The 55,634-nt window shown below is 35.5% G+C and carries 65 protein-coding genes and 1 pseudogene (1 of these 66 running past the window's edge); 31 read left to right on the top strand and 35 right to left on the bottom strand.

All coding sequences use genetic code 11. The features are described from left to right. From Q0Y61_RS03345 to Q0Y61_RS03335, 3 genes and pseudogenes are all read left to right on the top strand, one after another. Positions 1 to 1,010: pseudogene (locus tag Q0Y61_RS03345) on the top strand (glycosyltransferase family 4 protein) (its annotated part extends 112 nt beyond the left edge of the window); the annotation flags it as partial. 66 nt (positions 1,011 to 1,076) lie between these two features. Further along, complete coding sequence (locus Q0Y61_RS03340; RefSeq protein ID WP_297811377.1) at positions 1,077 to 1,718, top strand: sugar transferase; 642 nt, start codon at positions 1,077 to 1,079, stop codon at positions 1,716 to 1,718. 196 nt (positions 1,719 to 1,914) lie between these two features. Then, on the top strand, positions 1,915 to 2,103 hold the full coding sequence (locus Q0Y61_RS03335) for a YqaE/Pmp3 family membrane protein (protein WP_297811321.1): 189 nt from the start codon (positions 1,915 to 1,917) through the stop codon (positions 2,101 to 2,103). A gap of 168 nt (positions 2,104 to 2,271) precedes the next feature. Here the strand turns inward: Q0Y61_RS03335 and rpsO are convergent, their stop codons facing one another. Continuing rightward, positions 2,272 to 2,547 (bottom strand): 30S ribosomal protein S15, encoded by a 276-nt coding sequence (gene rpsO, locus Q0Y61_RS03330; protein ID WP_297811317.1) that lies wholly within the window; start codon positions 2,545 to 2,547, stop codon positions 2,272 to 2,274. A 187-nt stretch (positions 2,548 to 2,734) separates the two neighbouring features. Here rpsO and flhA point away from each other — a divergent pair, with 187 nt between their 5' ends. From flhA to Q0Y61_RS03305, 5 genes are all read left to right on the top strand, one after another. Further along, positions 2,735 to 4,954, top strand: a complete 2,220-nt coding sequence (gene flhA, locus Q0Y61_RS03325) for a flagellar biosynthesis protein FlhA (protein WP_297811314.1) — start codon at positions 2,735 to 2,737, stop codon at positions 4,952 to 4,954. An 8-nt stretch (positions 4,955 to 4,962) separates the two neighbouring features. Continuing rightward, the gene (locus Q0Y61_RS03320) at positions 4,963 to 6,054 is read left to right on the top strand and encodes a 3',5'-cyclic-nucleotide phosphodiesterase (protein WP_297811311.1); all 1,092 of its coding nucleotides are present in this window, start codon (positions 4,963 to 4,965) and stop codon (positions 6,052 to 6,054) included. Beyond that, a complete protein-coding gene (locus Q0Y61_RS03315) occupies positions 6,047 to 6,283 on the top strand; it encodes a hypothetical protein (RefSeq protein ID WP_297811308.1) in 237 nt (78 codons plus the stop codon). The genes Q0Y61_RS03320 and Q0Y61_RS03315 overlap by 8 nt, the downstream gene beginning before the upstream one ends. A gap of 108 nt (positions 6,284 to 6,391) precedes the next feature. Beyond that, positions 6,392 to 6,961, top strand: a complete 570-nt coding sequence (gene purN, locus Q0Y61_RS03310; RefSeq protein ID WP_297811305.1) for a phosphoribosylglycinamide formyltransferase — start codon at positions 6,392 to 6,394, stop codon at positions 6,959 to 6,961. Positions 6,962 to 6,973: 12 nt separating this feature from the next. Continuing rightward, positions 6,974 to 8,068 (top strand): glycosyltransferase family 4 protein, encoded by a 1,095-nt coding sequence (locus Q0Y61_RS03305; protein WP_297811301.1) that lies wholly within the window; start codon positions 6,974 to 6,976, stop codon positions 8,066 to 8,068. 217 nt (positions 8,069 to 8,285) lie between these two features. Here the strand turns inward: Q0Y61_RS03305 and Q0Y61_RS03300 are convergent, their stop codons facing one another. The 4 genes from Q0Y61_RS03300 to Q0Y61_RS03285 are packed head-to-tail and all read right to left on the bottom strand — an operon-like array spanning position 8,286 to position 10,942. After that, positions 8,286 to 9,104, bottom strand: a complete 819-nt coding sequence (locus tag Q0Y61_RS03300) for a UDP-N-acetylmuramate dehydrogenase (protein WP_297811297.1) — start codon at positions 9,102 to 9,104, stop codon at positions 8,286 to 8,288. Beyond that, positions 9,104 to 9,370, bottom strand: coding sequence for a flagellar biosynthesis protein FliQ (gene fliQ / locus Q0Y61_RS03295; RefSeq protein ID WP_297811292.1), 267 nt, complete (start codon positions 9,368 to 9,370; stop codon positions 9,104 to 9,106). Before fliQ ends, Q0Y61_RS03300 begins: the two co-directional genes overlap by 1 nt. A gap of 25 nt (positions 9,371 to 9,395) precedes the next feature. Then, complete coding sequence (fabI, locus tag Q0Y61_RS03290) at positions 9,396 to 10,217, bottom strand: enoyl-ACP reductase FabI (protein WP_297811289.1); 822 nt, start codon at positions 10,215 to 10,217, stop codon at positions 9,396 to 9,398. Positions 10,218 to 10,219: 2 nt separating this feature from the next. After that, the gene (locus Q0Y61_RS03285; RefSeq protein WP_297811286.1) at positions 10,220 to 10,942 is read right to left on the bottom strand and encodes a triose-phosphate isomerase; all 723 of its coding nucleotides are present in this window, start codon (positions 10,940 to 10,942) and stop codon (positions 10,220 to 10,222) included. Positions 10,943 to 11,031: 89 nt separating this feature from the next. Between Q0Y61_RS03285 and Q0Y61_RS03280 the strand changes: the two genes are divergently transcribed. Beyond that, positions 11,032 to 12,114, top strand: coding sequence for an FUSC family protein (locus Q0Y61_RS03280; RefSeq protein ID WP_297811283.1), 1,083 nt, complete (start codon positions 11,032 to 11,034; stop codon positions 12,112 to 12,114). Between the two features lie 76 nt (positions 12,115 to 12,190). Here the strand turns inward: Q0Y61_RS03280 and Q0Y61_RS03275 are convergent, their stop codons facing one another. The 9 genes from Q0Y61_RS03275 to Q0Y61_RS03235 form a co-directional block, all read right to left on the bottom strand. Continuing rightward, entirely contained in the window at positions 12,191 to 13,564 is a 1,374-nt protein-coding gene (locus Q0Y61_RS03275) for a methyl-accepting chemotaxis protein (protein WP_297811280.1), read from the bottom strand. Continuing rightward, positions 13,539 to 14,042, bottom strand: a complete 504-nt coding sequence (locus Q0Y61_RS03270) for a PAS domain-containing protein (RefSeq protein ID WP_366517282.1) — start codon at positions 14,040 to 14,042, stop codon at positions 13,539 to 13,541. The genes Q0Y61_RS03275 and Q0Y61_RS03270 overlap by 26 nt, the downstream gene beginning before the upstream one ends. Before the next feature lie 251 nt (positions 14,043 to 14,293). Beyond that, positions 14,294 to 14,650 carry a 50S ribosomal protein L19 gene (gene rplS, locus Q0Y61_RS03265; RefSeq protein ID WP_297811278.1) on the bottom strand — a complete coding sequence of 119 codons (357 nt, stop codon included), beginning with the start codon at positions 14,648 to 14,650 and terminating at the stop codon, positions 14,294 to 14,296. Continuing rightward, positions 14,640 to 15,344 (bottom strand): tRNA (guanosine(37)-N1)-methyltransferase TrmD, encoded by a 705-nt coding sequence (trmD, locus tag Q0Y61_RS03260; RefSeq protein ID WP_297811276.1) that lies wholly within the window; start codon positions 15,342 to 15,344, stop codon positions 14,640 to 14,642. The genes rplS and trmD overlap by 11 nt, the downstream gene beginning before the upstream one ends. Continuing rightward, positions 15,344 to 15,937 carry a ribosome maturation factor RimM gene (gene rimM, locus Q0Y61_RS03255; RefSeq protein ID WP_297811272.1) on the bottom strand — a complete coding sequence of 198 codons (594 nt, stop codon included), beginning with the start codon at positions 15,935 to 15,937 and terminating at the stop codon, positions 15,344 to 15,346. The genes trmD and rimM overlap by 1 nt, the downstream gene beginning before the upstream one ends. A gap of 1 nt (position 15,938) precedes the next feature. After that, a complete protein-coding gene (locus Q0Y61_RS03250; protein WP_297811269.1) occupies positions 15,939 to 16,190 on the bottom strand; it encodes a KH domain-containing protein in 252 nt (83 codons plus the stop codon). 16 nt (positions 16,191 to 16,206) lie between these two features. Then, entirely contained in the window at positions 16,207 to 16,437 is a 231-nt protein-coding gene (gene rpsP / locus Q0Y61_RS03245; protein ID WP_297811265.1) for a 30S ribosomal protein S16, read from the bottom strand. Positions 16,438 to 16,554: 117 nt separating this feature from the next. Continuing rightward, entirely contained in the window at positions 16,555 to 17,895 is a 1,341-nt protein-coding gene (gene ffh, locus Q0Y61_RS03240; protein ID WP_297811262.1) for a signal recognition particle protein, read from the bottom strand. 153 nt (positions 17,896 to 18,048) lie between these two features. Further along, a complete protein-coding gene (locus Q0Y61_RS03235) occupies positions 18,049 to 20,154 on the bottom strand; it encodes a methyl-accepting chemotaxis protein (RefSeq protein WP_297811259.1) in 2,106 nt (701 codons plus the stop codon). Positions 20,155 to 20,328: 174 nt separating this feature from the next. Between Q0Y61_RS03235 and Q0Y61_RS03230 the strand changes: the two genes are divergently transcribed. From Q0Y61_RS03230 to Q0Y61_RS03205, 6 genes are all read left to right on the top strand, one after another. Then, positions 20,329 to 20,871, top strand: a complete 543-nt coding sequence (locus tag Q0Y61_RS03230; RefSeq protein ID WP_297811256.1) for a YceI family protein — start codon at positions 20,329 to 20,331, stop codon at positions 20,869 to 20,871. Between the two features lie 255 nt (positions 20,872 to 21,126). Then, the gene (locus Q0Y61_RS03225; RefSeq protein WP_297811253.1) at positions 21,127 to 22,242 is read left to right on the top strand and encodes an ABC transporter substrate-binding protein; all 1,116 of its coding nucleotides are present in this window, start codon (positions 21,127 to 21,129) and stop codon (positions 22,240 to 22,242) included. Positions 22,243 to 22,268: 26 nt separating this feature from the next. Further along, entirely contained in the window at positions 22,269 to 23,168 is a 900-nt protein-coding gene (locus Q0Y61_RS03220; RefSeq protein ID WP_297811250.1) for a branched-chain amino acid ABC transporter permease, read from the top strand. Positions 23,169 to 23,177: 9 nt separating this feature from the next. Beyond that, positions 23,178 to 24,308, top strand: a complete 1,131-nt coding sequence (locus Q0Y61_RS03215; RefSeq protein ID WP_297811247.1) for a branched-chain amino acid ABC transporter permease — start codon at positions 23,178 to 23,180, stop codon at positions 24,306 to 24,308. Positions 24,309 to 24,360: 52 nt separating this feature from the next. Continuing rightward, the gene (locus Q0Y61_RS03210; RefSeq protein ID WP_297811244.1) at positions 24,361 to 25,134 is read left to right on the top strand and encodes an ABC transporter ATP-binding protein; all 774 of its coding nucleotides are present in this window, start codon (positions 24,361 to 24,363) and stop codon (positions 25,132 to 25,134) included. Continuing rightward, positions 25,121 to 25,816 carry an ABC transporter ATP-binding protein gene (locus tag Q0Y61_RS03205; protein WP_297811240.1) on the top strand — a complete coding sequence of 232 codons (696 nt, stop codon included), beginning with the start codon at positions 25,121 to 25,123 and terminating at the stop codon, positions 25,814 to 25,816. Before Q0Y61_RS03210 ends, Q0Y61_RS03205 begins: the two co-directional genes overlap by 14 nt. A gap of 46 nt (positions 25,817 to 25,862) precedes the next feature. Here Q0Y61_RS03205 and Q0Y61_RS03200 read toward each other — a convergent pair whose 3' ends face one another. The 3 genes from Q0Y61_RS03200 to rpe all read right to left on the bottom strand — a co-directional run bounded on the left by Q0Y61_RS03200 (position 25,863) and on the right by rpe (position 27,723). Then, positions 25,863 to 26,384 (bottom strand): hypothetical protein, encoded by a 522-nt coding sequence (locus Q0Y61_RS03200; RefSeq protein WP_297811237.1) that lies wholly within the window; start codon positions 26,382 to 26,384, stop codon positions 25,863 to 25,865. 8 nt (positions 26,385 to 26,392) lie between these two features. Next, positions 26,393 to 26,797 (bottom strand): DUF4879 domain-containing protein, encoded by a 405-nt coding sequence (locus Q0Y61_RS03195; RefSeq protein WP_297811372.1) that lies wholly within the window; start codon positions 26,795 to 26,797, stop codon positions 26,393 to 26,395. A gap of 290 nt (positions 26,798 to 27,087) precedes the next feature. Then, the gene (rpe, locus tag Q0Y61_RS03190) at positions 27,088 to 27,723 is read right to left on the bottom strand and encodes a ribulose-phosphate 3-epimerase (RefSeq protein ID WP_297811234.1); all 636 of its coding nucleotides are present in this window, start codon (positions 27,721 to 27,723) and stop codon (positions 27,088 to 27,090) included. A gap of 136 nt (positions 27,724 to 27,859) precedes the next feature. On the opposite strand from rpe, the gene Q0Y61_RS03185 reads away from it, so the two are divergent. The 5 genes from Q0Y61_RS03185 to Q0Y61_RS03165 are packed head-to-tail and all read left to right on the top strand — an operon-like array spanning position 27,860 to position 32,523. Continuing rightward, complete coding sequence (locus Q0Y61_RS03185; RefSeq protein WP_297811231.1) at positions 27,860 to 28,753, top strand: class 1 fructose-bisphosphatase; 894 nt, start codon at positions 27,860 to 27,862, stop codon at positions 28,751 to 28,753. After that, positions 28,737 to 29,114 (top strand): hypothetical protein, encoded by a 378-nt coding sequence (locus Q0Y61_RS09460; RefSeq protein WP_366517281.1) that lies wholly within the window; start codon positions 28,737 to 28,739, stop codon positions 29,112 to 29,114. The genes Q0Y61_RS03185 and Q0Y61_RS09460 overlap by 17 nt, the downstream gene beginning before the upstream one ends. Continuing rightward, on the top strand, positions 29,092 to 31,020 hold the full coding sequence (gene metG / locus Q0Y61_RS03175; RefSeq protein WP_297811228.1) for a methionine--tRNA ligase: 1,929 nt from the start codon (positions 29,092 to 29,094) through the stop codon (positions 31,018 to 31,020). The genes Q0Y61_RS09460 and metG overlap by 23 nt, the downstream gene beginning before the upstream one ends. A gap of 9 nt (positions 31,021 to 31,029) precedes the next feature. Continuing rightward, complete coding sequence (locus Q0Y61_RS03170; RefSeq protein ID WP_297811225.1) at positions 31,030 to 32,124, top strand: hypothetical protein; 1,095 nt, start codon at positions 31,030 to 31,032, stop codon at positions 32,122 to 32,124. Positions 32,125 to 32,136: 12 nt separating this feature from the next. Next, complete coding sequence (locus Q0Y61_RS03165) at positions 32,137 to 32,523, top strand: hypothetical protein (protein ID WP_297811222.1); 387 nt, start codon at positions 32,137 to 32,139, stop codon at positions 32,521 to 32,523. A 104-nt stretch (positions 32,524 to 32,627) separates the two neighbouring features. Here the strand turns inward: Q0Y61_RS03165 and Q0Y61_RS03160 are convergent, their stop codons facing one another. The 9 genes from Q0Y61_RS03160 to bamA form a co-directional block, all read right to left on the bottom strand. Continuing rightward, positions 32,628 to 32,843, bottom strand: coding sequence for a hypothetical protein (locus Q0Y61_RS03160; protein WP_297811219.1), 216 nt, complete (start codon positions 32,841 to 32,843; stop codon positions 32,628 to 32,630). A 5-nt stretch (positions 32,844 to 32,848) separates the two neighbouring features. Continuing rightward, complete coding sequence (locus Q0Y61_RS03155; protein WP_297811216.1) at positions 32,849 to 33,004, bottom strand: hypothetical protein; 156 nt, start codon at positions 33,002 to 33,004, stop codon at positions 32,849 to 32,851. Between the two features lie 163 nt (positions 33,005 to 33,167). Further along, a complete protein-coding gene (locus tag Q0Y61_RS03150; RefSeq protein WP_297811213.1) occupies positions 33,168 to 33,332 on the bottom strand; it encodes a hypothetical protein in 165 nt (54 codons plus the stop codon). Positions 33,333 to 33,475: 143 nt separating this feature from the next. Continuing rightward, positions 33,476 to 33,841, bottom strand: a complete 366-nt coding sequence (locus tag Q0Y61_RS03145; RefSeq protein ID WP_297811209.1) for a hypothetical protein — start codon at positions 33,839 to 33,841, stop codon at positions 33,476 to 33,478. Beyond that, on the bottom strand, positions 33,808 to 33,966 hold the full coding sequence (locus tag Q0Y61_RS03140) for a hypothetical protein (protein WP_297811206.1): 159 nt from the start codon (positions 33,964 to 33,966) through the stop codon (positions 33,808 to 33,810). Before Q0Y61_RS03140 ends, Q0Y61_RS03145 begins: the two co-directional genes overlap by 34 nt. A 176-nt stretch (positions 33,967 to 34,142) precedes the next feature. Then, the gene (gene recG, locus Q0Y61_RS03135; protein ID WP_297811205.1) at positions 34,143 to 35,927 is read right to left on the bottom strand and encodes an ATP-dependent DNA helicase RecG; all 1,785 of its coding nucleotides are present in this window, start codon (positions 35,925 to 35,927) and stop codon (positions 34,143 to 34,145) included. A gap of 12 nt (positions 35,928 to 35,939) precedes the next feature. Then, positions 35,940 to 37,184, bottom strand: a complete 1,245-nt coding sequence (locus Q0Y61_RS03130; RefSeq protein ID WP_297811201.1) for a pitrilysin family protein — start codon at positions 37,182 to 37,184, stop codon at positions 35,940 to 35,942. Positions 37,185 to 37,239: 55 nt separating this feature from the next. Continuing rightward, positions 37,240 to 38,343: a dehypoxanthine futalosine cyclase gene (locus tag Q0Y61_RS03125; RefSeq protein WP_297811366.1), complete on the bottom strand. Its 1,104-nt coding sequence runs from the start codon at positions 38,341 to 38,343 to the stop codon at positions 37,240 to 37,242. A gap of 44 nt (positions 38,344 to 38,387) precedes the next feature. Next, entirely contained in the window at positions 38,388 to 40,646 is a 2,259-nt protein-coding gene (bamA, locus tag Q0Y61_RS03120; RefSeq protein WP_297811198.1) for an outer membrane protein assembly factor BamA, read from the bottom strand. A 129-nt stretch (positions 40,647 to 40,775) separates the two neighbouring features. Here bamA and Q0Y61_RS03115 point away from each other — a divergent pair, with 129 nt between their 5' ends. The 6 genes from Q0Y61_RS03115 (at position 40,776) to Q0Y61_RS03090 (ending at position 45,606) form a co-directional block, all read left to right on the top strand. After that, complete coding sequence (locus Q0Y61_RS03115; RefSeq protein ID WP_297811195.1) at positions 40,776 to 41,603, top strand: prephenate dehydrogenase; 828 nt, start codon at positions 40,776 to 40,778, stop codon at positions 41,601 to 41,603. Positions 41,604 to 41,779: 176 nt separating this feature from the next. Further along, entirely contained in the window at positions 41,780 to 43,471 is a 1,692-nt protein-coding gene (locus Q0Y61_RS03110; RefSeq protein WP_297811192.1) for an acetolactate synthase large subunit, read from the top strand. 3 nt (positions 43,472 to 43,474) lie between these two features. Next, entirely contained in the window at positions 43,475 to 43,948 is a 474-nt protein-coding gene (ilvN, locus tag Q0Y61_RS03105) for an acetolactate synthase small subunit (protein WP_297811189.1), read from the top strand. 8 nt (positions 43,949 to 43,956) lie between these two features. Beyond that, positions 43,957 to 44,961, top strand: a complete 1,005-nt coding sequence (lpxD, locus tag Q0Y61_RS03100; RefSeq protein ID WP_297811186.1) for a UDP-3-O-(3-hydroxymyristoyl)glucosamine N-acyltransferase — start codon at positions 43,957 to 43,959, stop codon at positions 44,959 to 44,961. Positions 44,962 to 45,037: 76 nt separating this feature from the next. Continuing rightward, positions 45,038 to 45,361, top strand: a complete 324-nt coding sequence (locus Q0Y61_RS03095) for a hypothetical protein (RefSeq protein ID WP_297811183.1) — start codon at positions 45,038 to 45,040, stop codon at positions 45,359 to 45,361. Then, a complete protein-coding gene (locus Q0Y61_RS03090; RefSeq protein ID WP_297811180.1) occupies positions 45,361 to 45,606 on the top strand; it encodes a hypothetical protein in 246 nt (81 codons plus the stop codon). The genes Q0Y61_RS03095 and Q0Y61_RS03090 overlap by 1 nt, the downstream gene beginning before the upstream one ends. A 19-nt stretch (positions 45,607 to 45,625) precedes the next feature. On the opposite strand, the gene msrA is transcribed toward Q0Y61_RS03090, so the two are convergent. Further along, entirely contained in the window at positions 45,626 to 46,126 is a 501-nt protein-coding gene (msrA, locus tag Q0Y61_RS03085) for a peptide-methionine (S)-S-oxide reductase MsrA (protein WP_297811176.1), read from the bottom strand. Between the two features lie 248 nt (positions 46,127 to 46,374). Here msrA and Q0Y61_RS03080 point away from each other — a divergent pair, with 248 nt between their 5' ends. The 4 genes from Q0Y61_RS03080 (at position 46,375) to Q0Y61_RS03065 (ending at position 49,299) form a co-directional block, all read left to right on the top strand. Continuing rightward, a complete protein-coding gene (locus Q0Y61_RS03080) occupies positions 46,375 to 46,923 on the top strand; it encodes a DinB family protein (RefSeq protein ID WP_297811173.1) in 549 nt (182 codons plus the stop codon). A 270-nt stretch (positions 46,924 to 47,193) separates the two neighbouring features. Further along, positions 47,194 to 47,625, top strand: coding sequence for a multidrug efflux SMR transporter (locus Q0Y61_RS03075; protein WP_034328470.1), 432 nt, complete (start codon positions 47,194 to 47,196; stop codon positions 47,623 to 47,625). Further along, a complete protein-coding gene (locus Q0Y61_RS03070; RefSeq protein WP_011116292.1) occupies positions 47,622 to 47,936 on the top strand; it encodes a multidrug efflux SMR transporter in 315 nt (104 codons plus the stop codon). Before Q0Y61_RS03075 ends, Q0Y61_RS03070 begins: the two co-directional genes overlap by 4 nt. A gap of 196 nt (positions 47,937 to 48,132) precedes the next feature. Beyond that, complete coding sequence (locus Q0Y61_RS03065) at positions 48,133 to 49,299, top strand: MFS transporter (protein ID WP_297811164.1); 1,167 nt, start codon at positions 48,133 to 48,135, stop codon at positions 49,297 to 49,299. 67 nt (positions 49,300 to 49,366) lie between these two features. Here Q0Y61_RS03065 and Q0Y61_RS03060 read toward each other — a convergent pair whose 3' ends face one another. From Q0Y61_RS03060 to Q0Y61_RS03040, 5 genes are read right to left on the bottom strand one after another with little or no spacing between them, the layout of a single operon-like run. Then, a complete protein-coding gene (locus Q0Y61_RS03060) occupies positions 49,367 to 49,993 on the bottom strand; it encodes a hypothetical protein (protein ID WP_297811161.1) in 627 nt (208 codons plus the stop codon). Continuing rightward, on the bottom strand, positions 49,977 to 50,288 hold the full coding sequence (locus Q0Y61_RS03055; protein ID WP_297811158.1) for a hypothetical protein: 312 nt from the start codon (positions 50,286 to 50,288) through the stop codon (positions 49,977 to 49,979). The genes Q0Y61_RS03060 and Q0Y61_RS03055 overlap by 17 nt, the downstream gene beginning before the upstream one ends. A gap of 2 nt (positions 50,289 to 50,290) precedes the next feature. Next, positions 50,291 to 50,971 (bottom strand): hypothetical protein, encoded by a 681-nt coding sequence (locus Q0Y61_RS03050; RefSeq protein WP_297811155.1) that lies wholly within the window; start codon positions 50,969 to 50,971, stop codon positions 50,291 to 50,293. Then, positions 50,968 to 51,687, bottom strand: coding sequence for a hypothetical protein (locus Q0Y61_RS03045; RefSeq protein WP_297811152.1), 720 nt, complete (start codon positions 51,685 to 51,687; stop codon positions 50,968 to 50,970). The genes Q0Y61_RS03050 and Q0Y61_RS03045 overlap by 4 nt, the downstream gene beginning before the upstream one ends. Then, complete coding sequence (locus Q0Y61_RS03040; RefSeq protein WP_297811149.1) at positions 51,687 to 52,376, bottom strand: hypothetical protein; 690 nt, start codon at positions 52,374 to 52,376, stop codon at positions 51,687 to 51,689. Before Q0Y61_RS03040 ends, Q0Y61_RS03045 begins: the two co-directional genes overlap by 1 nt. Positions 52,377 to 52,523: 147 nt before the next feature. On the opposite strand from Q0Y61_RS03040, the gene Q0Y61_RS03035 reads away from it, so the two are divergent. Beyond that, complete coding sequence (locus Q0Y61_RS03035; RefSeq protein ID WP_297811146.1) at positions 52,524 to 53,039, top strand: cupin domain-containing protein; 516 nt, start codon at positions 52,524 to 52,526, stop codon at positions 53,037 to 53,039. Between the two features lie 48 nt (positions 53,040 to 53,087). On the opposite strand, the gene Q0Y61_RS03030 is transcribed toward Q0Y61_RS03035, so the two are convergent. The 3 genes from Q0Y61_RS03030 to Q0Y61_RS03020 are packed head-to-tail and all read right to left on the bottom strand — an operon-like array spanning position 53,088 to position 55,473. Beyond that, positions 53,088 to 54,101 carry a DNA adenine methylase gene (locus tag Q0Y61_RS03030; protein ID WP_297811143.1) on the bottom strand — a complete coding sequence of 338 codons (1,014 nt, stop codon included), beginning with the start codon at positions 54,099 to 54,101 and terminating at the stop codon, positions 53,088 to 53,090. Continuing rightward, the gene (locus tag Q0Y61_RS03025) at positions 54,101 to 55,231 is read right to left on the bottom strand and encodes a DUF91 domain-containing protein (RefSeq protein WP_297811140.1); all 1,131 of its coding nucleotides are present in this window, start codon (positions 55,229 to 55,231) and stop codon (positions 54,101 to 54,103) included. Before Q0Y61_RS03025 ends, Q0Y61_RS03030 begins: the two co-directional genes overlap by 1 nt. Before the next feature lie 8 nt (positions 55,232 to 55,239). Then, positions 55,240 to 55,473 carry a hypothetical protein gene (locus Q0Y61_RS03020; RefSeq protein WP_297811137.1) on the bottom strand — a complete coding sequence of 78 codons (234 nt, stop codon included), beginning with the start codon at positions 55,471 to 55,473 and terminating at the stop codon, positions 55,240 to 55,242. Positions 55,474 to 55,634 lie beyond the last annotated feature (161 nt).

Raw genomic sequence — 55,634 nt, 5'->3', positions numbered from 1 at the left:
GAGCAGACTTTGATAAATTTGCCCCTCTTGGCATTCAAGCAATCCATTATTCTATTAGCAGAGGAAGCCTCAATCCTCTAAGTGCCTTAAAAACGATTCAAGAAATCACAAAAATCTTGCAAAATATCAAGCCCGATATTTTGCATACCTTTATGCTAAAGCCCAATATTTATGGCTCTTTTGCCGCAAAAATTGCGGGGTTGGATTGCGTGATTAATAGCCTTACGGGTTTGGGAAGTTTTTATATTGATGAGAGTCCAAAATCTCGTGCTTTAAGATTCATCATAGAATCTCTCAATCGCATTGCGTTTAAAATCGCCCAAAAAGTGCTATTCCAAAACAATGATGATTTAGAATTGTATGTGCAAAAAGGAATCCTAAAACGAGAAAAAGTCATATTAATCAAAGGCTCTGGCATTGACACAGAAGTCTTTTCACCGATAAATCAAGAATCCTGCCACGCAATGCGACAAAAGCTAAGCCAAGAGTTGAATCTGCTAATCTCTAAGGATTCTATCTTGGTGCTAATGGTAGCGCGTGCCATTGCACACAAGGGAGTAAGAGAATATTACAAAGCCGCAGAGATTCTTAAAGCCAAAAATCCGCATTGCATTTTTTTGTATGTTGGTGGAGTGGATTTAGGCAATATTTCCTCAATGCGTGAGGAGTTTTTGAAAAGCTCTGCTGCGGTTATTTATCTCGGGCAACGCAATGATATTCGCTCTCTTATAGGATCTTGTGATTTATTTGTTTTACCAAGTTATCGTGAGGGGATTCCACGCACACTTTTAGAAGCTGGAAGTATGGCAAAGCCGATGATAACAACCAATGCGGTAGGTTGTCGCGAAGTCGTTGAAAATGGCAAAAATGGATTCTTAGTCCCAATAGGTGATTCCGAACAATTAGCGGAAAAAATTTTACAATTGAGCAAGAATAAAGATTTAAGAGAAAAATTTGGAAAGGTAAGTAGAGAAAAAACTTGTGCAGAATTTAGCACGGATTCCATTGTGCAAAGTTATTTGTCTTTGTATGATTTAGTTTTGTCCTCCAAACAAAAAAAATCTATTTCTAACAAAATCTATGCGAACTTCATCAAGCCTGTTTTGGACTTCTCCTTGAGCTTTATTTTGTTGGTGCTATTTTCTCCGCTCTTGCTTCTTGTTGCCCTGCTGATTTACTTCAAACTTGGCTCGCCTGTGTTTTTTACGCAAGAGCGTCCGGGCAAAGAGGGCAAAATCTTTAAGATTTACAAGTTTCGCACAATGAACGATGTGCGTGATGAAAAAGGCGAATTGTTGCCCGATGAAGCAAGGCTTACGCAATTAGGTAAATGGATTCGCAAAAGCAGCTTGGACGAATTACCGCAACTCTTTAATGTTCTAAAGGGTGAAATGAGCTTTGTAGGTCCTCGCCCACTTCTCGTAGAATATTTGCCTTTGTATTCCAAAGAACAAGTGCGTCGCCACGAAGTTAAGCCGGGTATTACAGGCTGGGCGCAAATCAATGGACGTAATGCAATTTCTTGGGAAGAAAAATTTGCCCTAGATGTTTGGTATGTAGAGCATATTAACTTTTGGCTAGATTGTAAGATTCTATGGAAGACTTTTTATAAAGTTGTTAAACGCAAAGATACTCACTCTCACACAAGCGCAACAATGGAAAAATTCAAGGGAAATTCTCCCAATCATTCCACAGACTATGACAATTTCGCATTATAAAATTATCATAAAAGCGCAAATGCAAAATCTGCTATTCTTAAACTTGCACACAATCACGCTAGAACTTGAGTTTGAGCAAATTCAACATAAAAATAATAAATTTTTTATAAAAAATTATTGTTTGGTTAATCAATGGTAACTCTTAATGTGTTATAATGACTTCGTTTCACAAAATATATTATAACAAGGAGACGATATGAGACTTTTACTCGCAATTTTTTTACCTTTTGCTGTATTTTTTACCATAGGGCGTCCAATTGCAGGTATTATTTGCTTAATTCTTCAAGTAACTTTGATAGGCTGGTTACCAGCAGCAATTTGGGCAGTTTATGCACTAGGTCAATATAAAACAGATGAGAAAATCAAAGAAGCTTTAAAAAGATAAGGAAATAGCAAGGATATAAACTCTATTTGTATTTAAATCAAATAGAGTTTATAGCTTAGTTGATGGACAAGATACTTCACAAAATCTTTTATTGTGCGCAATAAAACTAGAAAAAATTGAGAAAGCCTAGTCCCAATAATTAAACAGATTGTGAGATCCCACAACCTCTTAACCTCTATCTTTTAATCCTAATTTTTCAATGACATTTGCGTAGCTTTTAAAGTCTGTGCGGCGCAAATAAGTTAGCAAACCTTTTCTTTTAGAAACAAGCTTTCTAAGCCCCAAGCGACTAGAATGGTCTTTTTGATTTACTTTTAAATGCTGGGTAAGCGTTTTAATCCTATCACTAAGCAAAGCAATTTGCACTTCTGTGGAACCTGTGTCTTTGGGATTTCTAGCAAAAGCAGAAGTAATTTCTCTTTTTTTCGCCGAATCTTGAGCCATTTTGACCTCCTGATTGGTATTATTAAATAAAATTTGCGATTCTATCATAAAAATGTAAAAATACGCTAAAATTCTAGTCAATTTCTTGATTTTATAACCTAAAAACGATTAGAATTACAAATTAATTTATTATTTTGGAGTAGATTTGGCGACCGCAGATAAAAAAGCATCTTTATTAAGCAAGATTATGCCCTTTTTATCCTTTTTATCAGGCTCAAAAGATTTAACGGTCGTCTTTTTTATCATTGCTATTTTGGCAATCATCATTGTGCCTTTACCAAGTTCCTTGCTAGACTTTTTCTTGGCTATTTCTATTGCACTTTCCGCATTAATCATCTTAATTGCACTTTATGTGAAAAAGCCCACAGATTTTTCAGCTTTTCCTACACTTTTGCTTATCATTACACTCTTTCGCTTAGCCTTAAATATCGCAACAACAAGAATGATTTTAAGCAATGGGCATTTAGGACCTGAAGCAGTTAGTGATATTATCAATGCTTTTGGGCAGTTTGTTGTTGGCGGAAATTATGTCATTGGAATCATTTTATTTATTATTTTAGTCATTATCAACTTTATGGTTGTAACAAATGGTTCTACAAGAGTTTCTGAAGTCAAGGCGCGCTTTACTCTTGATGCAATGCCGGGAAAACAAATGGCAATTGATGCAGATTTAAACTCTGGAATTATTGGGCAAGAGGAAGCAAAAGCTAGACGAGACGCACTAGCGACAGAAGCTGACTTCTATGGTTCTATGGATGGTGCAAACAAATTTGTCAAAGGTGATGCAATTGCTGGGATTATTATCACACTGATTAATATCATTGGTGGATTTCTAATTGGCGTATTTCAGAGAGATATGACGGTAGCAGATTCTGCTTCAACTTTTACTATTTTAACCATAGGTGATGGTTTAGTTTCCCAGCTCCCTGCCCTGATTGTTGCCACCGCTACTGGTATTATTGTAACGCGCTTCAGCAAAGAGGGTGAAAATTTTGCCTCTGGAATTATTGACCAACTCATTAATGAATCTAAAACACTTTTAATTGTTGGCTGTATTCTATTGCTTTTTGCACTTGTGCCAGGCTTACCTACTCTCTCATTAGGCTTCGTGGGTTTGCTCTTTTTAACCCTTGCTCTGCTTCTAAGCAAACAAAAAGAAGGGGATATATGGAAATATGTAGAAACACTCCTTAAAAAGATAAAGAGAGAGAATAAAACAAAAGGAGATGGGTTACAAGATGTAGATAATCTACCTCAACGTCAGCAAGCAAGGCAACAATCTGCTGCTACGCAAGGTGCAAAACAACAACCAAAAGAAAGCGAAGAAGAGCGTAAAAAACGTGATGAAGCCGAAATTGAAAATGCGCTTAAAGTTAAAATCTTGCGCGTGGGGCTTGGGTATCAATTGATTAAATTTGCAGACCCAGCACAAGGTGGAGAGTTAGTTAATAAGATTCGTCAAATTCGTAAAGCAATGGCAACAGAATATGGAATCCTCGTTCCAATGGTGCATTTACGTGATGATTTGAATTTGCCACCTGATGAATACCAAATCTTATTAAAAGAAATTGAAATTGGTCGTGGGAAAGTGATGGCAGACAAATATCTTGCAGTTGCTGCAAGTAGTTTTGCAGGGGAGTTGCCTGATGGAATCCCAACCAAAGAGCCTGTATTTGGACTAGATGCTTATTGGATTGATGAAAATAAAAAAGAAGATGCAATTATCGAAGGTTACACGCCTATTGATGGTGCAACTGTAATTAGCACACATATCCAAGAATTGATTAAACAACACGCTGAAGAATTACTCACGCGCCAAGAAGTGCATAATCTACTAGAAAAACTTGGCAAAGATTATCCAATTTTAGCAGAAGAGATTAAAGGCGTAGGGGTTGGCACGATTCAACATATTTTAAAAGAACTTTTGCACGAACAAATTCCTATAAAAGATATGTTGAGCATTGCCGAAGCTATTGCTGATGGCTATCCCGCATATAAGGGTGATTTACCAACACTTACGGAATATGTGCGTGCGTGTTTAAAGCGTCTCATTACGCATAATTTCCAAAGTGATGATGGAATCTTGCGTTATTTCATACTCTCCCCAGCATTAGAGCAATTTCTATTAGAACGTTTGCCAGACCAACAAAAAATAGGACAAAGATTACGTCTAAGCCCAACGGAATCACAAAACTTACTAGATGCACTGAATGTTTCTCGCCAAAAAGCTGCTTCTATGGGTGCTGTGCCTACGATTATCGGTGGCACTCCAATGATACTAAGGAAACCTTTAGCGATTTTTATTGAACAATATGGATTTGGACGCAATATGATTACTTTAAGCACTGCAGAAATTGATTATCAAAGCAAATATGAAATTCTAGGCACGGTTGAGTTTGCACTATAAGGAGGATTATGCAAATCTATCATTTATCCCATATTGATTTGGACGGCTATGGTTGTCAAATGGTAAGCCGTGAAATCTATACCAATGCTTTTGCCCACGATCCTTCTTTATCCCTGCATTTTTATAATGCAAATTATGGCAAAGAAGTCAATGCCCGTTTAGAGCAAATTTACAGAGAAATAAAGCGCACAAAAACAAAAAATCCTAAAAACAATGCAACGCATATTCTAATTACTGATTTAAATCTAACTCTTGAAGAATGTGATAGTTTAGTGCAAGCTGTGCTTGAATTGAATCTCAATGGATTCCAAGTAACCTTTGAATTATTAGATCATCATAAAAGTGGTCAAGAATGCGCACAAAAATACACTTGGTATTATTTAGATACCAAGCGATGCGCGACACAAATTATCTATGACACCTTGCTTGCGCGTTATGGACTTTGTGATTCTGTGCAAAAATGGCTCACGCCGATGGTGCGAATGATTAATAGCATAGATTTATGGCTAGAGGGAGGCTATGCATTTGAATTTGGTAAAGTTGCAATGCGCTTAATTGTAGAATGCAAAGAACTCAATCGTTTTATGTTTGATGGAGAAGACCGCCACTACAAACTTGCTTTATTAAAAGAATCTGCAAAATTTCTCCCACAAGAAAAAGGTGCAATTTTGTTAGATAATGCGGTTTTAGAAATGAAAAAATGCTTTTTAAAAGGCAACTTACTAAGTGATACGCTAGATAATCTCGTCTCTAACTTTCAATGCAATCTATTAACCCAAAAGGCAGAACAATGCAGTATATATTATGGTAAATATCGTGGATTTTTAAGTTATAGCATTGGTAATATTTCCGTGCTTGCCAATTTATTTTTAAAAAACAATCCACAATTTGATTTCTTTATAGATGTAAGTGCGCGAGGCAATGTAAGTTTGCGAGCAAATAATCAATGCGACGTAAGCCTTTTAGCGCAAAACTGCTTCAATGGTGGGGGACATGCAAACGCAAGTGGAGGTAAAATTGAAGGGTTTAAAGAGAGTTTTATCTATGAAGATATCAAAGAATGTGTGCAAAATATTTTAAGAGGAGAAGAATATGAGTAAAGAGAGAATCAAAGAGCTAGAAGAAGAAATAGAAGAATTGTCCATTCAACTTAGTGATATGCTCTGTGTAGCCTTGCATTTAAGTGGCATTAAGGAATCGTCTATGCAAGAGGCATTGGACGCTTATATTGAAGGTTTAGATGAGCAAAGCTTAGAATATGGTGTCCAAGAGATTTTGCAAAATATTGAAAATTTAAAGCAAACACACCCACAATTTTTTGTTAAGTGAAATTTTGTGCAGACAAAAAGAATCGCAATTTTATTTAGTGGCAATGGGAGCAATTTAGAAGCTATTATTAAAACACTACATCAAAAGTCCTTTAAAGCAAAGGGGTTAATGAAACAAATAGAGGGAATGCTTATCAGTGGGATTGAGGATAATTTCATAGAATCCAATGAGGAAGATTCCTTTAAAATAGAAGTTGTATTAGCCCTTAGCAATGTCTGTAATGCCTATGGGCTACAAAGAGCAAATAATTTAGGCATACCCATACAAGTTTTACCAAGCAGTCAATATACAGATAGAAAAATATTTGATAGAGATTTGGTAGAGATTTTAAAGCCTCTCAAGCTAGATTTATGTGTATTAGCCGGATTTATGCGAATTTTGACACCTATTTTTACACAAAATATTCGTTCTATCAATATCCACCCCTCCCTTTTACCACTTTACAAAGGAGCGCACGGAATCGTAGAATCCTACGCTTCTCCTATGTGCTTTGGTGGTGTAAGTGTGCATTATGTGAATGAGGAGTTAGATAGCGGAGAAATCATCGCCCAAGGTGTAATTGCAAAGATTCCAAAAGAAAGTTTAACTTCTTATGAAACGCGGATTCATAAACTAGAACATCTTTTGTATCCTTTAGCAATCTTAAAAATATTAACAACAAACGACGACAACTATTAAAGGGCTTGGGAAATGATACGCATTTTGCACACAGAATGGTCAGAAGGCTTTGGAGGGCAAGAGATTCGGATTCTTAATGAGATGGAAGAAATGCATAAACTTGGGTGTTATCTAGCACTTGCTACAAGGAAAAATGCAAAAATTCTACAAAAGGCTCAAGAAAGAGGATTTGTCACTTATACTTTACCTTTTAATGGAAAAAGTGATTTAAAAACTATTTGGCAAATCCATAATATTCTAAAAAATAATCAATTTGATATTATCAATACACATAGTGGCATTGACACTTGGTGTGGTGGATTAGCAAGTATTAGAAGTGGAGCAAAATTCATTCGCACACGTCATCTGTCCAACAAAATTCACCCATCACGTTTAAATTTTATTAACTCTTTAGCAGACTTTATCATTACTACAGGCGAGAAAGTTCGCCAAACAATGATACGAGAAAATCGCATCAAACCAAATAAGATTCTATCTATACCTACAGGAATTGATGAAACAATCTTTAATAGCACGAAATACAATAAAATGCAAATGCGTATGCAATATGGAATTCCACAAGATGTTTTAGTGGTTGGAAATCTTGGTATAATGCGTGGATTTAAACGACAAGATATTTTTATCGAGGTAGCGCAAGAAATTTGCCAAAAATACCCAAATATCCTTTTTATTATTGCAGGAAGTGGGGATAATCAAATATACTTAGAGAATCTTGCAAAAGAGACAAACTTAAAAGCAAAGCGAGAGATTATACGCTGCATTGGATATACAAAAAAACCAGCAGAATTTTTGGCAACTTTAGATTTCTTTTTACTCACAAGCGATAAAAATGAAGGCGTGCCACAAAGCCTTATGCAAGCATTATTGATGAATATTCCAAGTATTGCGAGTGATATTGGCTCTATTGCAGACTTATATTTAATTCAAGAAGGAAAACCAAATTTTATTTTAACACCAAAACCTAATAAAGAAGAGTTTATTCGTGCCTTAGAGTCTCTTTTGAGAAACCCTAATATAATCCAAACAAATCGTGAATTTATAGTAAAAAATTTCTCTCTTTCCTCTATGGGAGAGAGAATAATGCAAATCTATCAAAAAATCGTGTGATGTAAAAAGTATGGGATAGCAGATAAATTTTAGAATCCTCATAGCAAAAACTAAGTGGCACAGCATAAGGGATGCTATCAGGCATTAAGAGTGTGCCAAACTCTATTTGGTTTAAAAAATCACCAATGATTCGTGTATCTTTAAAATCAAAATCGCTTCATCTCATCTTTTTTCCTCAATCTAAACTCAATCACTAATCACTCAAAATTCGTGGATTCTACTGCACAATTTGCACTTCATTTTCTAATATGATTCCACAATCTTTCTGCACTTTCTCTTTTGCAAACTCTATCAACTCCAAGACTTCCTCAAAAGTAGAATCCCCAAGATTGATAAGAAAATTTGCGTGTTTTGGGCTGAAGCATAAACTCTTATTTTTGCCAAATCGCACACCTTTTAATCCTATTTGCTCAATCAATCGCCCCGCAAAATCGCCTTTGGGATTCTTAAAACAACTCCCAAAGCTAGGCTCTGTGGGTTGATTTGCACGCATTTTCGTAAATTCCCCTACCAAATTCTGCTGAAATCCTACTTGCTTTTTAAAGATTCCAGCAAAAATAAATCCCGAAATACTACTACTACGATACCCCAAACCCAAGCTTTTAACGCCTTTAAATTCTAATTTAGCTTTGGAATCTAACTGCAAGATTCCAAGCGTTACTTGTTGGATTTCATAGGCTTTAAGTCCCGCATTCATCTTAAGGATTCCACCTATACTTCCTGGCAATCCACAAAGAATCTCAAAACCCCATAAATTATGTCGCTTCGCATAAGAAAATAACTTGCCACTAGGCGTTGCAGCTCCCACTTCTAAACTATCTCCTAAATCTTTAATATAATCAAATTTTTTACTTAGAGTGCAGAGATTCTTGGCATTGGGTGAAATCAAGAGATTATTTGCTTTGCCGATGATTTGCGTGGGAGTTTGTTCTAGGAGAGCAACATAATCTTGTGGGGATTCTATATAGTTTAATGGAAGTGGTGTGCCAACTCTCACGCTCGTATAGTGCGAAAAATCTATGAGTTTTGAAAACATTAAAACAAAAAACTTGGCATCATATTAAAGATTCTTGTCGTAAAGTCCATTAACATATTCAACATCCAAGGCATTGTAAAGATAATTACCACAATGACCGCTAGAATCTTTGGCACAAAGGTAAGTGTCATTTCGTTAATTTGCGTGGTGGCTTGAAAAATACTAATCATCAAGCCCACTACCAAACCGACAAGCAACATCGGGAGAGAAAGGGTAAGTGTAATTTTATAAGTTTCAATCGCTAATGCCATTAATTGCGATTCCACAACTCTCTCCTTGCTTCACTAACACTTATTTATAAGAATCCCAAACCATTGTTGCTTTGCCGTCTTTTTCCTCTACGGCGCACATTCCCATAATATTATAACCACAATCTACATAATGCACCTCTCCGCTCACTGCACTTGCAAGAGGCGAGAGAAGATACATCGCGGAATTACCCACTTCCTCAATGCCAACATTTTTACGCAAAGGCGAATTGGCTTCATTCCATTTTAAGATGAAGCGAAAATCCCCGATTCCACTTGCGGCAAGTGTGCGAATTGGACCTGCAGAAATTGCATTCACGCGGATTCCCTCACTCCCTAAATCGTAAGCCAAATAGCGCACACTAGATTCCAAAGCGGCTTTAGCTACACCCATTACATTATAATGTGCTACGTGCTTTACACCGCCTAGATAACTTAAAGTCAAAATAGAAGCATTCTTGCTTAATACAGGCTTTAACTCACGACAAAGCTCAATTAGAGAATACACCGAAACTTCCATTGTAGTATTAAAGGCTTCTTTTGTCGTATCCAAAAAGCTCCCATCTAATGCCTCTTTGGGGGCAAAAGCAACACTATGCACCAAGAAATCCAATGTTCCAAAATCTCGCTTGATACTTTCACGCAAAAGCGCAAAATGCTCCTTTTTGCTTACATCTAGCTCATAAACAAACTTAGAATTTCCGATTTCCTCTGCAATGGGAAGCACGCGTTTTTGGATTTGTTCATTCATATAAGTTAAACCTATCGTGGCACCTTGTTCCTTACAAGATTTTGTGATTCCATACGCAATAGACTTGTTGTTTGCCACACCGACAACTAAGCCTTTTTTGCCCTGCATAATCATTTTTACTCCTTACAATCCAATGAATTATCTAATATCTGAAAAAAGCTTGAAATCTCCCAACTTGCACTTCCTATCAATACACCATCTACTCCATTTAAGGAGAGAATCTCACGCACATTTTGAGGTTTCACGCTTCCGCCATACAAAAGCGGAATTTTACCTAATTTTTGCTTTAAGCGTGTGTGAATTTGTATAATTTCTGCTAAACTTGCACTCACTCCGCTACCAATCGCCCAAATTGGCTCATAAGCCACCACCAAATGAGGATAACTTAAATCAATCCCTACAAACTCTGATTCCAAAAACTCTAAAACTGCTTCGATTCCTTGCTCTTTAACCTCTTGAGATTCTCCAATACAATAATAAATCTTAAATCCGAGCTTGCTAAAAAAATCAAATTTACTTGTACAAAAACTTTGCGATTCTCCCAATATCCCACGCCTTTCACTATGTCCAATCAAAATAGTTTGAATCCCAAACTCTTCTAATTGCTCTAGTCCAATCTCACCTGTATAGGAGCCGTTTTGCGCAGGATAAGCATTTTGAGCGCCAATTTGAAAATGCTTAAAGCAATTCTCCAAAAGTGCAGTTTGTGGAGGAAAAAGGACGATTTTGTGTGTAAAAGATTGCCTGTTTAGTTCAACAAACCTTTCTAGCTCTGCACAAAACTGCAAAGTGCTTTTTCTTGTATGATTGGTTTTGAAATTACTTGCAATGATTTTCATAGAATCCCTTTAGTTTTTAGCATTATAGCAAATATTAGAATCACGCTTTAATTAATGCTATAATTTTACCCACATATCAAGGAGTTTAAATGAATTTTTTTCAGAAAATTCAAGAAAATATTAAACTTATCTTTACTTGGAATCCTAGTGATAGGTTATGGCAAATGCCATTTTTTGCTGGGCTTAGTGTTGCAGTGGTGCTTTTTGTCGCAGCGTTCTTTAATCGTCCTGATTTAGGGCTTGTCGCAATTATTGGGACAAATATTTTTCTTTATGTCCCAGATACACCTATTTATCACAAAATGATTTTAAGTATGGCGTGTGCATTTGGAATCATAACTTCTTTTACACTTGGGCTTGTGGGACAAACCTATCCTACACTTATTCCACTTATTGTTTTTTTAGTCACGATGATTAGTGCGCAAGTTGTGCGTTATTTTAGCATAGGTGCTCCGGGATTCTTTTTCTTCACTTTTGCAATGATTTTAGGGACTTATATTCCTTTTGAAATTAAAGATTATCCTTTCGCTATCGGGCTTGTCGCACTTGGCACTATGATTGCAAATGTAATGGTTCTCCTCTATTCTTTAAACGTCATTTATATTTTCAAACACCCGCCCAAACCCATTTCAAAAATAGGAGAATTTGGATTTGGTGTCATTATCATTGACCCCATTATTATTGCATTTTTCGTTAGCGCATCTATGATTTTTCAGAGTTTTTTAGAACTAGAACGTGGCTATTGGGTTGGGGTAAGCTGTGCAAGCGTTTTAACAGCCATCACTTTTAAGCAAATTTGGATTAAACAAACGCAAAGAATCTTAGGCACAATCGTGGGAGTGAGTTTTGCTTACTTTTTATTGCATTTTAGTTTCAGCCCGATTCAATTTGCGTTTTTAATGATGGTTCTAATGTTCTTTGCAGAATTAACAACGGTTAGGAATTATGCTTTGGCTATGGTATTTTTAACACCCTATTCCACTTATTTAGCAGAAGTTGCTAGCTTTATGAACTATGACCCAAACCTTATTATCAAGGCAAGAATCCTAGATATTACCATTGGTAGTTTGTTTGGGCTTTTAGGTGGTGCAGTGATGCATTGGAAGTTTTTGAGGGGGATACTAGAGAGAATCTTGCGCAAGATTGTTTTTCGATGGGTTGGAGAGGATTAAAACACACTTACATCTTAGCTTTATTTATATAAAACTTAAACTATCACGCAAAATTACCATAATAATACAATCTAGCTTATGAAATGGCGTGAAGTTCTTGAGAAACCTCTGCGCTTTTAGCTTCAAATTTCTGACAATAATCTTGTAATTGTTCTTGGTTTTGCGTGTAATTGCCAAGCTTGATAAACTCCAAAAATTCCCGAATACTTGCATCAAAATCAAAGATTTTTTGACAAACGCTCTTATCAATCAGAGAGTTTTCTCCAAGATTACATTGCGAAGTGATTTGTGGAATCTCATTTGTAATCACTGCAGAATAAGAAGCAAATTTTTTCAAAATACAATCTAATTCTAATAATGCAATATAAGAAGTCTTATTGGTATGCAATATAGAATCTAACAGATAAGAAGCTTGCTTATCCATTGAACCAAAAGTTTCATTAAATGAAATCATTAAATCATTAGACTCATTTGCAATTGTATCAATCTCTTTGACATAACCTGAAATTTCATTCATTTCTTGGTTAATTACCTGTGTAGTAGAGGAAATTTCTGAAGCAGTTTTAGTCGCACGTTCCGCAAGCTTGCGCACTTCATCAGCAACCACTGCGAATCCTCTTCCGTGTTCTCCAGCTCTTGCTGCTTCAATGGCGGCATTAAGGGCTAGGAGATTGGTTTGGTCTGTTATTTCTTTAATCAACAAAACAAAGGAGTCAATTTCTTTGATTCGTTTTGTAAAACATTCAAAAGATTGTGAAGTTTGTGCCATCATAGCAGAAAGGTTAGAAAAGTTATTCATAATAATATGCACACTCTGCATTCCATTATTAGAAGATTCAGAAATCGTCTTTGTCTCTTTAGAAACTTCATTCATTACTGAAATCACATTATTTAAATTTGTAGAAATGGAATTTAAATCTTTCTTAAGACTTAAAGCGCTCTTTTTGGAAACTTGATTGATAATCAACCCTCTTGCGCCCAATTTATCTGCTTCTTCAATCGCATTAGAAGCCACATTGACAAGCCCGCCCACATAGGCAAAGGTTCCTTTCAAAGAGTGTGAATTAACTTTTCTTTTATATCTCTTGTTGCTTGCTGCAGTAATAGCGGAAGAAGAAGCCCTAACAAAGGATTCCACTTGATCAGCCAAATCATTGATATGCCAAGAGAGATTACCCAAAGCGCCATTATCTTGGATATTAGTAATTCTTGCTTCCAAATCTCCATTGGAGAGTCGCTCCACACAATTGGTAATTTCTTTAATATACATATCTCTTCTATTTCCCGCTATAAGCGTCAAAACACAAGCAACTAGCCCTAAACAAAAAACAAAAAATTCTAAGAGATAGTGAATATCCAACCATTCAATAATAAATAAGAAAATAAAAATAAATATAAAACAATAATTAAAATATCTGGAATATTTATAAAGATAATACGAATTCTTCATAACTCTCTCCTCTTTGTGCTAAAATCCTTTCTAGTCTTTCTTGACTTTTTTGGATTCCTTCTCTTTGCTCAATTTCTAATAGTTCTTTATAAAGTGGGATTATGGCTTGTTTGGCTTGTTCTGTTGGTTTAAGCCGAATAGAATGATAGCCGACAATCTCTCCTTTTCCATTAAACGAGGGTGTAACAAATGCCTTAACCCAATAATATGAGCCATCTTTAGAAAGATTCTTCACATAAGCTATAATTTCTTTTCCCCCTTGAATGAAGTTCCACAAAAATTTAAAAATAACCTTTGGCATATCTGGATGGCGAACGATATTGTGTGGCTTACCTAAAAGCTCTTTTTCAGTATAGCCCGAAAGCTCAATAAAAATCCTATTGCCATACAGAATTTTTCCTTTTAAATCTGTTTTAGAAACAATAATTTCATTGTCTTCAAATTGTTTTTCTTGCAAATTAGGTTTCATTTTCTTCATACAACACCTTCTCCTTAATTAAGCAAAAATCGCGAACGATTTAATCCTAACTATTCATAGCTTAATTTTACTATTTAATTCATAAATGAATGGTAAATAAAATGTCAAGTAGAAGATAATGTTTATTTTAAGTTAAATTTGCAAATTAATTTTATTATTTTTGTAAGAAAAGCTTATAATACTACTAAACTAATAAATGTATTTTAAGAAAACTAAGTGAGTGATTAAAGATTCTTGGCAGAAGAAGTCAATTATTTTCTGACTTCTTTGATTCTTGCAGATTTTCCACTTCTTGAACGTAGATAATAGAGTTTCGCTCTTCTAACGCGACCAATTTTAAGCACTTTGATGCTCTCAATACTTTGAGAATAAATAGGGAAAATTCTTTCGACCCCTACACCATTTGCACCAATTTTTCTAATAGTAAAAGTTTTGCCTGTTCCACTTCCACGCAATGAAATACAGACACCTTCAAAATTTTGAATCCTTGTTTTATCTCCTTCGGAGATTTTAATCCCGATTCTTAGGGTATCACCTGCTTTAAATTGTGGGATTTCTTTTCCTGCAATTTGTGCATCTTCAAAATGTTGAATATATTTATTTCTCATCTTTGAACCTTTGTTTGTAGCGATTATAGAGGTCTAGTCTATAGAATTTAGTTTTTGCCTCTGATGCTTTTAATTTTAAGTTGCGGATTTTAGCGTGATTTCCCTTTGAATACTCTGAAGGAATCTTTAAATTTTTAAAATTATAGGGTTTTACAAAATTAGGTGCTTCTAATAAAAACTCCTCATAACTTTCTCCTTGTAAAGAATCGTGATTGCCAAGCACTCCTTCTACTTGCCTTGAAATGCTATCACACAAGCAGAGTGCCGCAATTTCTCCCCCTGTTAAAATAAAATCCCCTACACTAAAAACTTCATCAGCAAAACTTTCTATTAAACGTTCATCAAACCCCTCATATCGCCCACACACCAAAGCAATATGTGATTTTTGACTTAGGCGTCTAGCGTCTTTTTGAGTGAAAGACTTTGCACAAGGTGTCAAAAAAATGATATGAGTATTTGGACTGTGTTTTTTAACGGACTCTAGCGCATTGCTTAAAGTCAATGGTTCTAGCACAAGCCCTGCACCCCCACCCACTTGATAATCATCTGTTTTTGCAAACCGATGAGGACTGAAATTGCGTGGATTGACAAAGTCTATATGAATTAACCCTTGTTTTATTGCCCGATGAAGAATAGAATCACTAAAGTAGGATTCTATCAAATGTGGAAATAAAGTAATAATGGAAAATTGCATTAACTATTTTCTAAGATTTCTCTACAAAATTGTGTGTAGATAATTTTTTGCTCATCGCAGGTATTTTTGGGTCCTGCTTTGGAATGGATTGTAAAATCTTTTTTGGATTCCACCTCTAAAATATAACGCGCATTATAAGGAATCAAAAAACTCTTAGGGAGATTCTGTGCCACAAGTGCAAAAGCGGTTTTCACAGACAAATAATCCTGCTCACAAAAGCGCTCAATTTCATTTACCCAGCCCAAAATCTCACCATTTTCTACGATTGCACTTCCGACAATATCAAACCAAAAAAATTCATTTTCTTTAAGTTTGCATTGCTTTTTGCTTTGTTCTTGAGTGGTATAAAGTATAAGATTTGTGATTTGCCTTGTAGCTTCTTTAGAATCAATTTGGATAAATTTTGCCACCGAACGTTTGGGTTGGTAATATTCTAGTGTTAGATTTCCAACTTGTGATAAATAGATATTTCCTGATTGTAGAGATTCAGGAAAATCACTTAATAAATGTAAAAGGACTTCCCCTTTAAAGCCTACTGCGCGACCAATTTTTGCAACACTCACCCAATCTTTTTGGACGACTTTATCAAGCATTTTATTCTTTGGATTCTTGTGGTTTTACAATAATGCGATAGGAATTCCCGTCCTTTGCCTTGATACCAGAAACAAATGTTTTAATTGCGCCAATCATTTTTCCATCTTTACCGATTAAACGTCCTGCATCTTGCAAAGAAGATAGAATTTCAATCTCATAAAAATTCGCGTCAATCTCTGTTTTAACTACACGAATCCTATCAGGTTCCACAACAATTTTTTTTACATAAGCTTCTATAAAATTCTCTACCATTATTAATTACCTATACTTATGCTTTGGTAATTGCCTTTACTCTTTCACTCATTTTTGCACCAATGCCTGTCCAATATTTCAATCTCTCTGCATCATATTTTACGACGGAAGGTTCAGCTAGAGGATTGTAATAACCGATAGATTCAATCCAACCTCCATCACGTCTTTTTCTGCTATCAGTTACAACGATTCTATAAAAAGGCTTTTTTTTTCGTCCCATTTTTGTTAAACGAATTACAGTTGCCAAAATATACTCCTTGAAATAAATCTTAAATCACAGATAAATCTGTCTAAAAGAGAAATTCTACTCACTTTTAGACAAACTTATGCTTAAAATCCTTATTTTTTAGGGAGTTTTTAAGACTTAATGTCTTAGTTGTCCCATTCTTGCATCTTTCATTAAACTCATCAAATCCCCCATTCCACCTTTGTTGGAAAATTTTTTTGCCATTTTTGCTGCATTTTCAAATTGTTTTAAAAAGCGATTCACATCACTTACACCAATCCCAGCCCCCATTGCAATACGTTTTTTACGGCTACCGTTTAGTAAATCTGGATTCTCACGCTCTTTTGGCGTCATAGAAGAAACCATTGCGCGCATCTGCTTAATTTCTTTGGAATTATCCAAATCCACATCTTTTAATGCGCTTGCCATATTACCTAAACCAGGTAACATTGATAGGATAGACTGCATAGAACCAATCTTTTTAATATTGTCTAATTGAGAGATGAAATCATTAAAAGTGAATTTACCTTTTTTAATTTTTTTAGAAATATCTTTTGCCTCTTTTTCGCTAATAACTGCAGCGGTTTTTTCAGCAAGAGAATGAATATCCCCTGCACCCATTAATCTTCCTACTATGCGTTCTGGAATGAACACTTCTAAATCTGCGATTTTCTCTCCTACACCGATAAAACGTAATGGAATTCCAAGCTGATGAGCAATAGAAAGAGCAATTCCTCCTTTGCTATCCCCATCAAATTTACTCAAAATCACCCCACTTAAATCCATTTTCTGATGAAAGACTCCCGCACTTTTTACTCCATCTTGCCCACTCAAGCTATCTACAACATAAAAAATTTCACTTGGATTAATTGCTTCTTTGATTCCTTGTAACTCTTGCATTAATGCTTCATCAATTGCCAATCTTCCCGCAGTATCTACCAATAGCACATCATAAAGCCCAACGATTGCTTTTTGTTTAGCTTTTGTCGCAATTTCTATAGGAGATTCTCCCTCAAGATGAAAAAAATCCACTTCTACTTGTAAAGCTAACTGACGCAACTGCTCCACAGCAGCCAATCTCTGCAAATCACAAGCTGCTAATAAAACCTTTTTCTGCTTACTCTTAAGATAATTTGCCAATTTTGCAGTTGTCGTCGTTTTACCGCTTCCTTGCAAACCTGCCATTAATACGATTGTCGGTGGCTTGGGCGCAAAAATAAATCCATAATTCCCAGGCGCAGTTAAAATCGTATGAAGTGATTCTTTTAGTGCGCTTAAAAAATTCTCCTTGCCTATTCCTGCGAGCTTTGTTTTGCCCTCAATTTCTCCTAAAAGTTCTTTTAAAACTTTATAATGCACATCAGATTTTAAAAGAGATTTTTTTAATTCCTCTAAAGCGCGTTTTAATGCTTTCTCATCATCTTGAAATCGGATTTTACTGACAGCATTTTGGAGACTTTCTGTAATAACACCAAACAACTTAATAACCTTATAATTTTAAAATAAAAAGTTTGCGATTCTACATTAAATTTGCTTAAAGATTTATATGCCTGTTTTGCTAGTTTTGGGGTAATTTACAAAACTCAAAGAATCACGAATCAGATTCTAGTTTTGCTTAAAGGATTCTACGCTTTAGAATTTCTTTCTTTCAATATCTTGTGTAATTTCACTAGCAAGTTCATTAATGTGTTGTGCAACCAATTCAGTCTGATTTGCAATTTCTTGATTATTATTTGCAATATCATTTAAATGTGCAATCGTATCATTTATCTGCTCTATGCCTTGTGTTTGCTCCTTTACAGATTCTCCCATATCATTGATACCTTGCACTAGCACATTAACATTTGCGCCAATCTCTCCCAAGCTCTTTTGTGTGCGTTCTGCAAGTTTGCGCACTTCATCAGCAACCACTGCGAATCCTCTTCCGTGTTCTCCAGCCCTTGCAGCTTCAATAGCAGCATTAAGGGCTAAAAGATTCGTTTGTTCGGCTATGTCATTAATAATACTTACGACATTTTTAATATCCTCTGCTTGTCTCGTAATTTCTAGGGTTTTGTCATTAATGGATTGCATAGAGTCTGTGATATTCTCTGTATTTTCTGAAGATTGCCTTAAGCTACTAACTTGCTTTTCATTTGCTTTCATTAAATGATTCACGCAATCATTTAGAGACTGACTCTGTTTTTTTAAAGATAAAGAAAGTCCAGAAGATGTGCCAAGCATTTTTTTAATCTCTTCGCCAATGAGATTCAAAGAGACTTCCATATTTCCCTTTGGATTCTCCACATTTGCAGTAAAATCCAAATTTTTATAATCCTCAAAAACCGCTTGCAATCGGTTGAAGTTTGAGCCAACTTTGACTTGCAAAACTTCAAGCATTGTATTTAAAGTATCCCGCAATTCTAGTAGTTTAGGATTGTTTGGGGTAGAATCTAGCTTCTGCTCTAAATCTCCCGCTTCTATGTCTTTGACGACAGAAATCACTTGCGTAACCATGTTTTCATCTTGCCGTAAGGCTTCTTTGGTAGTTTTAATGTTTGTATTAATAAGCGTTCCCATCTCTCCGATTTCATCTTGAGCTAGAATCCGCACAATATCTGGTGCTTTAGGAGTTTTATAATTAATAAAGTCAAAAAAGTTAGATAGAAAATTACCAAGAGTCATCATTCGGGTTGTAATATATCTCTTTGTATAGACCCAAATTGCAAGTGAAATAATCAAAACCGAAATAATCCCAGAAATTAAGATTATAAATTCTATATGATTTAGAGGCTCATAAATTACATCTTTAGGTGCGACCGTTACAAGTGTCCAAGTCGTATCTATGTCCCCCCAAAGTTGGAAATGAGAAACTCCTGCGTAATTTTCTACGCCGTTGCTTATGTATTCTATTGCAGTAGTTCTACCTGAACTTAGAAGATTTAGCAGGGTATCCACACTGCTGTGATTATTCTTTTCTATCAGCTTTTTACCAACAAGAGTGGAATCTGGATGAATCAAAATCGTGCCATTGTTAGAGAGTAAAAACTTCCTATCTCCTCTAAAAGCAGAACGTTTAGGGTCAAGCACGACTTTTGAAATTTGTCGCAAGTCCATTATGATTCCAATCACTCCAATCACTCGGTTATTTTTATCAAAAATTGGTGCAGAAATATTAGAACCAAATACAACTAAATTATCAATATCAAATCTTTTGGGATTATCAAAAGAGATTTTTTTGTTTTCTAATGCAGCTTTAACTGATGGTAAGCGAATAATATCCTCGTCCGCTTGGAGAGTTTTTACTTCATTGTTACGCTCTCTATCAATATCCATTAAAATCATAAACTCTTCATTAGGTAGCAAAAACTTGTTTGTGGAATCTTTAATAGATTTTTGGCTATATATAGACTTACCCGGTATATATAAATAAGCAAATGAAGCCCATTCATTATCCAAAATCATATGAGTAATGACATCTTGCAACAAATCTCTACTTACGATTCCATCACTATCGTGTGCAATGATAGAGGAAGTGATTCCCTCTGCAGCCTCTACTGCCATAAAAGACTGCTGCATCACACCCTCTAAGCGATTGATGGCCCTTGAATTTGCACTTACTAGCAGTTTGTGTGCTTCTTCTTGCAAAACTCGTGCAGTTTGGCAAGAAATAACAAAAGTCAAAATACCCATAACTAGCAAGACAATAGAGCTAGTAATTAGAGTGATTTTCGTCCCTAAACGTAAATTTCCAAACATAAATAAACCCCTTTAATGAAATGGTAAAATTTTATAGGCATATTGTGAGTTTTTTTACAAGTTAATGTGAAGTTTCTGTCAAGACAAATTTAACTTTTTTGGCACATTATTTACCATTTATTATTTTTTATTTATTATAATTTCAGAGTAAATTTTAATTTTAAAGGATTTCAAATGAAAAAGTTTCTCTTTACTTCAAGTCTATTAGCAGCCCTTAGCTTCCCTGCATTTGCTGCCCCTTACACATTAGATTCGGCAAATTCAAAAATAGATTTCCAAGTCTCTCATCTCAAGCTTACACAAGTAGATGGCAAGTTCAACAAATTCAATGCAACCATTGATTATGATAAGGCTTCTAATACTCTAAAAACTCTAGAAGGTGTTGTAGATATTACTTCAGTGGATACTGCAAACGCCAAAAGAGATGCGCATTTACAAGCAGAAGATATGTTTGATGCCAAAAAATATCCTAAAATGACTTTTAAGATGACGAAGTTTGAAGCAGGTAAAATCTATGGTGATTTAACCATTCGCTCTACAACAAAGCCTATTGTGCTTGACGCAACTCTCCAACCAAATGGTAAAAACTTGGATATTAATGCCACTACTACTATTTTAAGAAGCGATTTTGATATTACTTGGCACAATATCTTTAAAGACAATGCAGTAGGAGATGAAGTCAAAATTCTTTTGAATCTTAAAGCAAATGCACAATAATTTTACTTGTTTGCAATTAAGAAAATTCACCGAGAAACTCTTGTAAGTTTTCTCGGCTCCTATTATTTAATCAAGATTCTACAATATTTTATTATAGCAACATAAATAAAAGTGTCAATTCTAACTTTATAATCAAATCTTCACCACATTGGTCTATTATTACTTAATCAAAATACCCTTAATATAACGCAATACATTATTTAAGCAAAAAAATGTAAAAATTAGCCTTTCTATTTTAATCATTAAGGAACTTTGATGAAAAGGCACTTTTTAGCTCTATCATTCGTATGTGGCTTATCAGTTAGCAGTCTTTTAGCAGGAGAGGCAAAAATCGGTGTAGTTTTACCAGCAAGTGGTGCAGTAGGAGGATTTGGCGAACTTGGAAAACGTGGGATTGATTTGGCTTATAAGGCACAAAGCAAAACTAAAAATGGCGATTCAATTAAAATTATTTTCATTGATAATAAAAGCGATAAAATAGAATCCGCAAATGCTATGCAAAGATTAGTTTCTAGCGATAAAGTCAGCGTTGTCATCGGTCCTATGATTTCCACTAACGCTTTGGCGATGACAAAAATCGCAGATGATAATAAAACGCCGCTGATTGCGCCTGTTGCAACAAATGACCGCGTGACCAAAGGTAAAAAGTTTGTTTCTCGCGTCTCCTTTGCCGATAGCTTTCAAGGATTGATTGCGGCAAATTTAGCCTTTAAAGATTTGGGAGCAAAGAAAGCTGCTATTTTGTTTGATAATAGTAGCGACTATTCGATTGGACTTACCCGTGCTTTTAGAAATCAATTTAAAGCACTAGGGGGAGAAATCATTATTGAAGCCAACGCACAAGCAGGGACAAAAGACTTCAAAGCACAAATTTCAAGCATTAAAGCAAAGAATCCTGATGTATTGTATTTACCAATTTATTACAATGAGGGAGCATTGATTGCTGTTCAAGCCAAACAATTAGGACTCAATGTGTCAACCATCGGTGGTGATGGCTTAGTTTCTAACAAAATATTTTTTGATGTCGCAAAAGAAGCGGGTGAAGGCTATATGGTAACAGATTACTATTCTACAAACTCCAAGCAAACTGCCAAAGGAGAACAATTCATTAAAGATTATAAAAAAGCCTATAATGAGCCTGTAAGCTCCTTTAGCATTATGCTTGCAGACGCATATGGATTAGCAGTTACTGCCATTGAAGAATGCGGTGCAGAAAATCGTGAGTGCATTAATGACAAAATTCGCAATGCTAAAGATTATGAGGGTGTAAGTGGCAAATTCTCCTTGCAAAATGGAGAATCCATAAGAAGTGCAGTCATCAATCAAGTGCAAGGCGGTAATTTAGTTTATAAAACTACGATTGAACCCTAGATAAATTTAAATTTAAGGTTTAGAGTTTGGATTTTTTGACCTTTTTTCAGCAGTGCATCAATGGCTTAAGTTTAGGTAGTATGTATGCGCTGATTGCCATTGGTTATACAATGGTATATGGTTGTTTGCGCTTGATTAATTTTGCCCACGCAGATATTATGATGGTAGGTGCATTTTTGGTATTTTTTGCGATTAACTCCTTTGATTTTCCTTTTTATGCTGCAGCAATTCTTGCCATTACTTTATGTGGAATCTTAGGAGTTACGATTGATAAAATTGCTTATACGCCTTTACGAAATGCTCCTAGAATCTCTATGCTCATCACAGCAATTGGCGTAAGTTTCTTTTTAGAAAACCTATTTAATGTTCTTTTTAGTTCAACACCTAGATTTTTCAATGCACCAGAATTTTTCTCACAGACTTTAAATCTCTTTGGTATAAGCCTTACGATTATCACACTTATCATTCCTATCGTTACTCTTTTACTTTTAAGTGGGCTTTTGCAATTCCTTTATCGCACGAAGCAAGGAATGGCGATTCGGGCAAGTGCTTTTGATATTAACACTGTGCGCTTAATGGGAATCAATGTCAATCATATTATTGCACTTGTTTTTGCTATCGGTAGTATTCTAGCAGGAATTGGGGGGATTTTTTATGCTATCTCTTATCCTACGATTGACCCGTTAATGGGTGTGCTTATTGGGTTAAAAGCCTTTGCTGCTGCGGTATTAGGTGGAATCGGAAGCGTAGGAGGAGCTGTTCTTGGGGGCTTCATCTTAGGCTTTACAGAAGTTATGGCAGTAGCACTTTTTCCAGAGCTTGGAGGGTATAAAGATGCGTTTGCCTTTTTATTTTTAATCTTAGTTTTGCTATTTCGTCCTGTTGGTATTATGGGCGATTGGCGTTTAGAAAAAAGCCGCTTTTAAGGATTTGTAATGCTAAAATTTTATACAAACAATCCAACAACAATGACTTTGGGATTCCACCTTAGTATTTATCTTGTTATGATTTGCGTGATTTTTGCTACGCAATGCTTACTAGGGGACTATGCTTTAAGAATCTTTAATAACATTCTAATCTTTATCATTCTAGCTGTGAGCTATAACCTCATTAATGGCGTTACAGGGCAACTTTCTTTAGAACCCAACGGGTTTGTTGCGATTGGCGCATATATCACGGCTCTAATGCTGCTTGATTCTGATTTAAAATGGAGTATGTTCCAACTAGCAGACCCTCACCCTTTTATCTTAAATATGTCTAGTGAATTATTACCCGCACTTCTTTGTAGTGGAATCGTAGCGGCTATCATTGCTATAATGCTTTCTTTTCCTGTATTTCGTGTGAGAGGAGATTACTTAGCAATTGTAACGCTTGGTTTTGGCTTTATTATCAAAATCTTAGCCATTAACAATCCAGAATGGACGAATGGTGCAATTGGCTTAAATGAGATTCCAAATAATCACGATTCTGTTGTTGGTGCGATAGAAAAGCTACTTTTAAACCTTAGCACAAGTGATTCTATGCCTTTTAGAGATTTTTTTGACTTTCTTTATACGCACGCATTTAGCAATGGTGCAAATATTACGGTGTTTTTTTGGAGTGGGATTTTCGCTACGGCTTCAGTGATTTTAATTTTGCAGATTGTCTATTCCAAATACGGACGCGCAATGAAAGCAGTTCGAGACGATGAAGACGCTGCAACTGCTATGGGAATTGATACTTTTAAAATCAAAACTTTTGCTTTTTCAACTAGCGCATTTTTGGAAGGTATTGGGGGGGGGCTTATGGCGGTTTGGCTTACCACGATTGATCCAAAAATTTTTGGTTTTGAGCTTACATTTCAACTATTAATCATTATTGTGCTTGGAGGATTAGGAAGCACAAGTGGTGCAATCTTAGGAGCGATTTTAGTTATTGGCGGGGGAGAATGGCTTAGATTTTTAGACCAACCTTTAGTATTTTTTGGAAATGATTTTGGTTCTTATCCAGGTCTTAGAATGGTGTTTTTCTCTCTTATCTTGTTGGCTATTATGCTATTTGCGAGGGAAGGGATTATGGGCAAATGAGAAATTTGGGATTTAAATCCTACTAAATTAAAAGGGTTTAGAAGATAAAATAATGGCGATTTTAGAATTAGAAAATGTCAGTATTGCCTTTGGCGGTTTAAAAGCGATTGATAATGTAAGTTTTAGCGTGCAAGAAAAACAAATTTTTGGGCTGATTGGTCCAAATGGTGCTGGAAAAACAACCCTCTTTAATATCATTACAGCCAATTATAAACCCAATAGTGGAAAAGTTCATTTTTTAAATAAAAACATCTCTAAATACAAGCCAAACACAATTGTCAAACTAGGAATCGCACGGACTTTTCAAAATATTCGTCTCTTTAATTCTATGAGTGTATTGGATAATATTCTCATTGGATTACATAATAATGCAAAATATAGCTTTTTTGAAGCAGCCTTTCGCATAGGAAGATACTTTAAAGAAGAAAAACGAATTAAAGAATATGCTCAATGGATTCTAGATTATATGGGATTAGCAAATAAACGCAACCTTAATGTAAGCGCACTAAGCTATGGTGATAGTCGCAAAGTAGAAATTGCAAGAGCGTTAGCGACTAGCCCGAAGTTACTTCTATTAGATGAACCCGCAGCGGGTATGAATCCTAAAGAAACACAAGACTTAAGTGAGCTTATTTTAAAAATGCAAAAAGATTTTGGTTTGAGTGTGTTACTCATTGAACACGATATGCCTTTTGTTAATCAACTTTGCGAACAAGTTTTAGTGCTAGATTATGGTAAAAACCTTTTTAGTGGCACTCCTAAGGAGGCCATTAATAACAAAGAAGTCATTGCTGCCTATCTAGGAGATTTCTATGCTACAAATTGAGAATTTACAAGTTCATTATGGCTTAATTATTGGGTTAAAGGGTATTAATTTTCATATTGAAGAACACGAAATCATTACACTCATTGGAAGCAATGGTGCAGGTAAAACTTCTACCTTAAATGGTATCGTGCATAGTGTGAAAACAAAGGGAAAAGTCCGATTCTTTGGTGCAAATATTTCAAAAGTCAAAACACATAAAATCATTCAACGTGGAATTGCGCTTGTGCCAGAGGGAAGAAGGGTTTTTACAAACCTTAGCGTTGATGAAAATCTCCGAATGGGCGCATACAACAATGATGAAAACTTTGAAGTAATGCGTGAGAAAATGTATAAGCTTTTCCCACGTTTAAAAGAGCGTCAAAAGCAAATGGCAGGCACAATGAGTGGGGGAGAGCAACAAATGTTAGCCATTGCTAGGGCTTTAATGAGTGAGCCAAAGTTGCTTATGCTTGATGAACCAAGTCTTGGACTTGCACCAAAGGTCGTGGGGGAGCTTTTTGAAATTCTTTTAAATTTGCGTGAAAATGGTATTACGATTCTACTTGTAGAACAAAATGCCTTTGCAGCCCTCAAAATTGCCAATCGCGCGTATGTGCTAGAAAATGGCAAAATTGTAATGGAGGATTTTGCAAAGAATCTTTTAGAAAACCAAGAGATTAAAAAACGTTATTTAGGAGGATAATAAGCAGAATCGTGCCTAAAAATCTGCGATTCTACTAGAACTAGATTTAGTCTTTGAGATTTCGCAAGATCGCACTTAAAGATTCTGCCGCTTGTGTTTTGCGTTTTGTAAAATGCTCTAGGCTTTCTGTCTCTCCCATATATAAGCCTCTTTGAATCGCAGTTTTAGATTCCAAAACCTCTAGCACATTTTCTAGCATTTTGCCTTGCTCATCTTTAGTAGCATTAGCAAAATAATGATGCCAACTCGCATTCGCACTCTGCCAATTCACTTTAAGAATGTCCATATTATTTTCTTTTGCATATTGTTGAATCACAGAGACAAGTTGTGCTGTGCGTATCGTTCGCCCCTCCTCACTATCCCAACTCACGCCAAATTCGCTTAAAAAATCATCAAAATTCGTAAGGCTAGATTTTTGAGATTCTTGATTTTTCTCTGCGCTGTTAATGTTATTAGTTTGATTGCTTTGCGTGAATAAAAGTTTATCAAAGGAAGTTGTGTTTTCTTGTTGCTTTGTTTGATATGTAAGAGGATTTTCTCGTATATAAGAGATTGTGTTAATTTGCATAGGAATCCTTATTTGATATAAATAGATGTGCTTTTAGAAACTGCCGCATTATTAATGGAGGTAGCCGTAAATTCAAATGTGCCACTCGCATTACTAGGTTTAGAAATATCCCAATAATCAATAAAACCATCCACAATGTTATCTCCGCTTAAATCCACACCTTCCGAATATAGTTGTACAGCTTCATTTCCAGCAAACTTAGCTCTATCATAGCTTCCACTTCCATAACCTACAACACCCGTATTAACTTGAAATGGCACTCCACCGTGGTCATATGCAGTTTCGGTTTGATTGTCATTGATGTATTCGCAACCACCATATTTTTCGGAACAAACATCAAGAATCAAAACCTGTGTAACCAAAGGGACAGCTTTTGATTGTATTTTAGAATTTTCTTTATAACCCTTTTTCATTCTCTCTAGTGCTTTATCAAAATCACCACGAATAATTTTTTCTTTATTGGGTGAATTTGGCTCTAAAAAAATATTAACACCATTTCGCGTAATTTTCTCTTTACCCTCTGGGTATAGAGTTACTATCTGCTGTAAATGCGATTCCACAGCTTAAAACACTTGCGAGTGCAAGACTTAAAAATTTTTTTGTCATTTAACCCTTAAAATTTAAGATATACAAAACTTAAGCAAAAAGCATTCCTAATTTATATTGTGAAAATATAATTGAAGTTTGTGGGGTTTATCTAACTTTACCGCAAACTTTCTATCCGTTCTTTATAATTACCACCAAAGATATAGCTACCTGCTACAACAATATCTGCCCCAGCTCTTTTTAAGGATTCTATATTTGCTTCACTCACTCCACCATCTACTTCAATCAAGCAGTTTGGATTGCACAATTCTATTTTGTCTTTTAAGGCTTTAATCTTATCTAACACATTGGAGATAAATCTCTGCCCACTAAAGCCAGGATTTACACTCATTAATAACACCATATCCACAAACTCTAGTAAATAATCTATAGAATCCAAATTAGTATGCGGATTTAACACGATTGCGGGCTTGATTCCAAATTCACGGATTCTTTGCGCCAAACGATTAGCGTGTTTTTCTTCTTCAATATGAAAGGAAATAAATTCGGGCTTAAAAGGAGCAAAAAGATCAACAAAAAAGTTATTATTCTGCACCATTAAATGAATATCTAGTGGTTTGCTTGCGACCTTTGCAACCGATTGAACTACCACGGGACCTAGTGTAAGATTTGGCACAAAATGCCCGTCCATTACATCAATATGCACAAAATCACAACCTGCTTCGCAAATCGCTTTTATTTCAAATTCTAACTTTCCAAAATCCGCAGAAAGAATACTTGGTGCAACGAGCATTGAATCTCCTTGAAACAAAATAAGCCAAAATTGTAGCAAAAAACTATAAATATTGCCCTAAATAGCCACTAAATCCATAAAATAAGCTATAATACACAAATTTTTGTTATCTTTAAAGTTGCAAGGGAGTAAATCAATGGGTGCAAACGCAGATTTAGCACGCGATTTAGAATTAATTTTGGCACAAATCCAATCTGCAAGTTTGCCAATTTATGAAACTCTTAAACAGAGTTTGGGGGAATATACACAAAACACAAACGCGACAGGAGATATGCAATTAAAAGCCGATGTCCAAGCAGATGAGATTTTACAAGCTAGTTTCAAAAACTTAAAAATTATCCAACAAATTTGTAGTGAGGAGCAGGAAAAAGCAATTCAACTGCACGAAAAAGGCACTTATAGCATTGCTTATGACCCTTTAGATGGTTCTTCTTTGATGGGTGCGAATCTTAGCGTGGGGAGTATTTTTGGAATCTATCAAGGTGAATTTCTACCACAAAATCTTGTTGCGAGTGCGTATATTCTCTATGGTATGGTAGTTGGAATCGGATTTGCTTCTTTATTAAAAGAAGGAGTAGATTATTTCGTGCATAATGGAAAAGAATTTGAACTGCAAAAAACTTTCAAGCTCTCCTCTAAAGGAAAACTAAATGCCACAGGTGGCACACAAAAAAATTGGAGCAAATCTCATAAAGAAAAAATGGAATCTCTATTTAATGCAGGCTATCGCTTAAGATATAGCGGGGGAATGGTGCCAGATTTGCACCATATCTTAGTTAAAGGCGGTGGAATCTTCTCTTACCCTAGCACGAGTGATGCCCCACAAGGCAAACTTAGAATGTTATTTGAGGTATTCCCTTTTGCTTTTATCTTTGAAAGGGCTGGTGGGGAAGCGATATGTGTAAATGAAAACACACCATCACAAAATAAAAGGAGGCGACTTTTGGAACTCACACCAAAACACTTGCACGATACAACACCTTGTTTTTTCGGTAGCACGGAGGAAATAGAATTTGTCAGCAAATCTTGAAAATTGGGAAAATAGAGTAGAAAATAGCTTACAACAAGAGATTGTGTCTCCTCAAATCACAAATCCTAGCAAAATTGAAATTGCACTCAAAGAGCTTAAAGATTGCCAAATCCAAAATAAAACTGAAAGTTGTATTTTCTGTAAAAATATGCTAGGTTGCACACAAAAAAGTGAATTTGAGCAAAAGGCACAAGAAAACTTGACGCAAAAGCAAAATGAACTCCAATCTTGCCAAAACAACAAAGGGATTTCAAGTTGCTTAAATTGTGTAGAATTATTAGAATGCGAAGTGCGCAATGCTTATGTAAGAGCAGTTTATTTGAGTATGAATAAAGGAAATGGAGGTAGTTTTGAATTCTAAATTTTATATTACATCTCCTATTTATTATGTAAATGATATTCCACATATTGGACACGCTTATACAACCATTATTGTGGATACTCTTGCACGATTTGCTAGACTTCAAGGCAAAGAAGTTTATTGCTTAACAGGCACAGATGAACACGGACAGAAGATTGAACAATCTGCGAAGAAAAATGGAAAGAATCCTAAAGAATATGTAGATGAAATCGCACAAAAATTCAAACATCTTTGGGACGAGTTTGGAATCAATTATAATCACTTTATTCGCACAACCGATGATTACCATATTGCAACCACACAAGCGGCATTCCTTAAAATGTTTGAAAAAGGTGATATTTATAAAGGTAAATACGAAGGAAATTATTGTGTTTCTTGTGAATCCTTTTTTACCAAGTTTCAATTAATCAATGAAAAATATTGTCCTGATTGTGGCAAAGAAATTGTTCCACTAGAAGAAGAAAGTTATTTCTTCAAGCTTAGTGCCTATGAGCAGAAACTCTTACAATTCTATGAAGAACACCCAAACTTTATCTTACCAAAATTTCGTCGCAACGAAGTCATTAACTTTGTAAAAGCCGGTTTAGAAGATTTATCTATCACGCGCACAACTTTTGATTGGGGAATTCAACTTCCAAAAGCCCTTATAGACAAAGATTCAAAAAACACCCAACACGTGATGTATGTTTGGTTAGATGCATTAATTAACTATCTTAGTGCGCTAGGATTTTGCAATTGCTTAGAAAATAAAATGGATTTTTGGGCAGCAGACTATCATATTGTAGGAAAAGATATTTTACGATTCCACGCCATTTATTGGCCTGCATTTTTAATGAGTTTGGACTTGCCCTTGCCACACCATATTGCAGCACACGGCTGGTGGACTAAAGAAGGCAAAAAGATGAGCAAAAGCATCGGCAATGTTGTCAGCCCAAAAGAAATTGTAGATTCTTATGGACTAGATTCTTTCCGATATTTTGTGCTACGTGAAGTACCTTTTGGTCAAGATGGAGACTTTTCACAAAAAGCCCTTATTGAGAGAATCAACTCTGATTTAAGCAATGATTTAGGCAATCTGCTTAATCGCCTTTTAGGTATGAGTGCCAAATATTTCAACAACTGCTTAAAGGTTGATTTTACCAATTTTGCAGAGCATTATAGCCTAGAGATTGCGCAAATGGATAAAACTTTAAAAAGTCTAGAAAACTATATGGACGAAGTGCAAATCCATCGCTACTTAGAAGAGATTTGGACACTCTTTAGTTTGGGAAATGGAATCATAGCTAAAAAAGAGCCTTGGAGATTAGTCAAAGAGGGCAGAAATGAAGAGGTTGCGGAGCTACTCGTGTTTATCGCTAATTTGCTGATTAAATCTGCACTTTGCCTCTCCCCTTGTATGCCAAAGAGTGCAGAATCTATTCTTAGTGTGTTTGAATTGGAAGTAGAATCGCACAATTATCAAAGGTTTGTTGGTAAAGGCGAATTGCTCACACAAATACAATGCAAAGCAATTCCTGCATTATTTCCAAAAGTAGAACAAAGTGCAAAGGAACAGGTAAAAGCAAATATAGAGATTTTAAATCCTATAGCCAAAGAAGATTTTCAAAACATAGAAATTAAAATTGGCACAATTCTTAGTGCAGAAGAATTACCCAAAAGCGAAAAACTCTTGAAGCTTCAAGTGGATTTAGGAGAAGCAAGAGTGCGCCAAATCTTAGCAGGAATCAAAGCTTATTACACACCGCAAAGTTTGATAGGCAAACAAGTTTGCGTACTTGCCAACCTCAAACCCGCTAAACTTATGGGCGAATTAAGTGAAGGAATGATTCTAGTAGCAAAAGACAGCAGAGGATTGACACTTATCGCCCCGCAAAATATTAAAGAAAATGGGAGTCCAGTCAGCTAAGGAGAAATTATGAAAAGGAAAGAAATACAAATTAGTGTCAATGAGATAGTAGAAATTGCATTTGGGACTTTATTAAACCAACCAAGTATTTCTTTTTTCAATCAAATCTGCGATGAAGTAAGCGAAGTCAAAAAGGGAGATTTATTTGTGGCGTGTGCCTCCAAAGATTCCCAAAAGGAAATTGAAGAAGCAGTGCAAAAAGGTGCATTTGGGATTCTTTTTAGTGGCAATATTGCAATGAGTGATTCTGAAGTAGCTTGGATTAGCGTAGAGGATTTAGAGCAATCCTTAGTCCGAATTGCGCGACATTATTTGATTGTTGGAAATAAAATTTTATTTTTACTCCATTTTGATGAATATCAAATTGCTTCACAAATCATTATTCCAAAGAAAAATCTAGGTTACTATTGTGGCTCACTTGTAAAACTCATTCGCTACATTTTAACTTGCGATGTAGCCTATATCTTGTATTGCAACTCACAAATTAATCTCAATGTTTTGCCCAAAAATCAACAAGAAATCAAACTCTTGCCACAAGAAAAAATTGAGGACGAAAACCTACCTTTTGCTATTAATTCTTATTCTCTCTTTGGGATAAAGATATTTTACAAAACTCTTGATTATGAGATTCCACTACCAAAGCTTTTTATCCAGCCTCTTGCGCGTGTATTGAGGTTTTCTGAAGAATATTCTTCAGAAGTGCAAATGAAGAATTTAGAGGGAATCTCTAGCTTTAAACCACTCTATTTAGATGAGCGCGGGTTTATTTCTAAGCCGGGAGCAACCAATAAAGTCTTGCTTGCTTGTATGGATATAAAACTTTATGAGCAGTATTTGGCTTATTTTACAATGTATGCAAAATGGGCTCGTCTAATGCTTTTTGTCCCGCAAATTTATCAAGAGATTTACGCACCTTATGCAGAGGTGCGTTGCTTTGAAAATCATCAAGAGTTGTTTGAGCTATTAATTTGCGAGAAATATAATTTTGCATTAATCTTTGGGGTTAAGACAGAAATATTTGAAGAAAAATTTACCAACAATACACACGAACAAAGTCTGTTTGAATATGCATATTTAGAAACAGAATCACAAAATACAAATTGATAAAGGAATCAAATGAAAATAGCCGTGCCCGTCTATGATGAGAGCTTAAGAATCTTTGGAAATACAGGACATACACCCTTTTTTGCAGTATTTGAGCAAAAGGGGGAGGGAATGTTTAAAAAGATTGATTTAGTGGAATTGCGCAAAAATCCGCGTGGCAATATCAACGCAAGTGAGGGTTGTTCACACAAAGACGAACAAATAAGTAACGAAGAGCAAATAGCACATAAGGAAGAACATAATGTATTAGGTGAAATCATTAAAGATTGTGCAGTAGTGCTTGTGAAAAAAGCTTGTCCCAATACCGCACGTGTCTTTAATGAAAAAGGCATTAAAATTTGCAAAATTGATACTGCCTGCCAAATTGCGCAGGATTCCTTTAAATCTATCAAGCTTTAAATTTAAAGGACTCTAATTCTCTCTTCTGATGGATAATTTGCAAGTATGAATAGAGGGAGTAAGAAAAAGTTTCCTATCAAATACATAAAAAAAGGGGGGGGGATTTACACAACCACACTAAAACTCACGCAAAAGGTGCTTTGTTGGGATTCTGCCTTTACAGAATCTTGAGAGACTTCCACTTTCTCGTTATTTTCGTTTTCTTCTGTGTTTTCTTCTTCACTCTCTGCAAGTTTTTGTTGCATTTCAAGTAAAGGTTTAGTTTGGTATTCTAGCGTAATGTCTATGGTTTTACCACAAGCCTCTGAATATATCATCATTTTATTTATCTCCCATTACAAAGACCAAAAAACTTACAAGCAGCGGCTTGGTAAATAGATTGATTATTTGTTTGACAACTATTTGTCCAAGAACAATTTGCAAATAAACTTGCAGTCCCCAAGCTTGTAACAAATAAAATTCCTAAAACAACTTTTTTCATATTCTGCTCCTTATTTTGCAATTTTAAGATTCTTTGATTGTAAAAAAAGTCAAATTAAATTTAACTTAAATAACCAAATAATCTTAAATAAATATTATCTTAAGCTAATTTTTAGTTTATTCGTAACACTTCCCTTGTCTGAATTGCCGCAAGGATTCTCTCGCTAGGCTTGGAATAATCTTGACAATAATCGCAAGATTGATAGAAATCTTTGTCCGTAAAATTCCAAAAATCTATCCGTCTTGTCCATTAAATCAACATAATCCCCCTGAACTTCCTCTAAGCCCTTCAAGACAGAGAGGGAGCTTGCCGCTGCACAGACAAACATTGCCCCCTTTAGGAGCTATTTTGCCCCCCCCCCGCCGATGAGAGACACACAAGAAGCCCTACAAGCCAAAAAGTTTGCGGTGATTTGCTCCTTGCTCATACCTCTTTTGTGGATTCTTTCTAATTTATGCCAAGCACCTCCTTTTAATAGAGAAAAAGGAAGACGATATTTTTAAGATTTTTAAAAATACTCTCTTGTTTGAGGCGAATGTTTGGAACATGTGAATAATCCGAAATAGAAACCTTGCGAATCTTTTTAGATTTTTGCATTCTTTGCAAGATAGGCTCTTTTATATCAATGCTTCCATTACTTAGAATATCATAAGTCAAAATTTTCTTTTGGGATTCCATATAATCTAGTAATTGCGGCAAATCCTTAAACAAAAAAGGCTCTCCCCCAATCAATCTTAAGCGATTAATGCTAGAAACTTTGGAACACAACTGCTCTAAACTTTCAATGATATTTTCCAAAGTGCCTACATATTGCTCTTTTGGAGTAAAATACTGCATAAATTACAACAATGCTCACAACGCAAAGTGCATTTGGTCGTCAAGACAATCTCCACATAGGGAATATCCACGATTCCGCTCAATACGCGCTTTTGAAAATAACTTCTTAAGAAAAACTTACGCATTGAACTCGCATAAGGGTAGCTAAATAGTCTTTTGATTCCTCTTTTTCCATTTAGATAAGAATGTCTCTAATTAACATTTGGTTCAATATAGCGCGAAACAAACAAAGGGTTTTCTAATAATTGCTGATAGTTTAATTTCTCCATAACTTCTCCTAAATCATAATTATACAATATTTTTAAGGGAGTGCATTTTTTGCCTCTTTGATGATTCTCTCATCTTTGCCTAAATCCACCCAAGCAAACTGCCTACCGCTTTGCATTTCTCCACTTAGCAAATCTCCACTATTGCGATATTCCAAATCCATTTGTGCGATTTCAAAGCCATTTTGCGTTTGGGAGAATCTTGCTAGTCGCTCGGTTTGTTGTTTGGTAAATAAAAAACAATATCCCTTTAGCCCATTGCGGCTCACTCTCCCGCGTAATTGGTGCAAAGTCGCCAATCCCAACCGCTCCGCTCCCACAATGATAATTGTGCTTAAACTAGGCAATGAGATTCCTACCTCAATCACTGTGGTTGCAAGCAAAATATTGCCTTTATCTGAAAACTCTTCTAAAACTTTTTGTTTATTTTTATCTTTGCCGTGTGTGCTATATACACCTTCAAAATTTTTCTGCCAAAACTCTTCACTTTCTTTTAATGCAGTATAATTAAAATTCTCGCTCTCCTCTACCAGAGGATAAACAATAATAATTTGATGCTTGTGTTGAATTTCTACTTTAATATGCTCTAATAAATCCTTAAAATCATTCTTACCAATCACTTTTGTTGTAATGTCTTTTTTAAAAGGTAAATCCTTAATAAAACTAAAATCTAAAAAATTAGATTCTATCATCGCTTGTGTGCGTGGAATAGGGGTTGCAGAAAACTGCAAAATATGTGCGCGTTTAGAATCACATTCAAACATTTTCTCCAACGCATATCTTTGTGCTGTCCCAAAGCGATGCTGTTCATCTATCATCACAAGCGCACAATCGCTCAAGTTTTGATAAAGCAATGCGTGTGTGCCAATTAAAAAATCACTTTTTGCTAAATCTCCACTTCTATCGTTTTGCGTTAAAAGAGCAATCTTTAAATTTTTAGGTAAAAATTCCTGTGCTTGGAGAAAAAGTTGTTTTGCCAAAATAGAAGTTGGCGCCATCAATACACTGCGATAAGGATAAGCTATCATCGCACTTGCTAGAATCACCATTGTTTTACCACAGCCAACATCGCCCACAATCACGCGCCTTGTCGCTTGGGTGCTTTTGAGGGATTCTTGAATCTCTGCGATTGCCTTGCTCTGCCCTTGCGTTAATTGAAAAGGCAAAGTTTTAATCCACGATTCTATGGGATTATTCAAAAGAGCAAGACTTGGAAAAATAAGCTTTTTTAGGCACAAAAGGCGCATATATTCATAGATTTCTATAAACTTAATTGCAGCCAAAGAATCGCCAAAAAATCCGTGATTCCTTGTAAATTCTTGCACGAATGGAATCTTTGGGTGATAAATTTCTACAAGAGACTTTAAAACCCACAAAGGCACTTTGGGATAAAACTCTTGCAAGAATCCCAAAGACACACTTGCTCCAAAATCCTTTAAACTCTTTTCTTTCGCACCCTTGAAACCAAAGTTTAATACAATCTCGCCCGTGCCTTTCAAGACTTTAGGCTGAATCAAAGTATAAATCCCCATTGCGTTTTGCTGCAATTTTCCGCTAACAATCAGACAAGAATCCACCTTAAAAATGCTCTTATGATAACTTTTTGCGTTAAAAATAAGCATTTCAATCTCGCAATTAAATTTCGGGACAAAACCTAAAATATGTGCGGCTTTCAGAGACTTATAGCTTCTTACCTCTACTTCTAACACTACATTTTTTCCAACTTCCAAAGATTCGCTTAAAAAAGTGTTAAGATAACTCTTTGGCAGATGATTTAAAATAGCTTCAAAGGGAGTTCTGCCAAATTTATCAAAAATCAATCTTAACTCTAGTTAATTTTCTGCAGTTATAATGGCGAAGCTAAGCTGATTAATCTCTTGATGTGCTTTAATATAGTGATTAACTTCCTCCAAAGTCAATTTTGAAATCTCTTCTAACACTTGTTGATTAAAATCTAATGGTAAGCCATTATAATAGTTATTAAATGCCGTGCTTAATCTTTGAGCAAGTGTTTCATTGCGTAAAGGCTCACTTCCTAGCAAATACTTCTTCGCTTCTTGTAATTCTTTTTTGGTAATACCATTTTTAACAAATGCATTGACTACTTCTTGCACAAGTTTTTGCGCTTCTTTTTCATTTTTAAGACTTGTTTGCAAATATCCTTGTGCTACAGATTGTGTGCGTGTTGCACTAAGTCTCATTACTGCAGAATAAGCAAGTCCTCGTTTCACACGCACTTCCTCCATCATACGACTACCAAATCCACTTCCACCAAGCACAAAAGAAGCGACTTTTATCAGAGCGGATTCTTTTTGTAAATTCTCAACATTAAGAGGAGCGCCAAAGTAAATATAAGCTTGTTGCGTTTCCTTTATTAGATGTTTTATTTGTTTGGCATTATTAGCAATGATTGGTTTTAATGTGATAATCTTACCTTGAGGTAAGAATTTGAGTGCATTTTCTAACTCATTGGCAATTTTTTCAAACTCCATATCCCCACCTACAATTAGAGTCAAAGAGTTTAAATTGATAAATTGGTGATAGAATTTTTCTACTTCTTTTAGAGTAATTTTTGCAATGGATTCTTGTGTCCCACTTAGTGGAAACTCTAATGCGCTGCCTTTAAAAAGCATAGATTTTAATGCGCGACTTGCTTGATAGTCATAGTCACTCTCTTTCTCCAAAATTGCAACTAATGAATTTTCTTTGACTTTATCTAATGCTTTTTGTGTAAAATTTGGGCTGCTCAACAATTCTTTTAAAAATCCGATTCCGTCTTTTTGCACTACACTCATTCCACTTAATGTAAAACTTAGAGTTTCTAATCCACTTCCCGCACTTAATGAAAGAGCTTTTTCTTCTAGTTTTTTAGAAAATCTTGTAACGCCCAATTCTCGTGTCCCCTCATTCAACAAAGAACTTGTAATATCAGATAATCCTAGATTTTTGCCATTACTTACCCCACCTGCACCTTTAAAAACAAGTTGCACATAAAATAAAGGTAATTGCGAACTTTGCTCATATATTACAGGAACCTTTATGCCATTTACTTGCAAACTCTTCATTTCAATCGCCATCAAACCTCCTTCCATAATCCAAAAAGCCAAAAAAATATAAAAAAACTTTTTCAATTTAAAATTGCTCCAAAATGCTATATGCCGTATTACGTTTCGCTGGAATCTCTCCTATATCACGAATCAGTGAAATCATTTCTGCTTGATTCATAGAGTTACTAGCCCCTGCGGCTGCAACAACATTTTCCTCCATCATTGTGCTTCCTAAATCGTTTGCCCCAAAAAGCAAAGCAAGCTGTCCGATATAAGAACCTTGTGTAACCCAACTGCTTTGAATATTTTGAAAATTATCTAAAAAGATTCTGCTACACGCAAGCAACTTTAAATAGCGGTTTGAGGAGGCTTTATGTAAGTTTGGAAATTCTTTTTGCAAAGGAGTAAAAGCAGGCTGAAAACTCCATAAAATAAATGCTCTAAAGCCATTGGTTAAATCCTGCAAATCTCTGATTCTCTCCCAATGCTCCACGATGTCTTCATTGCTTTCTACACTTCCAAACATCATTGTAGCTGTGCTTTTGATTCCTAATTTATGCGCTTCTTTATGCACTTCTATCCATTCATCACTATCTAGTTTTTTAGGAGCAATAATATCTCGCACTTTATCACTTAAAATTTCTGCCCCAGCACCAGGAATAGAAGCTAATCCACATTTTTGTAAGCGAGCTAACACTTCAGAAATAGAAATTTTAGAAATCTTAGCAATATAATTAATCTCAATAGCAGAAAATCCGTGTAGAGTAATTTGAGGATATTTCCGAGCAATATGTCGAACTAAATCCTCATACCATTCTATCTTTAAATTTGGATGCACTCCCCCTTGAAAAAGAATTTGCGTCCCACCGATTTCTAATAATTCATCAATTTTTTTATCAATTTCCTCAAAAGTCAAAATATAAGTTTCATTCTCATTAATCTTTCGCTTAAAGGCGCAGAATTTACAATCCACCCAGCAAATATTTGTATAATTAATATTTCTATCTACAACAAAAGTGGTAAGATTATCAGGGTGTAATTGCTTTTTAATTTTAAAGGCGCGTTCGCCTAAATCTTTGAGTGAAGCATTTTGCATTAAATCCAAAATTTCTCCTCGGCTTACGCGTGGCAATTTAATTTTTACTAAAGTGTTTTGCTCTTGTGCATTTTTGGCAAATACTGCTTGCATTGTACTTTTCACTGACGAAATAGCGTGCGATTCTATGCTAACCATTAAAATCTCTGTCCCATTGTAAATTCAAAAGAAGAAGTATCATCACCAGGCTTGTCATCTAGTGCGCGAGGGAACAAGAAATTAATAGCACCAATAGGAGAAATCCATTCAATCCCGATACCAACTGAACTACGCTGAATATCATTAATGTTTTTTTGCCCAATCATTCCATAATCATAAAACACGAGTAAGCGCATTTGCACAGTCTCAAACATACCATAACTAAGCTCTGCAGTGTTATAGAACATTTGCTTTCCTCCAATTCTAAGTCCATTTTTATCACGCGGAGTGATGGAACGATTTTGGAATCCACGCACACTATTTACACCACCTAGATAAAATTTCTCATTAATTGGCAGATAGCCTTCGTCTTGCACATATCCAGCTCTTGCGCGGTAACGAAAAATCAAATCCACATCTGTCCAATCTTCAATGGATTGATAGAGGTTGAAACTCCCATAATATTTGATAAAGTCCGCATCTCCCCCTACTCCTGCAAATTCTGTGCTACCGCTTGCTTTTATCCCACTTTTGGGGAAAAAGTAAGCATCTGTGCTATCGTAGCTAAGTCCCGGAATAATAGCAGATTTTATATATTTATCGTCCTTATAATAATATGTGCGATAAAGTTGTTCTAGGTGGCTAGAATCAAAGTTAGAGAGCTTTGTCTCTTGATAAGTATAACCTAAAGTCAAGTCTAATTGGTCCCAGATTCTGCGCCCTCCTACAATATTAAATCCTGTCATCATTTCAGTATAATCGTAATCATCATATTCTATCTGATATACTTCAGTAGCCAAGGAATAATCACTATCCAATACTGCAGGATTATAGAGATTCACGCGGTAAGAATTAGATACTTCACTTTTATCTAAATAAACTCCAGCAGTTAAGCCTGTCCCAAAAATATTGCGGTCCTTAACAGATATGCTACCCATTAATCCATCATAGCTTCCATATCCAATACCAAAGGTGAATTCCCCCGTCTTACCCTCTTTAACATTGACTAGCAAATTTACGCGCTCTTCATCTATCCGCTCCTCTTCAATCTCCACGCTATCAAAGCCACCTGTCCGCATAATAGCGTTTTTAGAAAGAGTAATTTTACTCATCTCATACTCATCTCCGGGAGCCAATAAAACATTTCGGCGAATCACGCGGTCAAGCGTTCTATTATTCCCTGAAATCAAGACATCATTCACATAGACTTTTTTACCCGGCTGCACATAATATACGATTCTAACTTCACCATTTTCTTTATCTTTATCCAAATCCGGCGTTACTCTTGTAAAGGCATAGCCCAAATCTCCTACTGCATAACGAATCGCCTCTGAATCCTTGCGCATTGTCTCAATATTGAATTTTTTACCTTTCTTGGCTTTAATTGTATTGTATAGCTCCTCAAGACTGATAACTTCTTCTTCTAGCACAATTTCTACATCTGAAATCCTATAAAATTCTCCTTCGTTGATATAGAAGTCAAGCTCTGCCTTATAAGTTGTAAAATCTGTCTTTAAAAAAGGTGTGCTTACTTCAGCATCTAAAAAGCCTTTTTGCATATACAAATCACGGATTCTGTGTCCATCGGTTTCAATCTCATTTACACGTAATTTTCCGCTATTAAATCCCCACATCCAACCAAGAAATTCTCTTTCTTTATTCGCTGTTGCCGCCTCAATGCGTGAGACTCTTAGATTTTCTCTACCATAATAATTTGCTTTTTGAATAATGATTTCTTCTCCCTTGTTAATCTCTAATGTAACTTTTAGGGCATTTGTAGAAATCTCCTCTGTTTTCACTTCTACAATCGTGTCATAATATCCTTGCGTTTCTAATAAATCAATAATTTTTTTACGCACATTAGCAATTTTAGCTTCATCATAAACATCACCCTTTTTTAACCCAATTTCTTTATTAAGAACCTCTTGCTCTTTTCCTGCTCCATAACCACTAACAATTAAACTTGCAATCACTGGTTTTTCTACAAAATGATAGGTTAAGATTCCATTTTCTTCCATTACCCAAATATCCTTAAAATAGCCTTGTGAATAAAAATTATGGATAGAAATATCTACAAGATTAATATCTAACGGCTCATTCAAACGGACTTTAGCGATTTCATTAGCAATCAAAGGGGAAATATAGTTTAACCCATCATAACGCACTTCCTTAATGGTTGGCAAGCCTGCTGCAAGAACATTTGTCGCTAAAGCTAGCGAAATTACAGGAAGTAAAAAAGATTTAGAAACACAATACATTATCTAACTAGCCTTAAAATTTAATTTTATTCATTAAAATTTTGAGATTATACCTTTTAGTAGATTAAATAACACAACTAAAGCTAAAAAAATATATAATTTTATAAAATTACAAAAATGGACAAACTTATGCAAGCAGGAATTATTGGACTTGGACTCATTGGTGGCTCATTAGGGCTTGCGTTAAAAGAAATTGGTATGTTTAAACGCATCGTTGGCTTAGATAACAATGCGTTACATCTTCAACAAGCACTTTCTTTGGGACTCGTGGATGAGGGAGTGGAATTAGAAGAAATTAAACTTTGTGATGTCATTTTTCTTGCAACACCTGTAGAAGCGATTGTGCAGATACTGCCAAGTCTTGTTGGTGTTGCGTCTCATTGCACTATTATTGATTTAGGAAGCACGAAGCATTTAATTTCTAAAAATGTACCTTCAGAGATTCGCAAAAACTTTGTATGCGCACACCCAATGAGTGGAACAGAAGATTTTGGACCCAAAGCAGCTTTTAAAGAACTCTTGCCCCATCATATTTTGGTTCTAACCGATTTAGAACAAAGTGGGGAACTACAAGTGGCAATGGCAAAAGAAATTTTTGTTGCTTTAAAAATGAATATTATCAAAATGGATTCAAAAACTCACGATAATCACGCGGCTTTCATTAGTCATTTGCCTCACATCATTAGCTACGCTATTGCTAACACCGTGCTTTCTCAACAAACTCCAAATGATATTTTGGCTCTTGCAGGTGGGGGATTTAAAAGTATGGTCAGAATTGCTAAAAGTTCTCCAAGAATGTGGTGTGATATTTCCAAACAGAACCGCAAAGAAATTTTAAACTCCCTTGATATTTTTCAACAAGAAATGAATCACGCTCAAACATTGATTCAAAAAGAACAATGGGAAGAACTTGAACAATGGATGGCAAAAGCTAATTCTCTACACAAAATCTTTTAATAAATCAAGTATTTGGATTCTTAAATAAATCCAAATTATTCTTTAAAAACCTAATAAAGCGGGCAATAACCATATACCGCTCATCACCATTAACCTCATCTAATACTCTTTCACACTCTTTTTAAAATGTTTTTATTTTTTTTTAGATAAACTAACAAAAATAACTAGGGATTTTTATGCAATTAAATGGTTCTGAAATGGTAATTCACGCTCTTAAAAACGAAGGGGTGAAAGTTGTTTTTGGTTATCCAGGTGGAGCAGCTTTAAATATTTATGATGAAATTTATAAGCAAAAATTTTTTAAGCATATTTTAACACGTCATGAACAAGCCGCTGTGCATGCGGCTGATGGTTACGCAAGAGCAAGCGGTGAAGTGGGTGTTGCCATTGTAACAAGTGGTCCGGGCTTTACAAACACCGTAACGGGCATTGCCACAGCGTATGCGGATTCTGTGCCTTTGGTTATTATTAGTGCACAGGTGCCAACAAGTCTTATTGGGACAGATGCATTTCAAGAAATTGATGCGGTAGGCATTTCGCGTCCTTGCACAAAACATAATTATCTTGTTAAAAACATTGAAGAACTTCCACGAATCTTAAAAGAAGCATTTTATATCGCAAGTAGTGGGCGTCCCGGTCCTGTGCATATTGATATTCCAAAAGATGTTACTGCAACGATTGGTGAATTTAACTATCCAAATAATATCAAACTACAAACCTACAAACCGACTTACAAAGGCAATCCACGACAGATTAAAAAAGTCGCTTCTGCTATTAAAGAATCCAAAAAGCCCCTCTTATACTTAGGCGGTGGGTGCATTACATCAAAATCTGCAGAATTAGTCCGCGAACTCTGTGAGATTACTCACATTCCTGCTGTTAATACCTTTATGGCTTGTGGAATCTTAAGCACAAACAACCCAGACTCCTTAGGTATGGTTGGAATGCACGGAAGTTATGTTGCTAATATGGCAATGAGTGAAGCAGACCTCATCATTGCTCTTGGAGCACGCTTTGACGACAGAGTAACAGGCAAATTAAGTGAGTTTGGTAAATATGCACAAATCATTCATATAGATATTGATCCAAGTAGCATTAGTAAAATCGTAGAAGCAAATTTCCCAATCGTAGGTGATATAAGTAGTGTATTAAAAGAACTTTTGCCCCTTTTGCGTGAAGACTACACAACACAAAACATTCTAGCTTGGCGTGAGCATCTGACACAATACAACAAATTACATCCTCTAAGTTATCAAGATTCTACTTCGCAGCTTAAACCTCAATGGGTTATTGAAAAACTTGGCAACATCGTAGGTAAAAATGCTTTAATCAGCACGGATGTTGGACAACATCAAATGTGGGCAGCACAATTTTATCCCTTTAGTTTTCCACGTCAATTTGTAAGCAGTGGAGGTTTAGGCACAATGGGGTTTGGTTTGCCTGCTGCTATGGGAGCAAAATGTGCATTACCCGAAAAGATTTCCATTAATATCAGTGGTGATGGCTCTATCTTAATGAATATCCAAGAACTAATGACTTGTGCAGTTTATGGAATCCCAGTCATTAATATTATCTTAAATAACAATTACTTGGGTATGGTTCGTCAGTGGCAAACATTTTTCTACGATAAACACTACTCAGAAACAGATTTAGAAAAACAACCAGACTTTGTAAAATTAGTAGAATCTTTTGGCGGCTTAGGCTATGTTTGTCGGACAAAAGAAGAATTTATTAGTGCCTTGAATGCTGCAATCAATTCTCAAAAACCTGCACTTTTAGACGTCCGTATTGATAGAATGGAAAATGTTTTGCCAATGGTTCCAACTGGTGGTGCACTATTTAATATGATGTTGGATTATAAGGAGTAAGTGATGGAAATTAGACGCACAATTGCAGTTACCGTTTTGAATGAACACGGCGTATTATCTCGCATTAGTGGATTATTTTCGGGCAGAGGATATAATATAGAATCCCTAACGGTTGCTCCAATCTTAGATACTAACCTCTCACGGATTACAATTGCAACAAAGGGTGACAATAAAGTGCTAGAACAAATTATCAAGCAATTACATAAGCTTATTCCCGTTCTTAAAGTATTGGAGAATGAACAAATGATTGAACAAGAATCCTTGTTGGTAAAATTTGGATTAGAAAGCAATCTAAGCGAAATCAATACAATTTTTAATGCTTTTAATGGAAAACCTTTGGAAGTCAATGATAAATGTGCAATATTCGTTGCTTGCGATACACACGCACGCATTAATACGCTTTTAAATGCCCTTAAGATTCATAAGCCAAAAGATATTACTCGTAGCGGAATTTTTGCTATTGAAGCAAATAATTAAGGTATAGTATGGAGCTTAAAAACATTATTGAAATCCTCAATAAAAATGAGGTATTAGAATGTGTAATGCAGCACAATGGAAAAGAATGGACGAAACATTCTAGCCTCTTTGATTCCATTATTATTCATAATTTAGAATCTCCACAAGACGCCACAAGTGATTCCATTACCTTTTTAGAAAAAGAACAATATTTTGAACAAATTTCACAAACTAAGGCTAAAGCTATTTTGGTACGTAAAGCACATTTGCATACAATTCCAACTTCAACCTTTGCCCTTATTTGTGAAAACCCCTATCTTGCAATGGCATATCTGACAGAATATTTTGCTAAACCTCTTTTTGATTCCAAAGAATTACCAACGATTGAAAAGTCTGCAAAAATTGCTCCCAATGCAACGATTGGAAATGGTAGTAATATTGGTGCAAATTGCACCATTATGTCTAGCGTAACGATTGGTGAGAATGTTAAAATTGGCGCAAACTGTGTCTTATTTCCTGGCGTGTGTGTTTATAACGATTGTGAAGTGGGCGATAATGTCAGAATCCACGCAAATAGTGTTATTGGTAGCGATGGATTCGGCTATGCACACACAAAAGAGGGCAAACACATCAAAATTTATCACAATGGAAAAGTCGTACTTGAAAATGACGTGGAAGTGGGCGCGAATACAACGATTGACCGCGCAGTCTTTGGACAAACACGCATTCAACAAGGAACAAAAATAGACAATCTAGTGCAAATTGGGCATAATTGTAACATCGGCGAGCATTCTATCATCGTCTCACAAGCTGGAATCTCTGGTTCTACGACAACAGGGAGAAATGTCGTACTAGGGGGACAGAGTGGTAGTGCAGGACATCTGCATATTGGTGATTTTACGCAAGTAGGTGCAAGAGGTGCAATTAGCAAGAGCTTACCTGCATTTGGGAAATTTTCAGGACATCCACTTTTACCAATTCAAGATTGGTTAAAACTCCAAGCTTTACTTAAAAAAATGCTGAAAAAGAATTAATTATAGCAATTTAAGCGTATTTTTAATTATTATAAACTATCCTTAGAACATTCTAAGTCAATTTTTGGAGGATAAGATGAAAGAAATGGCTGTCTATAAAACAATGCCTTTAAAAGAAAGCGAAGGCGGAAAAATTAATTTTGCTATTATTGAACAACCTTATGGAGAGGGTAGCAAAGCAGTTGTTAGCATTTGTGTGACATTAGGAGAAAGCAAAGAAAGCTGGAAAGTTCATATTCCATTAACCCAAATTAAAGAAGTTCGCCAAGCTTTAAAAGAAGCAAAGAAAGCGTGTAAAAAATGCAAAAAAGAGAAAGCAAAAAACAAAGAAGTTAAAAAAACAAAATCAACCAAACAAAATCAACCAAAAGAAGTAAAGACTACCAAAAAGCAACCATAATGAAACAAAAAATTAAAAGAATCTCTTACACGATTCCCCTACGGGGAGATTTAGTAAAAAATGGTAACATTATTGTCGCATCTTTTGATATTCCCAACAAAAAAGATAAAAAATATCAAGCAGTTTCTATCGTGGTAGAGTTAAAAGATGAGGGAGCAGAAAACTCCCCGACACAATGGAAAGTTGTTATTCCTAGGAAACAAGTCAAAGAACTCCGTAAAGCCCTTAAAAAAGTATGTAAATAATTTCTACACAATATTCCATTTAACCCATAAGTGGGCGCAAGGCAGCATTCAAATCAATATGACAATAGCCATGTGGGTTTTTTACAAGATATTTTTGATGATAGGATTCTGCTAGATAAAAATTTTCTAATATTCCAATTTCTGTAACAATTTTCCTAGATAACCTTGCCTGATAAGATTCTACAAACTTATGAATTACATCTAACATTTTAGAATCTTGAGTATAAATTCCACTTCGGTATTGTGTGCCAATGTCATTACCTTGATAATTAAGTGCAAAGGGGTCAATAATACTAAAAAAACGTGTCAACACCTCCTCTAAGTTTAATATTGTCTCTTCAAATGTAAGCTTCAATGTCTCTACTGCATTGGTTATCCCGCTACAAACCTGTTCATAAGTTGGGGATTCTATTTTGGAGTTTGCATAGCCAACCTGCGATTCCATTACACCCTTAAGTCTATCAAAATAACCTTGCACTCCCCAGAAACAACCACCCGCCAAATAAATCGTTTGCTGCATTAACTTCCTCATTAATGAATTTTTATTCTTATAATACTGACTTAATGATGATTAATATAAGCTGAAAGAAGAAAATTAACTTTTATTAACTTCTTTTGCTGCTAAATGTAAAGTTTCACAGCAATACGCATTTAAACATTTCTATCCGCACTCCTAGTGGAGAAATTAAAATGCGCCAAAGAATAAGCCTCATTGAATTATAGATTCTAATGATATAATGGCACAGATTTTATGCAAAAGGAAATAGAATGAAAGAGACTTTATTGCTTCAGGCGCAATACAATCAACTTGCCAATGAAAATATGTTTGCGACTTTTAAGAAATGCTCAAAGGAAGAGTTGTATAAGGATTGTGGGTTGTATTTTGGGAGTGTGATGCAAACAGCAGAGCATATTCTTTGCGAAGATATAGAGCTTGTTTTGGGGAGGTTTAGTGCCTTTGCTTCCAAACCCTTAGAGGGTGTGGAGGAGATTTTGCAAACTCTTAACCTAGAAGAGGGTAAGTTACAAAGTGCGATTTATGAGGGTATGCACAGGCTAAAAAGCGCATTCTATGAGGATATGGGTGCATTTGAAGCGTTGCGTGCCAAAGTGGATAGCAAAATCATAGAATTAATAGAATCTATAGAGGATTTCAAAAGTCTTGAAACATTTGCCTTTCCGGGTGTGGAATTTAAAAAATCTCGTGGATTTTTTATCCTCGCACTTTTAAACCACGCCACACATCATCGCGGACAAATTGCCGCCGCGCTAGATATACTCAAAATTGAAAATGACTTTAATGGAATGTTTGGGTAGATAAAGATAAGTTTCTTAAACTTTTTTTGCAAACCATTAAATATACAAGTGTTGTGCGGGGCAGTGCAAGAGAGATATAGCTTTTATGCTATAATGCCACAAATTTAAGATTCTTAAAATGGAGGGATAAGCAATGATATGGGATTGCGGTTATGGGTTTTTCTCGTGGTTTCTTTTAGTCTATATTTTTGCTACTTCCTCGCTTTAACCCCTTTATGGGCTTTGGCTTTTTGAACCCATAAAATGTATAAAATAAAACAAAGGAAACAAATGAAAAATATCAAACTTACCCACAATCTCGCGTGGGGATTGGTGCTTTTTGGTGGCATTGTAGAATGCTTTTGGGCGAGTGGGTTAAAATATTCCGATAATCTCTTTTTTTACACACTCACAGGAATTGGGATTCTCATATCCTCTGTAAGTATGATTCTAGCGATAAAAGTCTTAGAGATTGGTATTGCTTATAGCGTGTTTGTGGGCATTGGCACAGCGGGCATTACACTTGCTGAAATCTTTATCTTTGGTGAGCCTTTCTCACCTCTTAAAATCCTCTTTATCGCGACCTTACTTCTTGGCGTGGTGGGGCTAAAGCTTTCAGCAGATAAGACAGAGGAATCTCAAGGAGAAAAACTCGCAGAAACGCTCTCACACGATTTGGGAATTGATGAAATCGTGCAAGATTCTATCAAGGAGGCAAAATGAGTTGGGTGTATCTCATAATGGCTGGTTGTATGGAAATCATAGGCGTAATTACGATGAAAAAATACTCCCTAAGTGGGCGAAAAATCTTTTTACTCGGGCTTTTGGTGCAGTTTATGCTAAGCTTTGCTCTGCTATCAATGGCTATGCAGGGCATTGCGATGGCGACAGCCTATGCGATATGGACAGGCATTGGCGCAGCTGGAGGCGTGCTTGTGGGCGTGGTGTTTTTTAAAGAAAGTAAAAGTGCAAAAAAACTCTTTTTCATCGCACTTATTATTATCTCTGTCGTGGGATTAAAGGCACTATCATAAATTTTAGTTAGCTTGGAATCTTTAGCTTCGCTTGGGGCTAAAGAGCTACGAGGTTTATATTTACTTGGCTTTTAGCTAGATTAGTAGCGCAAGATTTGCTTCATAATTTTAATATATTTTTTCTCCAACCCCTTGACAAATACCAAGTATCAGGCTTTATAATGTCAATTTTATTATTTCAAACAAAGGAATCTAAATGATAAAAACAAATCCTCTTTTACTTCCTACGCTAATGCTTGGTGTATTTGCGCTTTTGAGTATGGAGCTTGGAATGATGGGTGTGCTGCCTATCGTGGCGGAAGTCTATAATGTGAGTGTCGCAGACGCGGGGTGGGTTGTGAGTATTTTTGCACTCATTGTTGCGCTTGTCGCACCGATTTTACCCCCGCTTTTGACGAAGTATGACGCGAAAAAAGTTTTGCTATTTTGCCTGCTTGTCTTTAGCGTTAGCTCGTTTTTGGCAGCCTTTTGCACAAATTTTATTGTGTTGCTTATCTTGCGTGCAATTCCAGCGTTTTTTCACCCTATCTTTTGCGCCTTTGCCTTTAGTATGGCAGCGGATTCTGTCCCACACAACGAATCCCCAAAGGCAATCGCAAAGATTTTTATCGCTGTCTCTGCGGGTATGACGCTTGGGGTGCCGCTTACTAGCTTTATCGCAAGCAATACAAGCCTTGAAATGTCTTTTATCTTTTTTGGTGCGCTTAACGCTCTAAGCCTCCTTACCACACTTTTATTTATCCCAAATCAAAAGCAGGAGCAAAAAGCTCCACAAAACGAGCAATTCAAGGTATTATCAAAGCCCATAGTGTGGGTTTCTGTCATTGTTGTAATGCTCCTAAATGGCGCAATGTTCGGCTTTTATAGCTATATGAGTGAGTTTTTGCTCAATTTCACGCAGGTTTCTTTTAATCTCATCAGCACACTTTTGCTTATCTATGGGCTAAGCAATGTCATCGGTAATTTCATTGCGGGTAAAAGCCTTGTGAGTGCGCCCAATGCGACTTTAAGAATCGTGCCTTTAAGCCTCATTGTGTTATATAACGCACTCTTTTTTGGTGGTGGCAATGTTTGGGGCGCGAGTGTGATTCTCATCATTCTTGGCATCTTTGCGGGGATTGGTAATAATATGGCACAATTTGTCGTAACCTCGCCTATCCCAGAGGCAAAGGAACTCGCAAATGGACTTTTCATCAGTGCTGCAAATATCGGTATCACGCTTGGCACTTCGCTTTGTGGGCTGTTTATCTCACTCAATGGCTCACGCTTTGCAGTTTTAGCGGCAGTGTGCTTGGTGGTTTTAAGCATTATATTTTTAATGCTTAGAGGGCAGATTCTCATAAAAAGCAAGGAGACAAAGTGAAAGACAAGGATAAAAAGAAATAAAAAGTTTTTGAGGAGAGGAGATTCTAAGCAAGATGAAATCTTTGCTACACAGAAGTTATTTTTGGCTTGCTTGCATTGTAGGTAAGTCGTGCTTCTTTTTGAGATTCAACTCCTCTTTCAAAAGCAGTATCACGCATTGCTTTATAGCTTGCTTTGAATGTGCCATTTTCTCTATCAAATATATCTTGCAGACTTAAGCAAGTATGATAATAGACAAAGGTTTGCCACTCATTATTATCTCTCTTATAGCCACTATATGCGAGTAAATCGCGCAAACTCTGCTCACTGAAATCCTTGCAAGTCAAATCCTCACAGAGATTTTTCATAAAATCTTTATTTCTAAAGGGCTTGTAGTAGTCTTGCTCGTTTGCCTCAAAAAATGCCTTTGCCTTTTCTAGGTTGGTTTGAATGGTTTCTGCAAGCTCCTGTATTTTCTCTGAAATCAATTCTAATGCGCTTTTACCCCATTTTGAGGTTGCAAAAAGAGCAGCAATAAAGGCAATGAGTGCTGCAATGATGAGGGCAAGCCACCAAGTTGAGATAAAAAATCCTACAAGTATTGTAATTATTAAAGTAAAAAGGCTGAAAGTTGTTGCAGCAATACCTCTATACCAATCTTTAGTTCCCTGATTATAGGTAAAAACAATAGATACATCAAAAACAAAATACATATTGCAAAGGACCTACTTTTGGGGCTATATATCCTAGTTTCGTAAGCCTATTAATGCCTTCACCAATAGAGGATAGAATTGCGCTAATAGTCGCCATACCAATATCCGAGCCATTGCCCTCAAAAGATAAGTTTTGTAAAGTGATTTTTATTATGTTTTTAATTTTAGATATAAGAATATATTTATCGGAATAGATTAATTCATCTTGTTCGCGTTCATATTTATCAAGTTCATTGATATAGTGTGGTATATTATTTGGATTTAAAGGTGGAAAATATTCCCAATTACCATTCATTTTTACCCCTTTTGGATATTTTTAATTCTATCATTCACATTATATATTTCTGCCTTGCCTTGTTTCTTTAGGGCTTCTTGCGTTTTTTCGCGCAAGATTCTAATGATTTCTTGTTCATACTGCATTCCCACATATTCTAAAAAGGGTATTGTATGTGAGTGCTTAAAATCAAAGAATTTATAATTTTTGCTTATATCATCACAAACTCTTACTGCCCAAAAAATCTTTCCACCAAAATAACTATGAAATGAAAAATTCCCATAAGCATAAAATTTGTATTGATAATATGGAAAAAAGAGGGGAGCATATTTGATATATACACCTTTGTGTGTTAAGGTGATAGAATGATAAGGACATAAGAAAAGGATATTAATACAAGCACAAATAAAAAGAAAGAGTAAAAGACAAGGAATGATATAAATAATAAAACACAAACAAGCAAGAATAATATAGTCTAATATCTCAATATTTTGTAGCATTATTAAATTAGAGGTTATAAAGTTGAGTGTAGATTCTATTTGGTATTGCAACATCAAAAGAGCAAACAAACAACCGACCCAAAAAACTAATTTTATCATTAATCTCTCTACACGATAAAACCACCCCTTTGGAAAACTATACTTAAACTCATAAATGATTTCATCTTTATGTGGTTGTGGTGATTTATTCCAATTGCCATTCATTTTTGCTCCTCCTCTTGCAAGCCTCTTCTTTTTTTTATAGGTTTAATTTTCTCACGCAAATCATATTGATTTGCTTTGCCTTGTCTTTGTAAGGCTTCTTGTGTTTTTTCTCTTAGGATTTCAAGGAGCTTTTTCATATCTTGCTCATCATTATCAACTATCACATAAACTTTAGATTCTTTGTTTGAAAGATTATGAAAGTAGTGGCGATATTGTGTATTTATATCATTTATTCTTATTACCCACGAACCCGTATAGATAGCACTTGATACCCAATTTACATAAAACCCAAATTCCCCATATTTATAGAATCTATGCTGATACCATAGCTTTAAAAAACCACTAGAGCGTATATACATTCCCTCATTAGTAAGCCAAATAGCATTTCTTTGACGAAAAAAGAGCCCATTAAAGCTCCATAAAACCAATAAAAAAGGTGCAGGAAAGCAAATACTATATAACCCCAAAACAAGCCAATTTTCTAAGCTCAAATATGTAGGATAACTAAAGATTAGAATCATCGTATCATAGATTGCACTATAATTATAAAGCCTTGTTAAAATCAAAAGTGAGACATAAAACACAATGATTGTCGCTACTCTATCTACTATCCGCTCAAAACGATTAAATTTTCCCTTTGGAAAACTATACTTAAACTCATAAATGATTTCATCTTTGTGTGGTTGTTGAGGCATTTGCTTAGAATCTGTTTGCATTACCACTCCTTTATATCTATATCTTTAATTTTTTCTTTAAGGTTATATTTTTCTGCTTTGCCTTGTCTTTGTAAGGCTTCTTGCGTTTTTTCTCTTAGGATTTGCAAGAATTCTTCAATATCATTTTCGCCATTGATTGCAAAAACAAAAAACTTTGAGTGTTTAAAATCAAATAATTTATACTCTTTATCTATATCATCACAAATTTTTATCGCCAAAGAGGATTGAGAGAAACCAAGCCCCCAAATATTCTGCGTCATTAACGAAAATGTCCCATACGGATAGAATTGTTTTGTTTTCCATAATAAAATCCCACGTGTAGCATTGATGTAAATACCATCAGAAGTAAGGATAAAAGTATTGTGGGGTTGTAAAATAAAAGTGTGCAGACTAAAGACTATCATAGTGATTAGAGGGAGTTGCAAGACAAAAAATACAAGCAATAATACAAATAGTCCAAGCAATGTTTGCATATTGAAATGTGATGCAAAAATAGGCTTTATCGTTGGATAAAAAATGCCATCATAAAAAGCACACAAAAACAATAAAGATGCCAATAAAACAATAAGCCAATTAATCCTGTCTATGATTCGCTCTACCCTATCTCCCCACCCCTTAGGAAAACTATACTTAAACTCATAAATGATTTCATCTTTGTGTGGTTGTGGTGATTTATTCCAAGCCGACATTGCACCCCTTGTTTCCTCTGCGATTATCAATCCTTATGCTGTGATTATAACAAAATCTTTTATGATAAATTTTAATATTCCCCTTGACAAACACTAGGTGTCAGGCTTTATAATTTCAAATGTATTTTAAAATCATAAGGAGAAAAAATGCAAAAACTCATTGCTATTGCTTTGGTTACAGCTTTAGGTTGCGTGAATATCGCTTATACAAAGGAGGCAAAAATGCAAAAAACACAAGAAGTGGTTAAAAGTGGCAGTCTTGGAGGATTTAAAGGAGATTCTAAAATCTTTAGCGGTGAAGTGAGTGTCAAAACACTTTTTAAAAGCGGAGATTATCGCCCTTATGGAGGTGGGGAGGTTACCTTTAGCCCAAAGGCTAGGACAGCGTGGCACACTCACCCCGCAGGACAGACGCTTATAGTTACACAAGGCACGATTTATACGGGCACAAAAGCAGGTATTACACAAATCGCAAAGGTTGGTGATGTGGTGCTTTGTCCGCCTGATGTAGAGCATTGGCACGGAGCAGGCTTGAAAGAAAAGGGCGTGCATATCGCCCTTACGCACGAGAAAAATGGCAAGAATGTTACTTGGCTAGAGCTTTTAAGCGATACAGAATATGAGGGCTATATCAAGGAGGCAGAGGGCAAGGCGAAGAAGTAGGTTCTATAAGGCTTTTGTGCTGCTTTAAAGGCGAATCTAAAGCACTCTTTACTTCCTCAAAATATGCAAATATTCTAAAGTGCAATCTTGCTTTTGGATTCGTTTAGAATCCGCTTTGAAGCGCTGGTGTTTTTGTGTAGCAAAAGAGTATTTGCCATATTTTTCAAAAATAGCTTGAATTTGCTCTAAACTAAGCAATCCCTCATCATTATAGCTTAGAAAAATCCACTCAAAACGAGCATTTTTGATGAGGTTTTCTAGCTCGTCTGCAACTTTTGCTTTTCTGCACCAAGGCGATTTTGCATATTCTCTTAATCCTGTCTTGCCCTTTGGGATAAAGTCATCATATAAGGCAATCGTGTTTAAAAGATGATAATTCGCGCCATACTCTCGTGCATTATAAGGTGGGTCAAGATAAAGAATATCACCCTTTATCTTAGTAATAAGTGTATTTGCGTCCTCATTAAATACCAAATGTTCATTTTCATTGCATTCAAACTCTGCAGGATTTAGAATAAAACCTTTGAGCGCACTTTTCTTAAGGTGCTTTAAAAACGCTCCATACACTGAAGCAGTGTTTGCAACCTTATCGGCGGATTCTAAAAGGGAGGCAAGGAGAAAATAATATTCTTTGTCTTCAATTAACTTTTCTTTTTTCCATTGCGCAATCTTAGAACGCACAGCATCAATTTTTTGTGCATTTTCATCACTAAAATACTGCCTCCCACTCCCAGAGCCAAGCGCATAATGAGTGTAGATTTTACCCTTTTGTGGTGGCGTTTGAGCTGTGTCATTAAGAATACCAAGTAGCTCATTAACACGCACTAATTTTTGATGATTGCCGATATAATTTTGCGCCAAAACAAAGCTATAATATTCCCTATCATTGCTAATAATTTGCTTGACTTGTGTTTTAAAAAGCCTCCCCACCGCCGCAGTTCCAGCAAACATATCACAAAAGATAGAATCTTTAAGGGGCTTTTTGTGGGCTTTTTGCAGTGTAGATTCTATGCTCGTTTGCAAAAAGTCGAAAAGTTTAAATTTAGAGCCAATGTAGTTCATCAAAATATCCGATTAAATGTTATGGAACAATTTTGAATTTTAAATTCTATATATATTAGGGGTAAAATATTATTTTTCTCATTGAACATTTGTGCTTGTTGATAAAAGTCTTGATAACAAGCAGAATCTTTATTGGCAGTTTCTCTACAAATTATCATCGGTTGAATATCTGATGGACGATTTGGAATATAATATTGTTCCAACCAATCAATATATCGTTGAATTTGTCTTAAAATTTCAGCATAAACACATGTAGATTTTAATTCTATGGGAATAATTTTTCTTGGATTTTCAGCAAGAGATAGCATAATATCAATGCGTTGCATTCCAACGCCACAGCTAACTTCATTACCCAACCATTCAATCGGCTGATTTTCCAAAATTCCAAATAATTTAGTTTCATAAATAGATTGTAAAATGTAGGCTTGTAAATGTGCCTCGAATTGATTATTTCTTGAATATTTATAAATTAATCTCGGTAAAATATTTAATTTCTCTTGTCTGCCCTTGTAAATATGATGAGTGGAAATAGAGACAATTTCTTGATTTTTTAAATCAAAACTAAAATGAATTCCATTGATATTTTGCTTTAAATTTTTATCTCTAATTAGTGCAATAAGCCTTTCGCTTTCATAAATAGTAATCATTGTGTTGCCGCGATTGCCCTTTAGTTTCCGATAAATGAGACTCCACAACATTTGATTGGGGGATTGTATTGTTTTAATCTCATCTAATGCTTCCCATTCAGTAACACCTTTGCTATAAACCTTTTCAGGTTCAATCAAACATCTAAAAGTAAGGGATTTGTTAAGTTCTTGCTTAAGATACTGTTGCTCATCATTATTATCAAAGAAAAATTTGTTCTTTACTTTAAATACACCAAAAAACTTTCCCTCCCCAATGCCAAATTGAAAATTTTGTTGCAAATAAAAAATAATTAAATCTCCAATTTGAACCCTTGAAAAATCTGCAACCATACCTAGAATAGTATTTTCAGTTTGTGTTGCAAGTTGTGTTATTGGATTATGATTAAAATCAACAACAGCTTCTTTCATACCTGTGCCAACAAACATAAATTCCAAGTGATATTTAAAAGTTATAGCATCCACAATAAAAACATGGGTTGTCATATCTGTCCTTAAGGTTTTAGTCTTCTATGTGTGGTTTTTCTTTTGCATTTTTTACACCACATTTCCACTCCATACTTATATGTCCTTGTTGCATTATCTAAAGCATTATCAAATTCACACCCCTCTTCTGCAAGGTCTCTAATGATTGCAGCGTGCTGACTTGACTTACCTAAATCACAGACAGCACAATGCCATTTATTATCACTTAGGATTTCTTTCATTTCATTCTTTTTAGTAGCCATTATAAATCCTTGTTGATACAAAATATAATTTCAAGGAGTAATTAAAATCATTCAAAAATTATAGCACAACAAAATGAAGCAGAGTTTTCTAAATTTTTCTAAAATTCCCTTGACAAACACTAGGTATCAGGCTTTATAATTTCAAAGTTGGTTTTATTTTA

Source organism: uncultured Helicobacter sp. (assembly GCF_947367035.1).
GTDB lineage: Bacteria > Campylobacterota > Campylobacteria > Campylobacterales > Helicobacteraceae > Helicobacter_D.
Note: the sequence above shows the minus strand (reverse complement) of the source record. Positions and strands in the feature narration are given on the sequence as shown.

Bases quoted from the DNA above. Each gene is read 5' to 3' on its own strand.
- Q0Y61_RS03335 (WP_297811321.1), top strand. From the start codon at position 1,915: ATGAGACTTTTACTCGCAATTTTTTTACCTTTTGCTGTATTTTTTACC.
- rpsO (WP_297811317.1), bottom strand. From the start codon at position 2,547: ATGGCTCAAGATTCGGCGAAAAAAAGAGAAATTACTTCTGCTTTTGCT.
- flhA (WP_297811314.1), top strand. From the start codon at position 2,735: ATGCCCTTTTTATCCTTTTTATCAGGCTCAAAAGATTTAACGGTCGTC.
- Q0Y61_RS03320 (WP_297811311.1), top strand. From the start codon at position 4,963: ATGCAAATCTATCATTTATCCCATATTGATTTGGACGGCTATGGTTGT.
- Q0Y61_RS03315 (WP_297811308.1), top strand. From the start codon at position 6,047: ATGAGTAAAGAGAGAATCAAAGAGCTAGAAGAAGAAATAGAAGAATTG.
- purN (WP_297811305.1), top strand. From the start codon at position 6,392: ATGAAACAAATAGAGGGAATGCTTATCAGTGGGATTGAGGATAATTTC.
- Q0Y61_RS03305 (WP_297811301.1), top strand. From the start codon at position 6,974: ATGATACGCATTTTGCACACAGAATGGTCAGAAGGCTTTGGAGGGCAA.
- Q0Y61_RS03300 (WP_297811297.1), bottom strand. From the start codon at position 9,104: ATGTTTTCAAAACTCATAGATTTTTCGCACTATACGAGCGTGAGAGTT.
- fabI (WP_297811289.1), bottom strand. From the start codon at position 10,217: ATGATTATGCAGGGCAAAAAAGGCTTAGTTGTCGGTGTGGCAAACAAC.
- Q0Y61_RS03285 (WP_297811286.1), bottom strand. From the start codon at position 10,942: ATGAAAATCATTGCAAGTAATTTCAAAACCAATCATACAAGAAAAAGC.
- Q0Y61_RS03280 (WP_297811283.1), top strand. From the start codon at position 11,032: ATGAATTTTTTTCAGAAAATTCAAGAAAATATTAAACTTATCTTTACT.
- Q0Y61_RS03275 (WP_297811280.1), bottom strand. From the start codon at position 13,564: ATGAAGAATTCGTATTATCTTTATAAATATTCCAGATATTTTAATTAT.
- Q0Y61_RS03270 (WP_366517282.1), bottom strand. From the start codon at position 14,042: ATGAAGAAAATGAAACCTAATTTGCAAGAAAAACAATTTGAAGACAAT.
- rplS (WP_297811278.1), bottom strand. From the start codon at position 14,650: ATGAGAAATAAATATATTCAACATTTTGAAGATGCACAAATTGCAGGA.
- trmD (WP_297811276.1), bottom strand. From the start codon at position 15,344: ATGCAATTTTCCATTATTACTTTATTTCCACATTTGATAGAATCCTAC.
- rimM (WP_297811272.1), bottom strand. From the start codon at position 15,937: ATGCTTGATAAAGTCGTCCAAAAAGATTGGGTGAGTGTTGCAAAAATT.
- Q0Y61_RS03250 (WP_297811269.1), bottom strand. From the start codon at position 16,190: ATGGTAGAGAATTTTATAGAAGCTTATGTAAAAAAAATTGTTGTGGAA.
- Q0Y61_RS03235 (WP_297811259.1), bottom strand. From the start codon at position 20,154: ATGTTTGGAAATTTACGTTTAGGGACGAAAATCACTCTAATTACTAGC.
- Q0Y61_RS03230 (WP_297811256.1), top strand. From the start codon at position 20,329: ATGAAAAAGTTTCTCTTTACTTCAAGTCTATTAGCAGCCCTTAGCTTC.
- Q0Y61_RS03225 (WP_297811253.1), top strand. From the start codon at position 21,127: ATGAAAAGGCACTTTTTAGCTCTATCATTCGTATGTGGCTTATCAGTT.
- Q0Y61_RS03215 (WP_297811247.1), top strand. From the start codon at position 23,178: ATGCTAAAATTTTATACAAACAATCCAACAACAATGACTTTGGGATTC.
- Q0Y61_RS03210 (WP_297811244.1), top strand. From the start codon at position 24,361: ATGGCGATTTTAGAATTAGAAAATGTCAGTATTGCCTTTGGCGGTTTA.
- Q0Y61_RS03205 (WP_297811240.1), top strand. From the start codon at position 25,121: ATGCTACAAATTGAGAATTTACAAGTTCATTATGGCTTAATTATTGGG.
- Q0Y61_RS03200 (WP_297811237.1), bottom strand. From the start codon at position 26,384: ATGCAAATTAACACAATCTCTTATATACGAGAAAATCCTCTTACATAT.
- Q0Y61_RS03195 (WP_297811372.1), bottom strand. From the start codon at position 26,797: ATGAAAAAGGGTTATAAAGAAAATTCTAAAATACAATCAAAAGCTGTC.
- rpe (WP_297811234.1), bottom strand. From the start codon at position 27,723: ATGCTCGTTGCACCAAGTATTCTTTCTGCGGATTTTGGAAAGTTAGAA.
- Q0Y61_RS03185 (WP_297811231.1), top strand. From the start codon at position 27,860: ATGGGTGCAAACGCAGATTTAGCACGCGATTTAGAATTAATTTTGGCA.
- metG (WP_297811228.1), top strand. From the start codon at position 29,092: ATGGAGGTAGTTTTGAATTCTAAATTTTATATTACATCTCCTATTTAT.
- Q0Y61_RS03170 (WP_297811225.1), top strand. From the start codon at position 31,030: ATGAAAAGGAAAGAAATACAAATTAGTGTCAATGAGATAGTAGAAATT.
- Q0Y61_RS03165 (WP_297811222.1), top strand. From the start codon at position 32,137: ATGAAAATAGCCGTGCCCGTCTATGATGAGAGCTTAAGAATCTTTGGA.
- Q0Y61_RS03160 (WP_297811219.1), bottom strand. From the start codon at position 32,843: ATGATGATATATTCAGAGGCTTGTGGTAAAACCATAGACATTACGCTA.
- Q0Y61_RS03155 (WP_297811216.1), bottom strand. From the start codon at position 33,004: ATGAAAAAAGTTGTTTTAGGAATTTTATTTGTTACAAGCTTGGGGACT.
- Q0Y61_RS03150 (WP_297811213.1), bottom strand. From the start codon at position 33,332: ATGTTTGTCTGTGCAGCGGCAAGCTCCCTCTCTGTCTTGAAGGGCTTA.
- Q0Y61_RS03145 (WP_297811209.1), bottom strand. From the start codon at position 33,841: ATGCAGTATTTTACTCCAAAAGAGCAATATGTAGGCACTTTGGAAAAT.
- Q0Y61_RS03140 (WP_297811206.1), bottom strand. From the start codon at position 33,966: ATGCGTAAGTTTTTCTTAAGAAGTTATTTTCAAAAGCGCGTATTGAGC.
- Q0Y61_RS03130 (WP_297811201.1), bottom strand. From the start codon at position 37,184: ATGGCGATTGAAATGAAGAGTTTGCAAGTAAATGGCATAAAGGTTCCT.
- Q0Y61_RS03125 (WP_297811366.1), bottom strand. From the start codon at position 38,343: ATGCAAGCAGTATTTGCCAAAAATGCACAAGAGCAAAACACTTTAGTA.
- bamA (WP_297811198.1), bottom strand. From the start codon at position 40,646: ATGTATTGTGTTTCTAAATCTTTTTTACTTCCTGTAATTTCGCTAGCT.
- Q0Y61_RS03115 (WP_297811195.1), top strand. From the start codon at position 40,776: ATGCAAGCAGGAATTATTGGACTTGGACTCATTGGTGGCTCATTAGGG.
- Q0Y61_RS03110 (WP_297811192.1), top strand. From the start codon at position 41,780: ATGCAATTAAATGGTTCTGAAATGGTAATTCACGCTCTTAAAAACGAA.
- ilvN (WP_297811189.1), top strand. From the start codon at position 43,475: ATGGAAATTAGACGCACAATTGCAGTTACCGTTTTGAATGAACACGGC.
- lpxD (WP_297811186.1), top strand. From the start codon at position 43,957: ATGGAGCTTAAAAACATTATTGAAATCCTCAATAAAAATGAGGTATTA.
- Q0Y61_RS03095 (WP_297811183.1), top strand. From the start codon at position 45,038: ATGAAAGAAATGGCTGTCTATAAAACAATGCCTTTAAAAGAAAGCGAA.
- Q0Y61_RS03090 (WP_297811180.1), top strand. From the start codon at position 45,361: ATGAAACAAAAAATTAAAAGAATCTCTTACACGATTCCCCTACGGGGA.
- msrA (WP_297811176.1), bottom strand. From the start codon at position 46,126: ATGCAGCAAACGATTTATTTGGCGGGTGGTTGTTTCTGGGGAGTGCAA.
- Q0Y61_RS03080 (WP_297811173.1), top strand. From the start codon at position 46,375: ATGAAAGAGACTTTATTGCTTCAGGCGCAATACAATCAACTTGCCAAT.
- Q0Y61_RS03075 (WP_034328470.1), top strand. From the start codon at position 47,194: ATGAAAAATATCAAACTTACCCACAATCTCGCGTGGGGATTGGTGCTT.
- Q0Y61_RS03070 (WP_011116292.1), top strand. From the start codon at position 47,622: ATGAGTTGGGTGTATCTCATAATGGCTGGTTGTATGGAAATCATAGGC.
- Q0Y61_RS03065 (WP_297811164.1), top strand. From the start codon at position 48,133: ATGATAAAAACAAATCCTCTTTTACTTCCTACGCTAATGCTTGGTGTA.
- Q0Y61_RS03060 (WP_297811161.1), bottom strand. From the start codon at position 49,993: ATGTATTTTGTTTTTGATGTATCTATTGTTTTTACCTATAATCAGGGA.
- Q0Y61_RS03055 (WP_297811158.1), bottom strand. From the start codon at position 50,288: ATGAATGGTAATTGGGAATATTTTCCACCTTTAAATCCAAATAATATA.
- Q0Y61_RS03050 (WP_297811155.1), bottom strand. From the start codon at position 50,971: ATGAATGGCAATTGGAATAAATCACCACAACCACATAAAGATGAAATC.
- Q0Y61_RS03045 (WP_297811152.1), bottom strand. From the start codon at position 51,687: ATGCAAACAGATTCTAAGCAAATGCCTCAACAACCACACAAAGATGAA.
- Q0Y61_RS03040 (WP_297811149.1), bottom strand. From the start codon at position 52,376: ATGTCGGCTTGGAATAAATCACCACAACCACACAAAGATGAAATCATT.
- Q0Y61_RS03035 (WP_297811146.1), top strand. From the start codon at position 52,524: ATGCAAAAACTCATTGCTATTGCTTTGGTTACAGCTTTAGGTTGCGTG.
- Q0Y61_RS03030 (WP_297811143.1), bottom strand. From the start codon at position 54,101: ATGAACTACATTGGCTCTAAATTTAAACTTTTCGACTTTTTGCAAACG.
- Q0Y61_RS03025 (WP_297811140.1), bottom strand. From the start codon at position 55,231: ATGACAACCCATGTTTTTATTGTGGATGCTATAACTTTTAAATATCAC.
- Q0Y61_RS03020 (WP_297811137.1), bottom strand. From the start codon at position 55,473: ATGGCTACTAAAAAGAATGAAATGAAAGAAATCCTAAGTGATAATAAA.